The following is a 57,671-nucleotide window of genomic DNA, read 5'->3' on the forward strand; positions in this document are numbered from 1 at the left end:
ACGCCTAAGATACTTAGATACCTTCTAGGGAAAATCGGTAGTCGCCAAACTTTTTTAGTGTAATTTTTTTGTAATGTTTTTATTGGTTAGCAACTTAAAAATAAAATCTACAGTTTTAGATAACAGTGTTGTAATTTAATGGTATATTAATAGTATAATTAAAAAAGGAATATTAATATTTAATTTTTTTATCAAATTATTAATTTCTCAAATTAATAAAAAATCACATCTTTTATTTTCTATCAATTATTTTTTCAAATTTTTATTTTTAGTATATTTTTTAATTTCGAGTATTTTTTTCTTTTTTTTATTATTTTTCTCTTTATTTTAAGTGTTGTTTTTGGTATACTTAGAGTATAGGTAAAATATAATCTTATTTAAAGGTGGGTTTATGGAAGAAAATTTGAAAGAGGAAAGCAAGAAAGAAGAAAATAAAAAAATCGATATAGGTATTATGACTGTATTTAAAATAATGAAAAATATAAAAAAACTTTATTTTAAAGCTCAAAGTTTAAGTAACTCTCAAATGGATTGGAATTATATGGGAAGTGGAACCGTAACTATGACGTTAGATTATAATAAGCTATATTTTTTGGATGAAATATTGCTGGATAATAATACAAGATATATTGATAAAAAAATGTGGTATTTTCATGACTCTCATATTGAATTTTACCATTTCAGAAATGAAAAATATGAGAAAATTTTTGAATTCAGTGTAAAAAATAATAAGTTTATATTAAAAGAAAAATACGAATGCCAACCTGATGTTTATTACGGTGCTTTAAGTATTCTTGAAGACAAGATATTTTTTACGATGAACATCAGAGGGATGAGAAAAGATGAATTGTTGGAGTATATATACTTACCTGATGAATTTTAATAAAAAATCTGAAGTAAAAAGAAATAGATTTATTAAAATAAGAAAGAATAAAAAAGAAGCTGAGAAGGTTTATAAATATCATAATTTGTAATATTTAAATTTAACAAAAGACAAAATACATAAATGATCAAAACAAAAAAGAATTATAAACAAATGTGATAGAAAATGAATTTGCTAAATAAGAGAAGAATATAGAAGATTTATAAATATTACGATTTGGAACATCTGAATTTAATAAAAGATAAATACATAAATGGTTAAAATAAGAATAGAACTACAATAAAATAGTAGAAAATATATATACTAAAATAAGAAGAAAACATAAGAATTTATAAATATCGCAATTTAAAATATCTAAATTTATCAAAAAATAAGACATATAAATGATTAAAAAAATAGGACTAATAAGAGAATATTGAAAATAAATTACAAAGGAATATTTATGGAGGGAAATAAGACGGATAAGAACAAGTTTATTTTACTTGATAGAGATGGTGTAATCAATGTTGAAAAATCTTATTTGTACAAAATAGAAGATTTTGAATATGAAAAAGGAGTAGTAAGTTCTTTAAAAAAATTATCTAAAATGGGGTATAAATTTGCTATTATTACAAATCAGGCAGGGATAGCTAAAGGATATTATTCTGAAGATGATTTTTTAAAATTGGAAAAATATGTCGAAAACGATTTGTATAAAAACGGTATAAAGATAGAAAAGACATATTTTTGTCCTCATCATCCTGAAGGGACAGGAAAGTATGCAGTCAGATGTGAATGTAGAAAACCCGGAATAGAAAATTTTTTGAGAGCTGTTCGGGAATTTAATATTGATACAAAAAACTCCTATATGCTGGGTGATAGGATAACGGACTTGATACCTGCTGAAAAATTAGGAATAAAAACTGTTCTTGTAAGAACAGGATATGGAAGAGAAAACGAGAGAGAATTGGAAAAATTTGGACTGAAGTCTATAGTTGTAGACAATATTTCCGAATTTGCAGATTATATTGAAAATTGTGTTGAAAAATCTTCTGTCAAGTGATATAATTTTATAATCTGACTATAAGTAAAAGTGGAGATAACCTGATGACTAAAAATGAAGTGTTTTGCAGCATTTTAGGCAGCAAAAATATAGATAATGGTTTTATAAATATAAATAAGGTTTCAATGAATTCAAAAGAAATTCAGGAAAATGACTTATTTGTAGCAATAAGGGGAGGAAATAACTATATTAATGAAGCATTGGAAAAAGGAGCATATGCAGTTTATGACGATATTAATGCAAAAATAGATGAGAGGTATACGGATAGAGCTTTTTATGTAAATGACAGTGTTTTATTTTTACAGGAATTTGCCAAAAAATGGCGAGAAGCATTAGATATAAAAGTGATAGGAATTACAGGGAGTAACGGCAAGACTACGGTAAAAGATATAACGTATCAGCTGCTTTCTGCAAAATATAAAGGAAAAAAGACAGAAGGGAACTATAATAATCATATAGGACTACCCTTCACTTTGTTACGTCTTGAAAAAGATGACGAATTTATAATTTTGGAAATGGGAATGAGCGGATTTGGAGAAATAGACCTCTTAGGAAAAATTTCCAATCCTGATATCAGCATAATTACAAATATAGGAGAATCACATTTAGAATTTTTGCACACGAAGAAAAACGTTTTTAAGGCAAAAACGGAGATAGTACCTTATACAAAAGAAGTCTTGATTATAAATGGAGACGATGATTATCTAAAAGATATAGAAAATAACAGGCTGAAAATAGTAAAAGTTCTAAAAGAGAGTGAAAGAAAATTTGGAGGAAATGACGACAAGACTGAAAAGGACAGTGAAGATAAACAGTATCAACAAGAAAATAAAAACTCTTATTTCTATTATGGAGATGTAAAATTTGATGAGAAAGGAACACATTTCTCTCTGAAATACAATGAAAAAGAAAATTTTGAAAATATGTTCAAAAATATGAATAATATAAATAGTATGGATAAAAATAATATAGCTACAGACAACACAGATACGGATAATATAAGCAATATAAATAATATTAATGGAAATAATAAAAATAATACAAATATAAATATAGATAATATGAATAAAAACACAAATGAAAACGGCGAAATAGAAAGAAATTTTAATACAAATCTTTTAGGAGAACATAATATATTAAATCTGACAATGGGGATTGCCGTGGCAAAACAATTTGACATAGATGATAAAACCATTGAAGAAACTGTAAAAAACATAAATCTTACAAATATGAGATTTCAGATAATTGAAAAGGAAAATACAGTTTATATAAATGATGCTTATAATGCAAGTCCTGCTTCGATGAGAAAATCATTGGAGACATTTTCAAAAATTTATAATGACAGGCTAAAAATAGTTGTTCTGGGGGATATGCTGGAATTAGGAGAAAAAGAGCTTGAGCTTCATTCGGAGCTTTCGGAGACAATAGAACAATGTAAACTTGATAAAATTTATTTGTTTGGTGAAAGAATGAAAAGCCTTTATAGCAAATTAAAGGGAAATTTTGAAAAAGAAAATGAAAAAGGAAATAAGAAAGAAAATTTTGAGAAAAAAGAAGTTTTTCATTTTTCAGATAAAAACCTTATAAAAGAAGAGCTGAAAAAAGTAACTGATAAAAAAGCTGTATTAATTAAAGGCTCCAGAGGAATGAAACTGGAAGAAATAATTGATTAAACTGAAAAGGAGTAACTCATGTTATACTTATTACAATATTTATTTATAGAAAACTGGGGAGTTTTAAGGATATTTAAGTCAATAACGATAAGGGCATCCATAGCTTTCGGAATAGCATTTTTATTTATGCTGGTATTCGGAAAACCTTTTATTGCATGGCTGAAAAAGAAAAAATATGGAGATACTGCAAGGGAAGACGGTCCTCAAACTCATCAGACAAAATCGGGAACGCCTACAATGGGAGGCTTGCTTATAATTGGAGCCATATTGTTTGCTACATTGATTTCGGGAAATTTTATGAATAAATTTGTAATATTTTTATTTGTAATAACAATATTATTCACAAGTATAGGATTTTATGATGATTATCTGAAATTAACGAGGCATAAAAGCGGTCTTTCGGGAAAGAAAAAAATATTGGGACAGCTAATAATAACAGGATTGACTTTCGGATTTATCTATAAATACGGAATATTGAATAAAACTCTGGACTATTCAATAATAAATCCGTTAATAAAAAATTCTTATGTATATATAGGTCCCGGGCTTTTCTTTGTATTTATGATGTTTGTAATTATAGGGTCATCAAATGCGGTAAATCTGACCGACGGACTTGACGGACTTGTGAGCGGTCCTATAATTATAGTGAGTGTTACATTGCTTATAATCACTTATCTGACAGGCCATTATGAGTACGCGAAATATTTGAACTTATATCATATAAGAGATGCTGCCGAAATTACAGTATATCTCGCAGCGGTTGTTGGAGCATTGATAGGATTTTTATGGTTCAACTTTTATCCCGCTCAAGTATTTATGGGAGATACAGGTTCTCTAACTTTGGGAGGAATACTGGGAATAATAGTTATATTCCTGAAACAGGAGTTATTGCTTCCTATTGCGGGACTTATATTTATTTTGGAAGCATTGTCGGTAATGATACAAGTTTGGCATTTCAAGACGTTCAAGAAAAGAGTATTTAAAATGGCACCTATTCATCATCATTTTGAAATGCTGGGTATCCCTGAAACAAAAGTTACAATAAGATTTTGGATAGTAACAATGATAATGTGTCTGATTACATTTATAATGCTAAAATTGAGATAAATAAAAACACTTAATTATAGTATTCAAAATTATATAATATTTATGATTTATGGATTTTTAACATTATAAGAAAACGTCATAAGGAACAGATTACAGTATATTCAGGCAAATAATAATTTTATGAATAATAATTCTGAAAATTTAGAATGATTTGAAAAGAGGAAAGGCAAATGAAAAAAGCTTTGGTATTCGGAGCAGGGCTGAGCGGACTTGGAGCAAAAGAATTACTTGAAAAGAACAATTATAAAGTATATTTAATTGATGATAAAGTAGGAATACCTTCATTTAAAGGAATAGAAATTTTGAATAGAGAAGAAATAGAATTTATAGTAAAAAGCCCCGGAATTTCATGGAAAGCCGAATTATTGAAAGTGGCACTGGAAAAAAAAGTTAAAATAATTTCTGAAATTGATCTGGCTTATAAATATATGGATAAAAATATAAAAGTAATATCCTTTACAGGGACAAATGGGAAAACAACTACATGTACAAAGACTTATGAGCTTTTGAAATATGCCGGATATAACGTAAGGCTCGCAGGAAATGCCGGATATTCTTTCGCAAAAATTGTAGCCGATGAAGAGCCTTTAAATTACATAGTTCTGGAGCTGAGCAGCTATCAGTTGGAAAATGAACCGCAAATACATTCGCATATTGCAGGAATAATAAATCTGACACCTGACCATTTGTCAAGATACAACTCCGTGGAAGATTACTATATTACAAAATTTAATATTTTTTCCAAGCAGACAGAAAGTGATTTTGCATTAATAAATTTAGATGATGAAAATTTTGAAAAATTATGTAATGATAAAAATTTGGATAAAAAAATAAAAGCTCAAAAAATATATTTAAGCAAAGAAAGAAAAGGAAATATATTCGTTGAGGACGGCAATATATATATTATGAAAAATTTTAATGACAGAGCGGAAGACTGTAAAGATACAGATATTTCTGAAAATAGTCAGGCAGAACAGTTTATAGCCGTAAGACATTTGTCATTGAAAGGACAGCATAATCTTGAAAATATGCTGTTTTTAATAGGAACTGCCAGAATACTTGGTATACCTGATGATAAGACAAAAGAATTTTTAAAGACTACAAAAGCATTGGAACATAGAATAGAAGATTTTTTTGTAAAAGGAAATACTACATTTATAAATGACTCCAAAGGCACGAATGTGGAATCTACGTTAAAAGCGATAGACTCTTTTGATAATTCCATAATATTGATTTGCGGAGGAGATGACAAAAAAATTTGTAATGATGAATTAGTAAAAAAAATAAAAGAAAAAGTCAGCTTTGTTTATCTGATAGGGGATAATGCACCTTTACTTATAAAAGATATGGAAAAAGCAGGATATAAAAATTACCGTAATCTTGAGACTTTGGAAAATATATTGAATTATTTTAAGGAAGATATGGACTTTTCTGAAAATCAGACGATTTTATTTTCTCCCGCGACGTCGAGTTTCTGTCAATTCAAAAATTTTGAACATAGGGGAGAAGTATTTAAAGAACTGACAAAAAAAATTCTGGGATAATCCTGAGGGAAAATGGGAAAATATACGGAAAAGACCATATAAATTTAGGAAATTATATATTCGGGAGAGAAAAAATTGAAAAACAGAAAAATTTTAGGAACAACTCTCATAATAATAATGCTTATATTAATGGGACTCAGTATTGCGATGATAGCAAGCGTGAGTTTTCCGAGAGGTTTGAAAGAGTATAACAATCATTATTATTTTTTGATAAGACAGATAATATGGCTTGTAGCAGGAAGTATTCTTTTTATTTTTACGGCGAATTTTGAATATACAAAATATAAAAGAATAAGAAAATTATTATATCTTATAGGGTTCTTAATGCTACTTGCAGTTCTGGGGATAGGAAAAAATGTCAACGGTGCGACAAGATGGATAGCTATAGGACAGTTCAGTATACAGCCTTCGGAGTTCGCAAAGTTAATTTTAATACTGCATTTGGCAGGTTTGATAGATTTGCAGAAAAGAAAAAGAGAAAATAAACTCAAAATGCTGTTTTCCATTTTGGCAGCAACAATGACATATTCTGTACTTATAATTATGGAAAAAGCATTCAGTAGTACAGCTCAAATAACGCTTATAGGGTTGACAATGATGTTTATTTCAGGTGTGAAAATGAGCGAGTTTTTAGTAACGTTATTGGGATTAGGTGTCTTGGGATTTGGTGCGATAACAGCGATGCCGTACAGGCTCAAAAGACTGCTGGGACATTTAAAAAATAGTGATGAAGTTTATCAGCTACGGCAGTCGTTAATAGCCATAGGAAGTGGCAAACTTATAGGGAAATTTTATGGAAACGGATTTCAGAAATATTTTTATCTGCCTGAAATACATACTGACTATGTATTTTCGGGATATGCCGAAGAAATGGGGTTTGTCGGTTCGATAATACTGATACTGCTTTATATGGTTCTGCTGGGAGTGATACTTATAACAATAGTAAAAATAAAGGATATGTATGCAAAATATATCCTTATAGGTATTCTTTCAATGTTTTCGCTCCAAATAATAGGAAATCTGGCAGTTGTAATGGGACTGGTACCGTCTACGGGTATTCCATTACCTATATTAAGCTATGGAGGAAGTACAACGATAGTAACAATGGCGGCTTTGGGGATAGTATATAATATTATAAGGGCTTTTTACAGACAGGAACTGGAAGCCGAAAGAGATTAAAAAACTATGTGGAAAAGACTGATGTTACTGCCATATAAAAAATGCCTTATCGGCTAAAAAGAAAAAGAAACGGAGAAATTTACTATGAAAAAAGTAATACTCACAACAGGAGGAACGGGGGGACACATATATCCCGCCTTGTCCATTGCAAAAAAAATGAGAGAACAGAATATTGAAACTCTGTTTATAGGTACTAAACATAGAATGGAGAAAGAGCTTGTACCTAAAGAAGGATTTAGATTTGAAGGTCTTGATGTTATCCCTCTTAAATCGGTAAAGGGAATAATAAAAGCTGTTTCTGCGACGTTCAAAGCTGTACAGATATTAAAAAAGGAAAAACCTGATCAGATTATAGCCTTCGGGAATTATATAACGATACCGGTACTTGTTGCTTCCAAACTACTGGGAATACCTTATTATCTACAGGAGCAAAACTGTACAATGGGGCTTGCCAATAAATATTTCTATAAGGGTGCCAAAAAGATATTCCTTGCGTTTGAAAACACACTGGACAGTATACCCGACAAATATAAGAAAAAATTTATCGTTACGGGAAATCCTTTGAGAGAAGAATTTTACAATAAAAATAAAAATGAAGAAAGAAAGAAACTGGATATTGATAAAGATAAAAAAGCTATATTAATAATGGGTGGAAGTCTCGGAGCCAAAAATATAAATGAGGCAATTTTGAAAACATGGAAAGAAATAATTAAAGATAAGAATTTAAAATTATTTTGGGCAACGGGAAAAGAAAATTATGAAGAAGCCGTGTTTAGAATGAAAGATTATGGAAATGCGGTTATAATGCCTTATTTTGAAAATGCTGCCGACTATATGGCAGCGGCAGACCTTGTAATATGTCGTGCGGGAGCGTCCACAATATCCGAGCTGATACAACTGGAAAAGCCGTCAGTCCTAATTCCTTATGATTTCGTAGGTCAAAAGGAAAATGCCGATGTTCTGGAATATGTAAACGGTGCAAAAACTTTTTCCAATGAAGAAGCCGAAAAAGGTATAAAAGAAGCTCTTGTACTTGTAAAACATGATGAAATGCTTAATTTTATGAAAAGTAATATAAAAAAACTGAAAAAAGAAAATGCTGCAAATTTGATAATAGAAACGATGAAAATAGACAATTATTCAAAATAAATGGAGGGAAAATAATGTTATCGGATATTAGGAACGTTTATTTCAGTGGAATAAACGGTATCGGTATGAGCGGACTTGCTAAAATACTTGTAAAGGAAGGATATAATGTGGCAGGTTCTGACCTTGAAAGAAAAAATATAACTCAGGAAATGGAAGATATGGGTATCAAAATATATATAGGTCAGACTGAAGAAAATGTAAAAGATAAAGGAATAGATTTATTCGTTTACTCAACTGCAATAAGAGAGACAAATCCTGAATATATGTACATAGTGAAAAACGGGATAAAAAAGATAAAAAGGGGACAGCTTCTGGCTCAACTCATGAACAGATTTGAAGGCATAGCCATTGCAGGAACTCACGGGAAAACAACAACAAGTTCGATGATGAGCGTCGCTTTTCTTGAAAAAGACCCTACAATAGTAGTAGGAGGGATAATCCCTGAAATACAGAGTAACAGTAAGATAGGAAATTCGGAATATTTTATAGCCGAAGCTGATGAAAGTGATAACTCCTTTCTGTATATAAAACCTAAATACTCTGTTGTAACAAATATGGAACCTGATCATCTTGAACATCATGGAACATATGAAAACATAAAAAAATCTTTTGAAAAATTTATTGACAGTACAGAAAAACTGGCAATTTTGTGTAAAGATTGTGAAGATATGTCTACATTGAACCTGCATAATAAAAATATTATATGGTACAGTGTAAAAAGGGAAGATGTCCATATTTTTGCAACTAACATTACTGTAAAGAATGGGTGTACACATTATGAAGTCATAAAAAACGGTAAAAATCTTGGAGAATTTACATTATGCATACCGGGAGAACATAATGTTGCAAACTCCCTGCCCGTAATATATCTGGCTGATGAATTGGGCTGCAATATTGAAACTGTGAAGGAAAGACTTGCCAAGTTTAAGGGAGCGAATAGAAGATATCAGGTAATATATGACAAAGATTTGAGAATAATAGACGACTATGCTCATCATCCTACAGAAATAAAAGTAACTATAGAAGCTGCCAAAGCTAATGAAAAGGGAGATGTAACCGTGATTTTCCAGCCTCATAGATACAGCAGGACAAAATTTTTCTTTGATGATTTTATAAAATCTCTCAAAAAAGCCGATGAGCTGATTTTAATGCCTATATATTCCGCAGGAGAGGACAATACTTACGGAGTATCTTCGGAAGAACTGGCTGAAAAAATAGGAAATGGTGTAAAAGTGTACACGGAAGAAGAAATTCAGGATTTAGTGAAAAGTCATGAAAATAGCAATAGAAGTTATGTATTTATGGGTGCAGGGAGTGTATCAAAACTTGCACACCAGATAAAAAGTACATTGAAATAATATGTCTGAAATATATTTTGAAAAATATTTATGGAAAGTTTATGGAAAATGGATCGGGAAAAATAACAGATTGAAAATTAAAAAATATATAGGAAATTTGGGAGAACGGATATATGAAAATATATGAAGATATGGAAATGAAAGAATATTCCCATATGAAAATAGGCGGAATTGCAAAAGAACTGATTTTTGTGGAAGATAAGAAAGAACTGAAAGATATCATTGCTACAAGGGATAAAATATTTCTTCTGGGAAACGGTACAAATACTCTGATTAGCGACGGAAAATTGGACATCAGCTTTGTTTCTCTGAAAAATTTTAAAAATATAGAAATTGTGGAAAGACATGGAGATTATGATTTAGTCAGAGCAGAAGCGGGACTTGATTTTGATGAGCTTATAGAATTTATGGAAAAAAATGATTATACAGGACTGGAAAATATAGCAGGTGTTCCCGGCTCGGTAGGCGGACTTGTAAATATGAACGGAGGTGCTTACGGAACAGAGATTTTTGACTGTATAGAAGAAGTGGAAGTCTGTAAGAATGACGGAGAAATAAAAAGCCTGAAAAAATCGGAGCTGGATTTCAAATACAGAAATACGGAAATAAAAAAGAATAAATGGATTGTAGTTTCCGTATTATTTAAATTTGAAAAAGGATTTGACAGGGAATGTGTTATTGACAAGAGAACCCAGAGAAAAAATAAACATCCGTTGGAATACCCGAATTTAGGAAGTACATTTAAAAATCCTGAAGGAACTTTTGCCGCACAGCTTATATCCGATGCAGGATTGAAAGAATATAGAGTAGGGAATGCAATGGTTTCAAGTAAACATCCAAATTTCATAATTAATTTAGGAAACGCAAAATTTGATGATGTCATTTCCATAATTGAGCATGTAAAAAAAGTTATCTACGAAAAATTTAACACTAAGTTGGAAACAGAAATAATAATACTTAAAACAGATTAAGAAATAAAAGTTATTTACAAAAGTCTTTAAAAATAGCAAATAAAACTATTTTTTGATTTTTTAGAAAATATAATATAAAATTTAATAATTGAATATTATTAAAAAAGAGTGTATAATATATAACAAAATTCGGAGTGGAAAATGCAAAAATTTATAAGAACTGTATTTGTTCTGATGTTATTGTCAGGTCTGATTTACTTCGGTAAACAGTTTATAGAAACGGATTATTTTAAAATTAATGAAATAACAGTTCAGGGAAAAAACAATCTTTTAAAAGACGATATTATAAACAAAATAGAAAACTTAAAAGGTCAGAATATTGTATATATAAATACCGGGAAAATCGAAGATTTGCTGTCAAAAGACGCAAGAGTGGAAAAAGTCGTAATAAGAAAAGTTTATCCGAGCAGACTGATTGTGGAACTGGAAGAAAGGGTACCTTTTGTTTATGTGAAAAAGGGAAATGATATATTTCTTGCAGATAAAGACTTAAATCTGTTCGGGCATATTTCGGAAATGGAGTCAAAAAATATTCCTGTAGTGATATATACTGACGATGAATCATTAAAAGATATAAAAATTATTCTGTCTAAAATAAAAAATAAAGATTTATATGATATGATATCAGAAATAAGAAAAAGCGGCAAATCATATAAACTTATACTTAAAAATAGAATAGAAATTATAACGGACACTTTTGTAAGCTCGGAAAAATATGACAGCAGATATAAATTATACGAAGAAATAAAAAATGAAAATGAAACGAAAAACCATATAGATATAAGATATAAAGATGTTTACAGATATTAAATTTAAGATGTTAATGTAAAATAATTCAGGAGGATAACATGGGAGAAAGTTCAAACAATATAGCAAAACTGAAAGTTGTAGGAGTAGGTGGTGCAGGAGGGAATGCGATAAACGACATGATAGAAAGCAACATAACAGATGTAGAGTTTATTGCAGTAAATACTGATGCACAGGATTTAGCAAGATCATTAACGGAAACAAGAGTTCTCTTGGGAAAAGGTCTTGGAGCGGGAGCTGACCCTGAAAAGGCGAGAATAGCGGCAAAAGAATCTGAAGAAAAAATCAGGGATATGCTGGAAGATACCGATATGCTGTTTATAACTGCGGGAATGGGCGGTGGAACAGGTACCGGAGCTTCTCCTATTGTTGCAGAAATTGCCAAAAGTATGGGCATTTTGACAGTTGCTGTAGTAACAAAGCCTTTTGAATTTGAAGGGCCTTTAAAAAAGAAAAATGCTGAACTGGGGATAGAAAATTTAAAACAGAATGTAGACACATTAATAGCGATACCTAACGAAAAATTATTTGAACTGCCGAATGTGAGTATAACCCTGATGACAGCGTTTAAGGAAGCAAACAGCGTGTTAAGAGTGGGGATAAAAGGTATATCCGACCTTATTACAAAACAGGGATATGTAAACCTTGATTTTGCTGATGTAAAAACTACAATGAGCAACTCGGGAATTGCCATGCTCGGGTTCGGAGAAGCGAGTGGAGACGGAAAAGCTAAGACTGCGACTGAACAGGCATTAAACAGTCCATTACTTGAAAATTCGATAGAAGGTGCAAGAAAAGTACTTTTGAATATAACTGCGGGAGGAGATATAGGACTTCATGAAATAAGGGAAGTTTCTGAAACAGTTTCTCATAAAACAGGGAATGCAGGAGCCAGCCTTATATGGGGAGTTATTATTGATCCTGAACTTGAAGGGACAATTAGAGTATCGATAATTGCTACGGATTTTCAGGATAGATATAATAAATCCCTCGAAGGAACCGTGTTTGGAGGAATAGAAAATTTTGAAAACGACCCTGAAAAGGCTGACGGAGAAGACGGAAAACTTCTGAAAAGCGACTCTGAAAATCATCCTACTCAGTTTGTAGTGCCGTCATTTTTCTCAAAAGATGAATAAATGACTTGATTTTATGTTATTTTTTTGATAAAATAAATAGACCTGCTCTATTTTAAAAAATAGGGCTAAAAAGCCGAAGGAAAGGAGAAGAATAAATGAAAAATTACGAAATTATGTTTATACTTTCTACACAGTTAAGCGATGATGAAAAAAAAGCCGGTGTAACACTGGTTGAAGAAACATTGACTAAAGCCGGAGCTGTAGAATTAAAAACAGAAATCTGGGGAGACAGAAAACTTGCATATCCTATCAAGAAAAAAGAAAACGGATATTATGTTCTGACATTGTTCCAGATTGACGGAACAAGATTACCTGAAGTAGAAGCAAAATTAAACATCAGTGAATCAATATTGAAATATATGATAGTTAAAAATGACTAATCAAAATAACTAATTCATAATTTTAAAAACAGACGGGGGTTATAAAAATTTAATTTTATAATAAATTAAAAAATCGAGGGGGAAAAATATGAACCATATAACATTAATCGGAAGATTAACAAAAGACCCTGAATTGAAATATTCTCAATCAGGAAAAGCTTTCTGTAGATTCTCACTTGCTGTAGCAAAAGAATTTAACAGAAATGAAACGGATTTTTTTGACTGTGTTGCATGGAACAAGGCAGCTGAAATAATAGCCGAATACCTGAGAAAAGGTAAAAGAGCAGCAATACAGGGCAGACTGGAAACAGGAAGCTACGAAAAAGACGGAAAAAATATAAAAACGTATAGCATTGTAGTAGATAAGTTTGAATTTTTAGACCCTGCAGGAGGACAGGGACAACAGTCAGCGTCCTACTCTCAAAATCAGGTGTCTCAAAATAATGAGCCGTTTGCTGATAATGACAATGAAGAAATAATGGATGACGATGATTTTCCATTTTAGGAAAAATTAGGAGGTGAATATAGTATATGAAACCGGCTACTGAATTTAAAAGAAGAAAAAGAAGACCAAAAGTAAAATTTAAAGTAGAAGATATAAACTATAAAAATGTGGATTTATTAAAAAACTTTATGAATGATAAAGGAAAAATCTCTCCTGCAAGAGTTACAGGATTAGAGGCTAAAATCCAAAGAAAAATAGCAAAAGCTATTAAAAGATCAAGACAGATAGCTTTAATGCCTTATACAAGAATAGAAAAATAACCTGATAAAGAGGATTTCTTTAATATAAATCCTCTTTTTTTAATTATTTATAGATAATTTCTAAGTTAAATATCAGTAAAAATAATTTTTATTTTCCAAATTTTATAGTATAATTAATAATATAAAAAATGTTCTGAAACGAGGGGTAAAAATGATAAATAAAAAAAATTGGATAATAATACTTTTATTGACTTTACTTTTTATTTCGTGTCAAAATAAGAAAAAACTGGAAGAGGAAAAAAAGAGAAAAGACCATGAAAAGACGGTTCAATCAAAGATTTTTACTGATAAACCGGTAGAAAGGGTAATCGAAGAATTTGAAAATAATTCCCGAGAAAATAAAATCAGTATAAAAAAATTTGAGAAACTTACATTTGAAAATAAAAATTATTATCATTCCCAAATAAATATAAAGAAAAATTCTGCCTACACTGTAAATTATGACGGGATAGAAGTTACAAGTCTTATAGTAAAAGTAGGTACGGTAACGGGAACCGACTTGGGAACGATAGAGGACCTTGTTGCCAATCTTATAGAAGTTTCCGATGAAAATATAAATGATGAGGAAGCAAGAAAATTGTACGCAGAAGTGCTTGCGGGAATGAAAGAGGGAGCTTTGTCCAACGAAATGACTTATAAGAATGGTATAAAGTATGGGATAACTATAGATAAAAATACGGGAGAAATTATATTTATCGCCCAGCAGATATAAATATTTATAGCGGAAAAAACGTTTTTAGGTTATAATACTTAAAACAAAATATCAAGGAGGAAATCAAATTATGAATTTAGAAGGAATAATAGGGCTTTTAGGAAGTCAGAATTTGGAAAAATTGACTTCACAAATAGGAGGAACAGAAGGACAAGTGAAAAATGGACTGGAAGCTGCACTACCTGCAATGCTTGCCGCTCTGAATAAAAACACGGGGACTGAAAAAGGGGCAGAAGCATTGAATAATGCACTGGAAAAACATGACGGGTCAATACTGAATAATCTTTCAGGATATTTGAGCAATCCTGACTTAAAAGACGGAACAGGGATATTAAATCATCTGTTCGGAAATCAAACAACAAATGTTGCCAATGCGATATCGCAGTCAAGCGGACTGGATACAAACGGAAGTATGAAAATGTTGCAAATGCTTGCACCTATTGTCTTAGGAGCATTGGGACAGCAAAAAAAGGAAAACAATCTCGATGCGGGAGGACTTAATGCACTGACATCAATGCTGTCAGGAACATTAGGAGGAAATGAAAAAGCATCCGGAATAATGGGACTGGTTACAAATATGCTGGATGCAAATAAAGACGGAAATGTAGTGGACGACATAATGGGAATGGTAGGAAATTTTTTTGGAGGGAAGAAATAATATAATTAAAAAATGAGACTGTCTTAAAATAGAGAAATTTATGATAAAAAATAGTATTTATGAATTATTCAATAATTTTACTTATTTGAAAATTAATAATACTATTTTTCTTTTCTTGCGTTTACTTTAATTTTCTTATTTTTAAGGTAATCTCATTTTTTATTATTTAGATAATCAAATAGAAGTAAAATGAAATTAAAAATTGAAAAACTATATAAAAATATTATATAATAACTTTGCAAAGATAAAAACACAATGTATTTTATAATACAGTTCCGGTTGGTAGTCCGGACACAGTTAAAACTGTAAGTAACCTTCCTCCTTAGGTCGTCCGTTCTTTGCTTATCAAATTTTAAGGAGGAGCTGTTGCTATGAGCAAAATATCAGGAAAACTTACTATATTTTTTGAAAATCCTTTTTGGGTAGGTATATTTGAAAAAGTGATAGATAAAAGACTGACTGTCTGTAAAATTGTTTTTGGTTCTGAGCCGAAAGATTATGAGATTTATGATTTTGTTTTAAAGGAATATGACAATTTAAAATTTAGTGAGACTGTTCGGATCAAACAGAAGAAAAAGTCAGAAAATCCTAAAAGACTTCAAAGAGAAATACGCAGAAGTCTTAAAAACAGAGGAATAAGTACAAAATCTCAGGAGATATTAAAGTCGGAACATGAAAAAAATAAAATTGAAAGGAAAAAGAACAATAAAAAGCAGAAAGAAATAGAAGAAAAGCATAAGTTTCAGATAAAACAGCATAAGAAAAGAGAAAAATATAAAGGAAGATAAATAAAGAAAGGATAGTGCAATGGACAGACAGAAAAGCAAACAGACTGATAAAAATGCAAAATTCAGGCTTATGACAGCAATGTTTATATTCGGAACGATAGGGATTTTTGTAAGGAATATTCCGTTACCGTCAAGTGTTATCGCACTTGCGAGAGGTGTGATAGGGACATTGTTTCTAATAATTTTTACAAAAATAAGAAAGATAAAAATTTCGTATACGGAGATAAAGAATAATCTATCAATACTGTGCTTGTCAGGAATGTTGATCGGAATACACTGGATTTTTCTGTTTGAAGCGTACCGTAATACAACTGTTGCCGTTGCAACATTATGCTATTATTTGGCACCGGTTTTTGTAATAATCGCCTCTCCTTTTGTGCTGAAAGAAAAACTGACTTTTAAACAGATTGTATGTATAGGTGTTGCCCTTATTGGAATGATTTTTGTATCGGGAATATTTGAAAAAGGGGGAACGGAAAATCTACAGCTGAAAGGAATATTTTTTGGAATAGGGGCAGCGATAATTTATGCTGTTGTCATTATGCTGAATAAACATCTGAAAAAGATTTCCTCTTACACAATGACGATTATGCAGCTCGGAATTGCAGCGGCAGTTCTTGCACCTTATACTTTACTGACACAGAATACGGCCAGTCTGACTTTTAATTTTACAACGTTGATATTATTGGGAATTATAGGAATTATAAATACAGGAATAACTTATACTCTATATTTTTCAGCAATACAGGAATTAAAAGCTCATACAATAGCTATTTTCAGCTATATAGATCCTATTGTTGCCATTTTGCTGTCAACTTTGATTTTAAGAGAAAAACCCGATGTATTTACAGTTATTGGAGGAATAATGATTTTAGGTTCAACTCTGATAAGTGAACTGTCATCGTAAAAATAAACGACAAATTTATAACATAAAGAGAAAGAATAAAAAGAGAAAAAAATAAAATATATAGATATATTCTAAAGGAGAAATATCAATTTCAATAGAAAAATATAGGAGAAAAAATGAGTTTAGTGCAGTTTAACAAAGTATATAAGCAATTTGCAGGGGATTTTATATTAAAGGACATAAATTTTTCGATAGAAGAAAAGGATAAAATAGGGTTAGTCGGACTCAACGGTGTAGGAAAATCCACAATTATAAGAATGCTGTTAGGAGAGGAAAGAGTAGACGGAGCGGATAATAATCCCAATGAAGTTGGAGAAATAATCAAAAGTCCGTTAGTAAAAGTAGGATATTTGTCCCAAAATCACAAATTTTCAGATGAAAAAAATACCATATACGAAGAAATGATGTCGGTATTTTCCGAGGAAAGGGAAATATGGAGTAAACTTCAGAAAGTAAATATGCTATTAGGAACGGCGGAGGGAGAAGAACTGAAAAGCCTTATAAATCAGTCGGCAGAGCTGTCATCCCTTTATGAAGCAAAAAACGGTTATGAAATAGAATATAAAATAAAGCAGATACTTACGGGACTTGAGCTGACAGATGAATATCACAATCTTTATTTGAAAGATTTAAGCGGAGGAGAGAGGACAAGGGCATCATTGGCAAAATTGCTGTTAATAGAACCTGATTTACTTATCCTCGATGAGCCTACAAATCACTTGGATTTAGTGTCTATCGAATGGCTGGAAGATTATTTGAAAAGATACAATAAGACATTTCTGCTTGTTTCCCATGACAGGATATTCCTTGACAATGTCTGCAACAGGATATATGAGATAGAAAATAAGAAACTGTATAAATATGACGGAAATTTTTCTTCATTTATACTGCAAAAAGAAATGATTTTGAAAGGGGAAATAAAAAGATACGAAAAAGAGCAGGAAAAAATCAGGAAAATGGAAGAATATATTGAAAGGTTCCGTGCGGGAATAAAGGCAAGGCAGGCAAAAGGGCGTCAGAAAATACTGGACAGAATAGAAAGAACAGATGACCCTGTTTTCAATCCGCAGAGAATGAAGCTGAAATTTGAAACGGACGGAATAAGCGGAGATAATGTGCTGAAAGTAAAAAATATAGAAAAATCTTTTGGAAATAAAAAAGTTCTCAATAATATCAGTTTTAATTTATACAAAGGAGAAAGAGTAGGAATAATAGGAAAAAACGGTATCGGGAAATCCACTTTACTAAAAATAATAGTTGATAAACTAAAAAAAGATAGCGGAGAAGTGGACTTTGGTTCACGGGTAAAAATGGGATATTATGATCAAGATCATCAGGATTTGACTGATGAGAATACCATATTGCAGGAAATAAATGTTTCGCTCAATCTGACGGAAGAATATTTGAGAACTCTTGCGGGAGGATTTTTGTTTTCAGGAGATGATGTGCTGAAAAAAGTTAAAAAGCTGAGCGGAGGAGAAAAAGTAAGAGTTTCGTTTTTAAAACTTTATATGAAAAGGGCAAATTTTCTTATCCTTGATGAGCCGACAAATCATCTGGATATTTATTCCATAGAGGTGCTTGAAGACGCTCTGGAAAATTTTGACGGTACAATGCTTGTAGTTTCCCATAACAGACATTTTTTAGATAGTATATGTAATACGATATATTACCTTGATGAGAACGGACTTACAAAATTTAAAGGAAATTATGAAGATTATAAGGAGAGTCTAAAGAATATGAAGTCTTCCTCTCAAACTGCTGAAGAACTGGAAATAAAGGAAGAGCGTAAATTATCCTATCAGGAGCAGAAAGAACTTAATAAAAAAATTACTAAACTGAAAAGGGATATAGTAAGACTTGAAAATGAAATGGAAAAAATCACGCTCAAAAGGGAGGAGTTGAACAGAGAATACGAAATCGCAGGAAAGCAGAATGACGTCGGGAAATTAATGGAAATACAGGAACATCTGGATAAAATTGAGCTAGAAGAAATGGAAAAAATGGAAGAATGGGACAAAAAATCGGAGGAACTGAAAAATTATGGAGAATAATCAGGTAGAAAAACAAACTGAAAAAATTAGAAACTAATTTGAATTATGGTAGTAAGTATGATATGATACACTATTATAATAAAAAATAAATATAAATTTTAGAGAGGTGTTTAAAATGAAAAAAAGAAATTTGCTAAAAATGATGATTTTAGGAGCGGCTTTGGGAATGTCAGTCATTTCAAACGGTGCAGCTAAGAAAGGAAATCAGGACTGCTATATTCCCAAGGGAGAATTGACTTGTGCTACAGATTTGACAACTGAAGAGGGAATAAAAAAAGCTATAGCAACAGGAATACAAAAAAAACAACTTTATAAAGCTGCCGAGGAATATTTTAAGAAAGGGCGTTTTGGTAACAAATACGTAGGATTTATAGCTCTTCCAAAAGGGGACTGGCAATTGTTTAACGACCCTGACACTACTCTTACGGCTTTCCAGATTTCGAGAAATATGACTGATATTTTTACATTGGATGCATTGACAATAAGAGATAAGAAAGGAAGTTCGGATCAGAAAATAGCCGAACAGGTCATCGACGGATTGTATGAGGGCTACCTGAATGCAGGAAATCCCAAATCAAATTTAGTCAGAAAAAGTGTAAATGTAAATGGTTATAAGGGAGAACAGCTGACAGTCAAAAATCTTTCGGGCATATCATTAGTAACAAATGTAGTCGTTCTTGGAAATAAAATATATTTTGTTTCTGCTGAAGGGAAACCTGAAAATATAAAAGAAATGACAAATTGGATAATGAAATCATGGAACCCTGAGAGATAGTGAATAATTCAATAATAAATAAAATAAATAATTTATAAATATATTTGTATGTTATATATATATTTACGTGTATTTTGCCATAAAAAATTGTTTTATTAGAATATATCTATTATAAAATTTGATATATATTTTTCATTATAATGGGTTATTTTATCAGAGTAAGTTTATTATAAAATTCTTACTTTAATTTCTGATTTCGATAATATATATTATATATTATTAAATATAAAATTTATATAAAAAATATAGCAGTTTTTTTTGGAAAAAACTATTAAGCCCTTGACACAAGGGCTTAAATATTATACAATAGTCAAGTTATAACTCATAAACTAAATGCTGAAAAAGATATGTATTAAAGATACATATCTTTTAGAGTGAATTTAGAGTAAATCGTTATATCTGAATATAGATATACATTATGTCTGATAAAGAGACATAGATTGAAGAAATGAGCTTTTTAAAAGTTTTAGTTTATAAAAATAACACAGAAAAATATATAGAAGAATGTTGGAAGGAGGAAACATGCCTACTATTAATCAATTAGTAAGATTTGGTAGAAGCACATCTGAGAAAAAGAAAAAATCACCTGCATTAAAAGGAAACCCTCAAAAAAGAGGTGTGTGTGTCAGAGTATATACGACTACACCTAAAAAACCTAACTCAGCGTTAAGAAAAGTAGCAAGGGTTAAATTAGTAAACGGGATTGAAGTTACAGCTTATATTCCGGGAATTGGGCATAACTTGCAGGAACACAGTATCGTCCTTATAAGAGGAGGAAGAACAAAAGACTTGCCGGGGGTAAGATATAAAATAATCAGAGGTGCGTTGGATACTGCCGGAGTTGTAAACAGAAAACAAGGTAGATCAAGATACGGAACTAAGAAACCTGCAGCAGGAAGTTCAAACTAAAATTTTTAAAAAGTGAGGAGGACAAATAGTGTCAAGAAGAAGAAGAGCGGAAAAAAGAGACGTTTTACCTGATTCTCAATATAATGATAAAGTAGTAACTAAATTTATAAACGGACTAATGAAAGACGGAAAAAAATCATTAGCTGAAAAAATATTTTATACAGCATTAAAAGAAATAACTGAAGAAACTCAAGAAGAAGGAATTGAAATCTTCAGAAGAGCAATGGAAAATGTAAGACCTCAACTGGAAGTAAGATCAAGAAGAATCGGAGGGGCAACTTATCAGGTTCCGGTTGAAGTAAGAAAAGAAAGACAGCAGGCTTTAGCTATAAGATGGATAGTTAAATATACAAGAGAAAGAAAAGAATACGGAATGGTAAACAAACTGAAAAAAGAACTGATTGCGGCTGCAAACAATGAAGGCGGATCGGTTAAGAAAAAAGACGATACATATAAAATGGCGGAAGCTAACAGAGCGTTTGCGCATTACAAATGGTAATAAAAACTTATTTATCGAGAAAGTAAATCTGTTTTTAAATAATTTAAAATTGTTTTTATTTGTAAAAATGTCGTCATATTAATGAATTGATAAGGAGGAAATAACGGAATGGCAAGAAAAGTTGCTTTGAAAGATACCAGAAACATCGGTATCATGGCACATATAGACGCCGGAAAAACAACTACGACTGAAAGAATATTGTTTTATACAGGAGTAAACCATAAAATCGGAGAAGTTCACGAAGGAGCTGCTACGATGGATTATATGGAACAGGAGCAGGAAAGAGGAATTACAATCACATCTGCGGCAACAACTGCATTTTGGAACGGAAATAGAATAAATATTTTAGATACACCCGGGCACGTGGACTTTACAGTAGAAGTTGAAAGATCATTGAGAGTACTGGACGGAGCGATTGCGGTATTCTCGGCGGTTGACGGAGTTCAGCCTCAATCTGAAACTGTATGGAGACAGGCTGATAAATATAACGTACCGAGAATGGCGTTTTTAAATAAAATGGACAGAGTTGGAGCCGACTTTAATATGTGTGTCAGCGATATTAAAGAAAAATTAGGAGGAAACGGTGTACCTATCCAACTTCCTATAGGAGCAGAAGACGCTTTTGAAGGTGTTATAGATTTGATAACTATGAAAGAATATCTGTTCAAAGATGAAACAATGGGAGCGGATTACGATGTTGCAGATGTGAGGGCTGAATTGCTGGAAGAAGCTCAAGCTGCAAGAGAGCATATGCTGGAATCGGTAGTTGAAACTGATGACGCGTTAATGGAAAAATATTTCGGAGGAGAAGAAATTTCCGATGAAGAAATAAGAAAAGCTATCAGAACTGCTACAATAGGCGGAATAATAGTTCCTGTGCTGTGCGGAACGGCATTTAAAAACAAAGGGATACAGCCATTACTTGACGCAGTAGTGTTCTACATGCCTTCACCTGTGGATATAGGAGCTGTAAAAGGAGTGGATCCTAAAACTGAAGAGCCTATGGAAAGACAACCTTCTGATGAAGAACCTTTCTCGGCACTTGCATTTAAAATATTGACAGACCCGTTTGTAGGAAGACTTTCATTCTTTAGAGTTTATTCGGGAGTATTAAATAAAGGTTCTTATGTACTGAACTCTACAAAAGGTAAAAAAGAAAGAATGGGAAGATTGCTGCAAATGCACGCTAATAAAAGGGAAGAGCTTGATATAGTTTATTCGGGAGATATTGCGGCAGCAGTAGGATTGAAAGAAACTACTACAGGAGATACACTTTGTGATGAAAATAAACCTATCATACTTGAAAAAATGGAATTCCCTGATACAGTTATACAAATAGCTGTTGAGCCTAAAACAAAAGCCGATCAGGAAAAAATGGGTACAGCTCTTGCAAAACTGGCTGAAGAGGATCCTACATTCAAAGTTACTTCAAATCAGGAAACAGGACAAACTTTGATTTCGGGAATGGGAGAACTTCACCTTGAAATCATCGTGGACAGAATGAAAAGAGAGTTTAAAGTTGAAGCTAACGTAGGTAAACCGCAAGTTGCATATAGAGAAACAATTACAGGAAATTCCGATGTTGAAGAAAAATATGCAAAACAGTCAGGTGGTAGAGGACAATACGGACACGTTAAAATCAAAGTTGAAGCAAATCCTGATAAAGGCTATGAATTTATAAACCAAATTACAGGAGGGGCAATTCCGAGAGAATACATACCTGCTGTAGATAAAGGGATTCAGGAAGCGTTGGAAGCCGGAGTTGTTGCAGGATACCCTGTGCAGGATGTAAAAGTAACATTGTACGACGGTACTTACCATGAAGTCGATTCATCGGAAATGGCATTTAAAATAGCAGGGTCAATGGCTATCAAAAAAGCCATGAGAGCTGCAAATCCTGTATTGTTAGAGCCTATATTTAAAGTAGAAGTTACAACACCTGAAGAATATATGGGAGACGTTATCGGAGATTTGAACTCAAGAAGAGGTCAGGTTTCAGGGATGACTGACAGAAACAATGCAAAAATAATCAACGCTCAAGTACCTTTAGCACAAATGTTCGGTTATGCAACTGATTTGAGATCCAAAACTCAAGGAAGAGCGTCTTATTCAATGGAATTTGAAAAATATGTACAGGTTCCTAATAATATAGCTCAACAAGTTATAGCTGAAAGACAAGGTAAATAGCAAAAATTAAATAACAAAAATGAGTTAAAAACAAACTGATTTAAGATAATCGGCTAAAATTAACTCAAAATGATTTAAATGATTTAAAAGTATATAATCATTAAGTAAACTATGATTTGAATATAAAAAATAAAAAAACGGAGGAAAGAGATAATGGCAAAAGCTAAATTTGAGAGAAGTAAACCACACGTAAACATTGGAACGATAGGACACGTAGACCACGGTAAGACAACATTGACAGCAGCTATATCTAAAGTATTATCAGACAAAGGATTGGCTGAAAAAGTAGATTTTGAAAACATCGACCAGGCACCTGAAGAAAGAGAAAGAGGAATTACAATCAACACTGCACACATTGAGTATCAGACAGACAAAAGACACTATGCACACGTTGACTGTCCAGGCCATGCCGACTATGTAAAAAATATGATTACAGGGGCAGCACAAATGGACGGAGCTATACTTGTAGTATCAGCAGCTGACGGGCCTATGCCGCAAACAAGAGAACACATCCTTCTTGCAAGACAGGTTGGAGTTCCTTACATAGTAGTATTCCTGAACAAAGTTGATATGGTAGATGACGAAGAATTATTGGAACTGGTAGAAATGGAAGTAAGAGAATTACTTACAGAATACTCATTCCCAGGAGACGAAATACCTATAATAAAAGGTTCAGCATTAGGAGCATTGAACGGAGAAGGACAATGGGAAGATAAAATAATGGAACTTATGGAAGCGGTAGACAGCTACATACCAACACCTGAAAGACCGATTGACCAAGCATTCCTTATGCCTATAGAAGATGTATTCACAATAACAGGAAGAGGAACAGTAGTAACAGGAAGAGTAGAAAGAGGAGTAGTAAACGTAGGAGAAGAAGTAGAGATAGTTGGAATCAAGCCTACAGCAAAAACGACAGTAACAGGAGTAGAGATGTTCAGAAAATTACTGGATTCAGGACAGGCAGGAGATAACATAGGAGCATTGTTAAGAGGAACAAAGAAAGAAGAAGTGGAAAGAGGACAAGTATTGGCGAAACCGGGTTCAGTAAGTCCACATACATCATTCAAATCGGAAGTATATGTACTTACGAAAGATGAAGGAGGAAGACACACACCATTCTTTACAGGATACAAGCCTCAGTTCTATTTCAGAACGACAGATATTACAGGGGAAGTAAACTTACCGGAGGGAGTAGAAATGGTAATGCCGGGAGATAACATAGAGATGTCGGTAGAACTGATACACCCGATAGCAATGGAAGAAGGATTAAGATTTGCGATAAGAGAAGGTGGAAGAACGGTAGCTTCAGGAGTTGTTGCGACTATCGTTAAATAATAAGTCAGAATAATTAGGAGGAAGAACTTTGGATAAATTAAGAATATATCTTCAATCTTACGATCATAAATTATTAGACCAATCTGCAAAAAAAATAGCTGAAGTAGTAAAGAAAAACGGTTCGGAATTGGCCGGACCTCTTCCTTTACCTACTAAAACTAAAAAATATACAGTTTTGAGATCGGTTCACGTAAATAAAGATTCGAGAGAACAGTTTGAAATGAGAATACACAGAAGATTTGTTGAGATTAAAAATTCAAGTCAACAAATAATAGCTGCATTAAGCTCATTGAACCTGCCGTCAGGCGTAGGAATAGAAATTAAGCAATTATAAGCTTAGTACAAGTTAGTATAATTTTATTAAATTATATTAACCAATATATTAAGGAGGCTAAAAATGATATTAGGAAAAAAAATCGGAATGACACAGATTTTTGAAGATGAAAAATTGATACCTGTTACAGTTATTGAAGCAGGACCAAATTTCATAGTTCAAAAAAAATCCGAGGAAAAAGACGGATACAATGCTATAACATTGGCATATGATGATAAAAAAGAAAAAAATACAATAAAACCTGAAATGGGAATATTTAAAAAAGCGGGAATTACTCCTAAAAAATTCCTGAAAGAATTCAAAGTTACTGAACTGGAATCTTATGAATTAGGTCAGGAATTTAAAGTAGATGTATTAGAAGGAATCGAATTTGTTGATATAGTAGGAACTTCAAAAGGTAAAGGAACTGCGGGAGTTATGAAAAGACATAATTTCGGTGGAAACAGAGCGTCTCACGGGGTTTCAAGAAACCACAGACTTGGAGGATCAAATGCCGGAGGAGCTGCATCAAACAGTAATGTTCCTAAAGGTAAAAAAATGGCAGGAAGACTTGGAAATGAACAGGTAACTGTACAAAATCTTAAAGTAGTTAAATTTGACGCTGAAAACAACCTGTTATTAGTAAAAGGTGCCGTTCCCGGTCCTAAAAACGGATATCTTGTTATCAAAAAATCGGTTAAGAAATACTAATAGAGGAAAAGAGAGGAGGATAAAATGCCAGTTTTAAATACATATAAATTAGACGGTTCAAAAGCAGGAACTGTCGAAGTAAAAGATGAAATATTCGGAATTGAGCCGAATAAAACAGTTATGCACGAAGTTTTAGTTGCAGAATTGGCAGGAGCAAGGGAAGGAAATGCTTCTACAAAAACAAGAGCTGAAGTGAGAGGTGGAGGAAGAAAACCTTTCAGACAAAAAGGAACAGGTAGAGCAAGACAAGGTTCTACAAGAGCTCCTCATATGGTAGGCGGTGGAGTTGTTCACGGTCCTAAACCAAGAGATTATACTAAAAAAGTAAATAAAAAAGTTAGAAAATTAGCTTTAAAATCAGCATTAGCTGTAAAAATAAATAACGGAGATTTAATCGTGTTGGATGACTTCACATTAGATGTACCTAAAACAAAAACTTTTGTTAATTTCGCAAAAGTATTAAATTTCGCAGGAGAAAAGCAATTATTTATTGCTGATTATAACGAAGATACATTTAACAGAGACGTAAATCTGGATTATTCAGTAAGAAATATAGAAAGAGTTATGTCGCTGGATTCAAGAAATCTAAGTATTTTCTGGTTAATTAAACAGGACAAAATAGTTGTTACTAAAGAAGCTCTTGCAACTATTGAGGAGGTGCTGGCATAATGCATATCACTGATATAATTAAAAAACCGGTTGTAAATACTGAAAAAGCAAGAATTCTTATGGAAAATAATGAATATGTTTTCATAGTGGATAAAAGAGCAAATAAATTACAGATAAGAGAAGCTGTAGAAAAATTATTCAATGTAAAAGTTGAAAGTGTGAACACATTGAACATCAAACCTAAAATGGAAAGATTTAGAATGTCAATGTATAAAACACCTGCTATAAAAAAAGCTGTCGTTAAATTGAAAGACGGAGAAAAAATAGCAGCTTACGAAGAAAATATATAGATTTTATATAGGAATTATATAAGAAAAATGATATAATATAAAAATGTTGTGAATTAATAATATTACAAAATACAAATATTGTGAAATATGAAAATGAAGTGGAGGTAAAAAAGTTATGCCAATTAAGAAATTAAAACCGATAACTAGTGGGACAAGGCATATGTCGATATTAGTTAATAAAGAATTAGATAAAGTAAGACCTGAAAAATCTTTGACAGAACCTCTTAACTCGTCTTACGGAATTGATAACTACGGACATAGAACAGGTAGAAACAGACATAAAGGACACAAAAGATTATATAGAATAATCGATTGGAAAAGAAACAAAATAGGAGTTCCTGCAAAAGTCGCTACTATCGAATATGATCCGAACAGAACGGCTAATATCGCATTATTACATTATGTTGATGGAGAAAAGAGATATATCCTTGCACCTAACGGACTGAAAAAAGGAGATATGATTTTAGCAGGGGAAACAGCTGAAATCAAACCTGGAAATGCACTAAAACTGAAAGATCTGCCTATAGGTACAGTTATACACAACGTGGAACTTATGCCCGGAAAAGGCGGACAGCTCGCAAGGTCAGCAGGAACGTCTGCAAGACTTGTAGCTAAAGAAGGAACATATTGCCACGTGGAACTGCCTTCAGGAGAACTAAGACTTATACATAAAGAATGTATGGCTACAATAGGAGCTGTAGGAAATTCCGAACACTCCCTTGTATCATTAGGAAAAGCCGGAAGAAACAGACATTTAGGTAGAAAACCTCATGTAAGAGGGTCAGTAATGAACCCTGTAGATCACCCACACGGAGGAGGAGAAGGAAGATCTCCAATAGGAAGAAAATCACCAGTTACTCCTTGGGGTAAACCTACTCTCGGTAAGAAAACAAGAGGTAAAAAACTTAGTGATAAATTCATTGTCAGAGGAAGAAAAAAATAGTCTGAAAATAGACAATAAATCCGAAAATATACATATAAATTATATTTTAGATATAAAAATACGTATAATACATATAAAATATAAAGGAATGTATAGAAAGACATATGAATTGCATAAATGTATAAATGTTGCTTGACACATCTTTAATAGAAATATTAAACGATGTGTACTGCAAACATAATTCAGTTAAAAGACATATTGATATAATGACAGAAAATAATGAAATAAGGAGGAAAGAATGGCTCGTTCATTAAAAAAAGGACCTTTTGTTGATGCATATTTATTAGAAAAAATAGAAGCATTAGGAGGTAAAAAACAAGTTATTAAAACATGGTCTAGAAGATCAACTATATTCCCTCAATTTATTGGACATACTTTTGCAGTATATAACGGGAAAAAACACATCCCTGTATATGTTACTGAAGAAATGGTAGGACATAAACTGGGAGAATTTGCACCTACAAGAACTTTCTATGGTCATGGAAAAGATGCTAAAAAAGATGCAAAAAGAAAATAATAAGACCGGATTAAATATACTATTTGAGATAAGAGTCGTGGAAACGGCATGAAAGCAAATGAAAGGAGGCCTTTAAATGGCAGTAGTAGCTAAATTGCGTTATCAAAGATTAAGCCCTCAAAAAGCGAGACTTGTGGCTGATATAGTTAGAGGAAAAAACGCTTTGCAGGCATTGAACGTATTGAGATTTACAAACAAAAAAGCGGCAAAATATATAGAAAAAACATTAAAATCAGCGATTGCAAATGCTGAGCATAATAATAACATGGACCCTGATAAATTATTCATATCAAAAATATTGATAGATAAAGGGCCGGTATTAAAAAGAATTAACCCGAGAGCAATGGGAAGAGCAGATGTTATAAGAAAGCCGACTGCACACATTACTGTGGAAGTTGACGAAAGAAGCGAATAAATATAAGGAGGTAAGTCTGTGGGACAAAAGGTAGACCCAAGAGGGATGAGAATCGGAATTATAAAAACATGGAATTCCAGATGGTTCGCCGAAGGGAAAGATTACTTAAATAATTTTCATGAAGATCTTAAAATAAAAAAATATATTAAGAAAAATTACTATCATGCTGGAATTTCTTCTATTCAAATAGAAAGAACATCACCGACTGATATTACAATCATAATAGAAACAGGTAAAGCAGGAATACTGATAGGTAGAAAAGGACAGGAAATAGAAGCTCTGAAAGTAAATATAGAAAAACTTACAGGAAAAAAAGTACAGGTAAAAGTACAGGAAATCAAAAATCCTAATAAAGATGCCCAATTAATTGCTGAAAGTATCGCAACAGCTATTGAAAAAAGGGTTGCTTACAAAAGAGCAGTTCAACAGGCTATTCAAAGAGCTGAAAAATCAGGAGTAAAAGGGATTAAAGTAATGGTATCGGGAAGATTGAACGGTGCCGAAATTGCGAGAAGTGAATGGACACTTTCAGGAAGAGTACCATTACATACTTTGAGAGCGGATGTTGACTATGCAACTGCGACTGCATTTACTACATACGGCGCATTAGGACTAAAAGTATGGGTATTTAATGGTGAGGTGCTTCCAAGTAAAAAGGAAGGAGGAAATAATTAATGTTAATACCTAAAAGAACAAAATATAGAAAACAGTTCAGAGGAAAAATAGGCGGAACTGCTAACAAAGGAAATAAAGTTGATTTTGGAGAATTCGGACTTGCAGCTAAAGAATTCGGATGGATAACATCAAGACAAATTGAAGCGTGCAGGGTAACAATAAACAGAACATTCAAAAGGGAAGGAAAAATCTGGATTAGAATATTCCCTGATAAACCTTATACAAAAAGACCTGAAGGAACAAGAATGGGTAAAGGTAAAGGTAATACTGAAGGTTGGGTAGCTGTAGTGAAAAAAGGAAAAATAATGTTTGAAGTTGGCGGAGTATCCGAAGAGAAAGCTAAAGAAGCATTAAGAAAAGCCGGACATAAACTACCTATAAAAGTTAAGTTCGTAAGAAAAGAAGAAGCGGGTGGTGATAAGTAATGACAGCAAATGAAATAAGAGAATTATCATTGGATGAATTGGATACACAAGTGAAAGAACTGAAGCAGGAATTATTTAATTTAAAATTTCAGAAAACTCTTGGACAATTACACAACACTACTAAGATAAAACAGGTTAAGAGAGACATTGCGAGAATGAAAACAATAATAACTGAGAAAAAGACTGTGAAATAGGAGGGTTCGTCAGTGGAAAATAAAAGAAACGAAAGAAAAGTAAGAGAAGGAATAGTTGTTTCCGATAAAATGGATAAAACTGTAGTTGTCCTTGAAGAAACAATGAAACTGCATAAACTTTATAAAAAAAGAGTAAAAACTTCCAAAAAATATAAAGCACACGATGAAAACAACGAATGCGGTATCGGCGATAAAGTTCAGATTATGGAAACAAGACCGCTAAGTAAAGATAAAAGATGGAGAGTCGTTACTATTTTAGAAAAAGCGAAATAGTATAGTAAATTTGAGAGGAGGAAATTTTAAATGGTTCAACAGCAAACTATGCTTAACGTTGCTGATAATACCGGAGCAAAGAAAATAATGGTAATCAGAGTGTTGGGCGGTTCAAGAAGAAGATTTGGAAAAATCGGAGACATCGTTGTAGCAACTGTAAAAGAAGCTATACCTAATGGGAACGTTAAAAAAGGTGATGTAATAAAAGCCGTAATAGTAAGAACAAGAAAAGAATTGAAAAGACCGGACGGCTCATATATAAAATTTGATGATAATGCAGCAGTTATAATAAACTCAAACTTGGAAATAAGAGGTACCAGAATTTTTGGACCTGTAGCGAGAGAATTAAGAGCGAAAAACTTTATGAAAATAGTATCTCTTGCACCGGAAGTATTATAGGAAGGAGGGTTTGCGAAAAATGGCTAAACCAAGAATAAAATCAATACCTAATAAATTGCATGTCAGAACCGGAGATACGGTTGTAGTGATAAGTGGAAGATCAAAAGATTTGCCGAGAAATGACAAAGCAGGTCAGGGACAGACAGGGGATAAAGGAAAAGTCGGAAAAGTCTTAAAAGTATTCCCAAGAACAGGTAAAATCATTGTAGAAGGTGTAAATATCCAAAAAAGACATATTAAACCTAATGCACAGAACCCACAAGGCGAAGTTGTAGAAAAAGAAATGCCGATTTTTTCATCAAAAGTTATGCTTTGGGATGAAAAAGCAAAAAGAGGTACAAGAGTGAGATATGAAATAAAAGATAATAAAAAAGTAAGAATATCGGTAGTTTCCGGTAATGAAATATAGGATTAGAGAGGAGGAGACCTTAATTGGCTGAAAAATATATTCCAAGATTACAAAAAGGATATAAAGAAGAAATGATACCCGCACTTATGAAAGAATTGGACATAAAAAACGTAATGCAGGTACCTAAAATTGAAAAAATAATAGTAAATATGGGAGTTGGAGAAGCTACAAGCAATCCTAAATTAATAGAAACTGCATTGAAAGAACTGGCACAGATAACAGGACAACAGCCTGTTCCAAGAGCTGCGAGAAAATCTGAAGCGGGATTTAAATTAAGAGAAGGACAAAAAATCGGAGTAAAAGTTACTTTAAGAAAAGAAAAAATGTATGAATTCCTTGACAGACTGATAAGCATTACATTACCAAGGGTAAGAGACTTTGAAGGAGTATCTCCTAAAGGGTTTGACGGTAGAGGTAACTACACATTAGGAATTAAGGAACAGATTGTCTTCCCTGAAATCGAAATCGATAAAGTCGATAAAGTATTAGGAATGGGAGTTACAATAGTGACAACTGCAAAAAATGACGAAGAGGGAAGAGCATTATTGAGAGCATTCGGAATGCCGTTTGCAAAATAGTTTTATTCTGAAGGAGGTGTAACTTAATAAATGGCTAAGAGAGCAATGGTTGAAAGAAATTTAAAAAGAGAAAAAATAGTTGATAAATATGCAGCAAAAAGAGCTGAACTGAAAATAAGAGCTAAAAAAGGTGATAGGGAAGCTATAGCTGAACTGGCAGCATTACCAAGAAATGCGTCGCCTACGAGATTGAGAAACAGATGTCAGATAAATGGAAGACCGAGAGGATATATGAGAGAATTCGGTATTTCAAGAGTAATGTTCAGACAGTTGGCGGGAGAAGGAGCTATCCCGGGAGTAAAAAAATCAAGCTGGTAATTTTGAGAGGAGGACAAATAAATGCATTTAACAGATCCTATTGCTGATATGCTTACGAGAATAAGAAACGGAAATATCGCAAAACATTCAGAAGTGAAAATACCGTTTTCAAAAATAAAAGAAAGCATGGCAAGCATACTAAAAAATGAAGGATATATAGCTAATTACGAGATAAAAGAAGAAGGAACTAAAAAAGATATAGCAGTAACTTTAAAATATATGGATGGAGAAACTGTAATCAAAGGTTTGAAAAGAATATCCAAACCCGGAAGAAGAGTATACACATCTGTTGAAAATTTGCCTAAAGTTTTGGGTGGATTGGGAATTGCCATTGTCTCAACACCTAAAGGTGTTATTACGGACAAGGAATGCAGAAAGCATAATGTAGGTGGAGAAGTTCTCTGCTACGTGTGGTAATTTACGCATTTTATAATATAGGAGGATAGTCATGTCGAGAATAGGTAGAAAACCTATAACTATACCGGCAGGTGTAGAAATAAAACAAAATGGGAACAAATACACTGTAAAAGGTCCTAAAGGGCAGCTTGAGAGAGAGCTTAGCAGTGAAATAAAAGTAAATATAAAAGACGGAGAAATAACATTTGAAAGACCTAATGACTTACCGCATATAAGAGCTTTGCACGGAACAACAAGAGCAAATCTGAATAATATGGTAACGGGAGTCAGCGAAGGATTTGCAATCAGACTGGAACTGGTCGGAGTAGGATACAGAGTACAGGCTAACGGTAAAGGGCTTACTTTAGCATTGGGATATTCTCATCCTGTTGAAATTGAAGCAGTTGATGGAATAACTTTCAAAGTCGAAGGAAATACAAAAATAACTGTTGAAGGAATTGACAAACAATTAGTTGGACAGATTGCTGCAAATATCAGAGCAAAAAGACCTCCTGAACCTTACAAAGGAAAAGGAGTTAAATATGCCGATGAAGTAATCAGAAGAAAAGAAGGTAAGAAAGGATAGGAGGTAGATTTTAGTGATTAAAAAACTTGATAGAAATAAATTAAGACAGAAAAAACATAAAAGTATTAGAAGTAAAATCGTTGGAACTGCTGAAAGACCTAGACTTTCTGTGTATAGAAGCTTGAAAAATATATTTGTTCAGATAATTGATGATAATGCAGGAAAAACATTGGTTTCAGCATCAACTATTGAAAAAGGTTCTAAAACAGAAAACGGTTCAAATATTGAAGCAGCTAAAAAAGTCGGCGAAGCAATAGCAAAAAAAGCATTGGATAAAGGTATAGATACTGTAGTATTCGACAGAAGCGGATATGTTTACACAGGAAGAGTAAAAGCACTTGCAGATGCTGCAAGAGAAGCAGGATTAAAATTCTAAGGATAAGGAGGATTTATTTTGGCCAGAGATAATAGAGATAGAGAAGCAAAAGCAAACGAATATAAAGAAAGTCTTTTAAGAATAAGCAGAGTTTCCAAAACTGTTAAAGGAGGAAGAAGAATATCTTTCTCAGTATTGGCAGCAGTAGGAGATGAAAAAGGTAAAGTCGGGATAGGATTGGGAAAAGCTAACGGTGTACCTGACGCAATAAAAAAAGCCATAGCTAATGCTAAGAAAAATATGATAACAGTATCTTTGAAAGGTGGGACACTGCCTCATGAACAGCTGGGTAAATACAATGCGACTAGCGTATTGCTGAAACCCGCTTCAAAAGGTACGGGAGTTATCGCCGGTTCTGCAACAAGGGAACTTCTGGAATTAGCAGGAGTTACTGATGTGCTTACAAAAATAAGAGGCTCAAAAAATAAAGATAACGTTGCAAGAGCAACTTTGGACGGATTAAGACAATTAAGATCGGTTGAACAAGTGGCAAGACTTAGAGGAAAATCGGTTGAAGAAATTTTAGGATAATAGGTTAGGAGGTAAAATTAATGTCTAAAGTAAAAGTAACACTTATTAAAGGAATTAATGGAAGAAAGCCTAATCATATTGATACTGTTAAATCACTTGGATTGAGAAAGATAAGCCAAAGTGTTGTTCATAATAAAACAGCAGATATAGAAGGAAAAATAAAATTAGTTTCTTATTTACTTAAAGTAGAGGAGGTTTAGAATAGATGAATCTTAATGAATTAAGACCTGCCGAAGGCTCCAAAAGAGCGAGAAGAAGAGTAGGAAGAGGTCATGGAACCGGTTGGGGAAAAACAGCGGGAAAAGGACATAACGGGCAGAAACAGAGATCCGGTACTTATGTATCACCTGTATTTGAAGGTGGACAAATGCCTATTATCAGAAGAATTCCTAAAAGAGGATTCTCAAATTCGGCATTCAAAAAAGATACAATAGTGATATCATTATCAGATATTGCTGAAAAATTTGATAATGGAGATGTAGTAAGTCTAGAAACATTAGTAGAAAACGGAATAATCAAAAATTCGGCTTTCATTACTAAATATTCTGATGCTGCATTGAGAGCATTAAAAGGAAAAAAAGCTGTAAAAGAATACTTGAATGAAAATGTGGAATCTTATGTAAAAGAAAAAGATTTTACAAGTCTTTTAAAAATAATAGGAAATGCTGAAGTTAATAAAAAATTGACTGTAAAAGCACATAAAATTTCTACTGCGGCAAAAGAATCTATAGAAAAAGCCGGTGGAAGTGTAGAAATACTGGAAGTAAAATCATATTCTGCAAAAGCCGGAAATAACAAAAAAGAAGATGAGAATAAGTAAGATTTGTATCTTGCTTTTTCTTCATATATGAGGAGTGGTAGAATTGACTTTAACTGAAGCAATAGTAAATAGAATACAGTCTATCTTTAAGATACCTGAATTAAAGAAAAGAGTAGCTTTTACTTTAGTAATGTTTGCGGTGGCAAGAATAGGTATTCATATTGCTGTTCCCGGACTTAATATGGCATTGTTTAAAAATTTTCAAAATAATGCCATTGCAGGATTTTTAAATCTGTTTTCAGGAGGAGCAGTCCAGAGAGCCTCTATCTTTTCTTTAGGGATTATTCCCTACATTAATGCGTCAATCGTATTTCAGCTGCTGGGAGTTATATTCCCGAAAATAGATGAAATGCAAAAAGAGGGCGGAAAAGAAAGAGACAGAATTACCCAGTGGACGAGATACGTAACAATAGTTCTTGCACTGATACAGTCATTTGGAATTACTATAACACTTATGAACCAGCAAGGACTTGTTCTTGAGCCCGGGCCAAAGTTTATAATAAGTACAGTAGTCCTGATGACAGGCGGGACTGCATTTCTGATGTGGATTTCGGAAAGAATTTCCATAAGAGGAATTGGAAACGGCTCTTCAATGCTGATATTCCTTGGGATAGTCGCAAACCTGCCTCAGGTTATCCAGCAAATGGTGGAAAGCCTGAAAGGAGGAATAGGATATATACTTATCGGATTATCTGTGTTACTCTTTGTGGTGATTATCGCTTTCATGGTAATTGTACAGCTTGCTGAAAGAAGAATTCCTATCCAGTATGCAGGAAAAGGAAGTTTAGGTTTCGGAGGAGGACAAAGTGCTGTCGGAAGAAGAACTTATTTACCTCTGAAAATAAACACTGCGGGAGTTATGCCTATAATCTTTGCATCAGTATTGATGGCCGCACCGCCGTTTATAGTGCAGCTGCTCAAAGCTAATGCATGGTGGCAAAACCAGTTTTCACAAACAGGAGTTTTATACTTACTTTTATTTGCATTTTTAATTATAGTATTTTCATTCTTTTATACATTGACAATAGCTTTTGACCCTGATAAAGTAGCAGAAGATTTGAAACAGAGCGGTGGGACTATACCTACAGTAAGGGCAGGAAAAGAGACTGCTGAATATCTGGAAAGAGTTGCTACAAGAGTAACTTTTGGAAGTGCGATATTCCTTGCATTATTGGGGATATTTCCTAATATATGGTTCGGATATGTACTGCACATACCGGTATTACTCGGAGGAACAAGTTTACTGATCTTGGTCGGAGTGGCAGTTGAACTGATACAGCAGATTGACTCATACTTAGCTGTCAAAAAGATGAAAGGATTTATAAGTACGAGCAAAAAAACTAACAGATAAATAGGGAAAAATAGAACAGCTTTGTGTATTGAAAAATTATTTAAGTTGTGATATAATAAATGTAAGATATATTTTGCAATGATTAGGTATAGATATGTCATAAAAAAAAGCAAAGGGAGAATTAATCTCCCTTTTATTTTTCATTAAAAAATGCTATAATTATAATGCTTTTTTTATTATCTCCGAAAGGAGGTGAAATAATGACATATAATATAGCAAAGATATTAGTATATTTTTGCTTATATCTAATCATTGCGAAAAATCTTTTTTAGATTTTTTAGGACTGTTTCGGCAGTCCTTTTTATATTTGATTTATATGTAAAAATTAAAATAAAAATCCGAAAAAATTTTTTTTGAAATAATAAGATCAAACATTTGATTTTACTGATTTTAAAGCGTTTTTAGCTAAATTTGTTTTGAAAAAAAATAAATGTTATAATAAAATAAAAATAACTTAATCAAAATATATTGGAGTATATAATGAATATTTTTAAAATATTAAAAAAAGAAGCGAAACCTTTCTTTCATAAATTAAAAAAAAATAATTTTATAACTAAACTCATAATAATGTTTTTCATTTTTTTCGTAATAACATTCTGTTTGGGCAGAATAACCTATAACGTAACTGACAGCCTGACAAAAGGTCTGTATCTGAAAAAAATTTTTCCTGACTATAGAAAAGGACATTTAGTACTTTTTATAATGGATAAAAAATATTCAAAATATATAGAAGATTTTCCAAATAAAGATAAGATGAAAAATATATATCTTATGAAAAGAATTGTCGGAGTTGAGGGAGATATTATTGAAACAAAAAAAGACGGTACGTTATTTATAAACGGAGAAAAAAAAGGGAAAATATTTAAAATAAAGGGAATTACTGAAAATATCGAAGATACAAAATACATACTTAAAAAAGATGAATATTATCTAATGGGAGATACCGAAACATCTTTTGATTCACGTTATTTAGGAATTTTGAGGAAAGAGGATTTTAAATATGAAATGAAACTTTTAATAAAAGAAGAAACTATTGAAAAAATTCTGAATAAGATAAATTTTGGAAAGAAAAGGATGAAAAATGAAAGAATATGATAAACTTTTTAGTAACAGAGTTTTCACTAATGATGAGATAAAAAAATTACAGGAAGAAAAAACTGAAAGCGGGAATAGTAAACAGTATTCTGCAAGTAAGGGGATTTACAACATTGAAAAGGAAAGAGAAAATATAAAGATAAAAGAAAATGATTACGAGAATATAAAAGAAAAACTCAACGACATATTTAAAAAATATTATGAAAGACTTGCAAAAATGAAAATTTCCACTCTTGAGGAATTTTACGATATGATTATGGTATCATTTGTCTTTTATGAGCAATTTGAAAGAATAAGTTTGAGTAAGAATGACGGAGTAAATAGTAAACTTGGCGAGTTTAAAAACAGTATCAGGGAATACAACAGGCTGAAAGCCGAAAGGAGCAAATACAGCAGATATAATAAAAAATATATCACGGACGAAGAGATAAAGCGGAACAGGCTGGAAATAAAAAGGATAGACATTCGAATAGATGAAGCAAAAAAAGAAATAACAAAGTTTACAAACCTGTTCTTAAGCGAGCTTGGAAAGGATTATGAAAATTTCAGAAACTTTATAGAAAGTGGAGAAAATATAAGAACTCTCGCACAGCTCACTACACTGAATAAATCATTTGAAGAATTGGAAGAAATAAATATATTTGAAAATTATACAGAAATACGGAATAAACTTGAAAATTATATCGAAGATATGAAAGATATGGGTTTTGTAATAGATGAAAAAGACAGTGCGGGGAAAAACATTGAAAATATTATAAGCACTCTGGACAAGGAAAACGACATAATAAATGTACTTATACACTTTCCGTATGCAAATATTCTTATGAGAAATAATATTATGAAATTTCCTCTCATTTCGGAAGAATATAAGGAAAATTCGAGTATAATCGAAGAAATGAAAGCCTTGAAACTGGATGTTCTGAATTATTACAGAGACAGTCTGACTTACCGTAACAATATAAAAATTGATGATGAAATAATCGAAAGCCACAGTGATACGTTGTTTTACGACCTTCTGTATTTACAATATAACAGGGGAAGTCTTTCAGAAGAAAATACTGACAGAAAAAATTATAAGACATTTGATAATCTTGACAGCTCTAAAGGGAATTATGAAATAAATTCGGGAAATAAAATAGATTTTAAAGATGAGAATGATTACGGGAAAGAAACGGAGATGAAAAAAGAAGAAGATTTGAAAGATAGCAGCATATCAGAAAAATCCGAACATTTCATACAGCGAAAAATCGGAAAATCAAAAATCCGAATTGATAAGGATAATATAACGATAAACTGTAATCTTGATGACTTTATTCAGATTTCAAATGCCCTTGAAATGATAGAAAAACTCAAAGGGGAGGACGTACAAAAAAATATTCTGGCATTTCTTGATAAAGATGATAAATATTATGAAAATAAGAAATTTAGACCGAAAAGTAAATTTATGTCAGAAAGAGTGAATATATTAAAAAGAATAGAAACAGTAACAGAAATCGAGGAAAGACTTATGAAAAAGGGTATGAAGCTGATTTCATCGGAAAGACGACTTATTTTCAGTTTGCTGGAAAAAACTGAAAAAGAGTCGAAAACATTTAAATCAGCTATGCTGAAAATGTTTGAAAATCCTCTATTTACTGCAAAAATAATAAAAGCTGAAAATACAACGGAAAATCAGGGATACAAAGAGCTTTGCTGGGAAATGTCGTATATCGAAAAAATGAATTATGATATAAGAAAATTCCGTATAAACGGACTTTCGGATAAAAAAGGCAGCTTGAGACAGCTGGATAATCTGTATAATTTTGACTTTGAAACTCTCGAAACGGGAAAAATAAATCCCGAAATAATAGAAAAACTCAAAGAATATCAGGAAAATTACAGAAAAATAGTCGGCGGTGAAGATTATGAAACCTTATAAACTAAGTTTCAAAAATATAAAGGAGCTTAATAATATAAGTCTGCATTTCAGTAATGTCAAAAACATACTTAATAGCGAAATCGAAACTGATGTAGCAGGGAGAACGGTTATAAATTCTCATCCCGATTTGACTTATGAAATAAATGATATGGACAGACAGAATGAAATAAACAATTTTCTTTCAAAACAGATAGTAAAAATTCAGAAAAGAAAAAAAGCGATCTTTGAAACTTTTATAAAAGATAAGGACAGTCTCCTTGAAAACAGAAATGATAATAAGGAAGCCGATTATCTGATAAGTGTACTGGATTTTTGCAATTTTTTCGGAAAAGAAAATATTGTAATCGAAACAAATGACAGAAATTATGAAGATTATTACAGTAAAATTTCGGAAGAAATAGCCGATAAACTGCATACAATTTATGAAAAAAGACTAAGAGAATATGAACTGAAAAAATATGAAAATGTAGATGATATTACCGGCAGTGATATGGATAATGACCCGGATGATGATACAGACAACAATAAGAATAGTAACATAGAAAATGAAAATAATAATGACAGCAATGAGAATATGGATAATGAAGATAATGAATATAATAAAAATTATGGTAATGAGAGTAAATATAACAATAACGACGATAAAAAGAAGAATAAAGGACAACATGGAATTTTATCAAGAATAGAAAATCAGAAAAGGGAAATCAATCAGTCGTATATTTATATGAAAATCTTTAATTTTATCAAAAATAATTTTGAATATTCGGAACCATATGTTGACGGATATGGAAAAAATGAAATAAAGTATAAAAAAGAAAAATTTCTCGCCGAAATACCTGTAATAGAAAGTCTAAATCTGGATTTTTCGGAAAATACCGACGATTTTGATGATAGTAGACAGCTTACATTAATTGCAAAAAATGTAGCAAAAGCAAGGCTTATATTCGACAGGGAAAAGAAAAAAATATTAATCCCGAAAACATTTTTGGAAAATCAGGAGATAGTCTATAAAGTAACGGGAAATATGGCTAAATCTGAAATGTCGGATTTAAAAACCTCGGAAAGAGAAAATTCGACGGAAAAGTTTGTAATAAATGAACTTTCCAAAAAAGAAATGCTGAAAAGACTGGCATTTGAAAAATTTGAAGAAATAATGAAAAAAAATATGGTCAGAATAAAATCGGAAGAACTGTTTTCAGGAAAACAATTTTCAGAAAATCAGTCTTTAAAAGAGAAATTTTCGGGAAAAAATCAGGAAAAACAGACAATAGAAAAACAGTCTGATGAATATTATGAAACAGATATCAGGCTGTATAATATCAATACAGCTAAAATAAGTCTTTGGAATGTAGTAAAAAGCGTTGTATTCAAAGAGCTGATAGATGAACTTAGACCGTATATTGTCGGAATTCGGGATGAGAAAGGAGAGATAAAGAAAGAGAGCATAAAGCTGAATGATATGAAAAAAATCTCTGAAATAGCGGATTATAAGAAAGAGCAAATTGAACTTTTATTTAAAAATAAAGAAAAAAGTATTTTTAGAGAAATAGAGAAAAAATATTCAAAACTCGAAAGGCAGTACACAGAACAAACTGAAAATGAGGAAATAAGGCAGAAAATAAGAGACGATATAAAGTCGGATATGGAAAAGGAAAAAAGAAACTATCTGGAGTTTATGAAAAAAGCTAAAGACGGAATGGACAGTAACCTCGCTGAATTTAAAAGGAAAAATAAGGATTTTTCTTTTAATTTCAAAGTAAAAAATATAAGAAAAAAGAAAGAAAAAAACTTTGAAAAAAGAGAGAAAATTATTGCAATATTCCTTGAAGATGTATATAATATCTTAAACAGATATAAGAAAACTTATATAAAAAACGAGGAAATAAATAACGGACGGACTGCTGATAACCGGTCGGAGAAAGCTGAAAAAAAGCAGGATTTAATGACTATAGACACCGATTTTCTGTTTATAAAAGTATTTACGAAACTTTCGCAAAAATTTACTTTCATAATCCCTTTTCTTAGAAAATATGGAGATAAAATAAGTGATAAATCTGTTACAATGGCTTTTTTCAACGATATAAGCAATGTGAATGTTTTTCTGGAAAATATCGTCTATAATGCGACCGATATACACATTATAAAGGATAAATACAAAATTTTCAGAAAAAGCGATGTAAAAAAAGAGATGATATTTCTGAACAGCAGCGGAAAAGCTGCAAAAATGAAAGTAACATATTCGGAATATCTTGACTATAAATACAGTAAAAAATACAGACTGAATAAGAAAAATCCTTTTGAAATAAATCGGAAAAATGCTTCCGATTATGGAAATATGCTTCCAAATGCGTATAAATATCACAGGATACTGGGAGAAAATATAAAATATTTATTTATTAATATAAATTCTGAGAAAGAGTTGAAAATAAGCAGTAAGTTGTTTGAGAACTATACAGAATTTATAAATACTATGATCATACTAGACGGAGTGATAAACTCGGGAAATAAAATACTGCACGAGGAACACGGGGAAAAAGATAAGGAAATAATACTTAAAAACTTTATGCCTGACGACAGTATCTTTGATATTTACGTAAATGATGACTATATCGGAACAACTCATTATAACATTGATATAAATAGTGAAACTCTCAGAAACGAAACAATCGAACAGAGATTGAGAAAAATGCTTTCGGGAATGTAGGGGAAAATTGAAGAAATTAAAGGAAAAGAAAGGAAAGAATAATGGTAGATGATTTAATACAAATCTTAATTTTGCTTGGAATTATTATTTTTGTTAAAAAATTTGGTTTTACGGTCATTGGATTAAGAAAACTTATAAAAGGTTATATAGATGTAACTGAAAATCCTAATAGAAAAATTGTGCTTACAGTAAAAAGAAAAATTTTTGGAATATTTGACAAAAATAAGACTTATGAGTTAAAATATATAAAAGTGAAAAATAATATTAAAGAAGTGAAAGAATATTTTGATATTGTTCTGAAAGATAAGGAATATATTTTAAGAGAAGTAGAATCGAATAAATTTTTTGATTTTAAAAAAAAGGCAGTGATTTATTTGAGAGATACGCTTCCTGTATTTGATAGGCTATCTACCAGATTTCTCCCTGAAACAGAACTAAAAAGTATAATAAGAGAAATGGTGGAGCTGAATATTGTAGAAATTGAAAAAGAAGATTTTAAAACACTTACTGAAAAAATGTCTTATGCTAATCTCATTAGAAAATTGAATAAATCAAAGGAGAAAAAATGAAAAGAAATAAATTTATAGATTTTATAATATCTATGGAAGAAGAAGATGTGCCTTTAGGTAAATATTATGTAAAGAAAAAATTTGTATTAATTGGGGTATTAGCAATAATAGTGTATCTTTCAATTACATTATATAATGCAAATTCTCCTAAAATTATGGATATGGGAGGAGGAAAAAATACAGGACAGCAGAATGATTTATCTGATGAAACAAGTAAACGAATTGAAAAAGAAATGGAACCTTTTACTGAAGAAAATGAAGAAATCAAGACTTATGAACAGAATATGAATGAGATACTTTCAATGTCTGATGATGAAATAAGAGAATTATTGAGAAGTCAAAATATGTATCTTTCAGATGAAGATATAGCAAAATTTAGAGAAGATGTAAGAAAAAATATGCCGAAAACACAGGAAGAAGCAATGAAGAATGCAGAAGAATTTAAAAATTTTGAAGAAACGACAATGAAACAGGTATATGAAGAAGCAAAGAAAATGGCAGAGGAAGAAACTAAAAAGAAAGGGGAGTGATAGTTTTGAAAAAGATTTTAGCTGTTCTGATTTTTGCTATAGGCATAATCGTTTTTGGTGAGTGTGAAGATGATCTGGATTCAGCAAGGGTACAACTTTTGACGAGACTGAATTACGGAGTACGTAGCGGGAATGAAACAATGTCGGCATATAACAATATGGTAAATAATTTCAATCTTGCAAGATATAAAACTAAAAGTCCGGGCTGTATATTTAACTATATTAGTCATAAAATGCTGATAAATAAAATAGATGACATGCAGAAAACGTTGGAAAATCAGATAAACAACAACTTTAACGGAACAAGGCAGATACCGTATAATCAGAATGCACCATATAACGGATATGATGTGGATTATGAAGTAAAACATCCAAATACGGAGGACTCTACAGGAAATACATATACTACAGAAAAAAGAAATACGAATACTGCATTTAACGGTACTGACCACGCGGGACTTGTAAAATATATGTACGGTATTGCAGGTATGAATACATCGGCATTTAATCAGCTGGAACTGGAAGACTTTGCAGGAATGACCAAATACCAGCTCAGACCCGGCGTACCACTCAGACCCGGAGATGTAATCGTTATGAACTATAATAATGATGAAACTATAGACACAATGGGATTAGTCTATAAAGATAGAAATGGTCAACTAAAAATGCTGGAAATGGGCGGAAATATGAATCAAGCCGGTTCAAGTGTGAAATCATCCATACCTATGACCGACGCAAAGAATACTGCGTATGTAGTGCCGTTTGAAACTATTATGAGTAAGGCGTATTCTGTAGATGATGAAACAGATATAGGGGAACTGTATGACATAAGAGATAATGTATACAGCAGAGGAAAAGTTTTAAGTCTTCCTGCGAGCAATCCAAATATTACTACTTACAGCAAACCGAGAAATCAGACGTATCTTGCGAATAACGGGTTTACAGCTGCAACAACTACAACAGAAGCTATAAAAAACGTTAACCCTAAAGCGGTACTTGACCAAGTATCAGGAGTAACAAAAGACTTTTCAGCTTCAGCAAACAAAGCATATACGGGTATATCAAGACTGCTTTTGTCCATTATGGTGTTTCTGATGATAATACATATATTATGGAAAATGCTGAAAGGTGGACTGCATGGTTCGGCAGAAGAGATAATAAAAATGATTTTAGCTGAAATTGTTATAAAATCACCATATTTTATTTTTGTAGCAATGTATCCTATATTAATGAAAAATGTGGTAATGCCATTATTCCTGTATAAACTGCCGACAACATTTTTTGGAGACTTTATAAAGGTAAGCAATATTTCTATGGAAAACGGTAAATACGTAACATATTCGGATTTGATAATGTACATTATGAAAAAAGGTGTACCGTTAATCATGGGAACATATGGAGCGGGAATAATAAAACAGAAAGACGCTATCGGAGGTCTTTGGGGATTTTTCAAGACAGTATGGAAAGTGATACAAGGGTGGATAGATAATCCTACTGAAGTTGCAGCCAATGCAATGCAGACATTGGGACTGCTTTTCACAATTTCAAGAGTAGTAACCCAGACAGTATTTTACAGACCGCTTACGGCAAGTACGGGACTACTGACTATAATAACTCTACTGAATGTGGCACTGAATATATTTATGAGTGCAATAACATTTATGATTTCAACATCTGTCGGACTTTTTTATATGATGTTCGGAATAAATGATATAGGAAAATCGAAAGCACTCAATACATTAATGATAATAGTTTCAGGATTTATACAGTATCTCATAAACTTCTGTGTAATAGTAGTTTTAGGAATGGTAATAGAACTGATAGGAAAAGCTTCTTTGGGAGTAATAATAACACCGTTCAATATTATAAATACCATAAAAGTATTTGTGTGTATAGGTATAATATATGAGATAACAAAACAGATAGGAGTCAAAATAGCAGGTAACTTATAATATAAATATTAAAATAGGAGGAAAGAATGAAAATAAAGGTTTTACAGAAAATAAACAGTAAAATAATTATGCTGTTTATAATATTTAGTACAATTTCTTTGTCAGACGCGAACTCTGACGCCTTTGCACAAGTGTTTAGGGAAGCGTCAAAACAGAGTGATAGTAAAAAGATAATAGAAAGGGTAGTAAACTCCTTGTATTATGGGCTTTTAACAATATATAGAGGAATATCACTTAAAATAAGTCAGATATGTGGATTTATCCTGATAGCATTTATGATAATCAGTATACTGAAGATAATATTGCAAAATATAGACAAAGTAGATGTATATACAATAATGAAAATGATACTGCCTACATTTGTAAAAAATATAGTAATAGCATTTATACTGGTAACACCGACAACATATAATTCGACATCAGGATTGACAGGTGGAGGAATGGTAACAGGAACACTACTGACAAGAATGGTAGAAGCAGTATTTACGATGTTCTACAGACTGGGACTGATATTTTTCAATGACCCTAAGTTTAATAATGCAACACCGGGGCAAATAGCGGATGTATTTTTCACAAGACCATTAAGATTATTGGAGAAAGCACTTGGATTTATGTCATTTTTTTCAATATTTATAAACATAGGGAAAATAATATTGATAATAGTATGTTTATGGATATGCGGGAAAATAATATCGATATACATATCGAATATATTTATGGCACTTATGTTGGTAACATTTTCAATATTCTTCCTAATATTTTTAACAATGGAAGGAACAGCAGAAATTGGACAGAAAGGGATAAGAATAATAGTAATACAGTCAGTAACAATGTTTATGACAGTAGCAATGATGGGAATATCATATCAGGTAATAAAGCTGATAGAAGTAGGAGACAGTATAACAGGAATAGCGTCGTTAGCAGTAATATTATTAATGTTACAACAGGTAATGGAAGGAATAAGCACAATGGCGATAGCGATAACATCAGGGGGGACACTTGGACAAAGTAAAGGAGACGCATTTATGGGGTTAGGTTCAGCATTTGGAATGGTAGCAGGAGGACTTGCAATGATGGGCGGAGCAAAACTAGATGAACTGAAAGAGGGAAATACAAAAGAAACAGGAAGTGAACTTTTCGGTAAAGAAAGTAATGAAAAAGAAGATAATAATAGCAGTAAATACAGTGATAGGGAGTTAAGAGACAGGGCAAATAAGAATGTAGAGTATGGAACGAGCGGAAGATACAGCGGAAACAGCAGTAATACATCAGATAATGGATTAGGAGTAAGATATAATAAAGGAAGAGGAGTACCGAAGAACTTCAAAAAGGCAGAAGACAGTTTTAGAGATTACAAAGATATGAAAAAGAAAAGTGGCTTAGGAATAAATTCGAAGATAGGGATAGGAGCAGCAATATTTTTCCAAGCAGCGACATCGGATTTGAGTAATTTAAAAAGTTATACGGATTTAATAAATGGAATAAAGGATGCTACAGGAAGCAATAAGACAAATAGTGATTATCCTTATAATGTGATGAGAGCTGAACAAATTGGGAAATTAGGGGGAGATTTATTTAAATCAGGACTTAAAAATATATTTAATGAGTTAACAACAGCACCTATTTTAAATGCAGAAACGGGTTCAATGAATGAAGCAACAAAAGGAAACGCTTATTATGGAGACGGAACTAATAAAAATAAAAATGATTACTATTCTGACATGCCAGCGAATGGAGGAAATAGTTATATAAATAATACTTCATTATTAGGAGCGAATGATATAGTAAATACATACATGAATAACCTCGAAAATCTTAACAGAAACAATCCTAATAGAATTGCAGAGCAACATAACAGTTTTGAAGACATAGGTAATGTAATCAAAGAATTTCGTAAAAAAACTCAATAATCTTTCAACTAAGAGAATTAATTGAGTTCAAAAAATTATAATAATGGAGATGATATTATATGAAAAGAATAGTAATGTTAGTTATATTAATGATGACAATTGTAGGTTGCTCTTATCTTGATGGAAGTGAAGCTGCAAGAAGAGGATGGAGATGTAGATATAACTATAAAGGAGAAGTACAACATTGTGGTTATATAAACTAATAGAAAAGTAATTCAACATTACAAAATATACAGAAAACATAATTATGAATTATTTAAAAATTTTCAATTTAAAACAGGAAGAGAACTTAGAAAAAGTCATCTATTTGAGCCGTAGGCGAGTTTTTGACTTTTTCTTAGTGAACGAGTGTTTTAAATCAGTAAATTTTTTCAAATGAATAATATGTTTTTTGTATATTTTGCTAAAAATTTTAAGAAATTATTTTGTATTAAAAGCTAATAGATTGATTTTAAATGATAAAAACTAAGAAAAGGTTTGTAAAAATAATAAGATATTAAAATTATCAATATTAGCTATTACGAATTATATTCATTTGTTGAGTTTAACGATATAGAAAAACGAGAAAAAACAAGAGAATATGTGTATAGATATAGTTATAGAGAAGAAATATAAGATTATAATTATATATGAAACAGCCGAAATAATAGAAAAATGCAAATTTGTTATTATATAAGTAAAAGCAATTTAGCATTTAAAATATACAGAAAATATATTTGTAGTTCTCCCCCATAACAAATATGATTTTTTGTATATTTTTACTAAAAATATTAAGTGATTGATTTATATTAAAATTAATTTAAGTGATAAAATAACAAAAAACAAAAGAAGTGAAAATGTAATGGTGGAAGCGATATTTACGATGTTTTATAGATTAGGACTGATATTCTTCAATGACCCTAAGTTTAATAATGCAACGCCGGGACAAATAGCGGATGTATTTTTCACAAGACCATTAAGATTATTGGAGAAAGCACTTGGATTTATGTCATTTTTTTCAATATTTATAAACATAGGGAAAATAATATTGATAATAGTATGTTTATGGATATGCGGGAAAATAATATCGATATACATATCGAATATATTTATGGCACTTATGTTGGTAACATTTTCAATATTCTTCCTAATATTTTTAACAATGGAAGGAACAGCAGAAATTGGACAGAAAGGGATAAGAATAATAGTAATACAGTCAGTAACAATGTTTATGACAGTAGCAATGATGGGAATATCATATCAGGTAATAAAGCTGATAGAAGTAGGAGACAGTATAACAGGAATAGCGTCGTTAGCAGTAATATTATTAATGTTACAACAGGTAATGGAAGGAATAAGCACAATGGCGATAGCGATAACATCAGGGGGGACACTTGGACAAAGTAAAGGAGACGCATTTATGGGGTTAGGTTCAGCATTTGGAATGGTAGCAGGAGGACTTGCAATGATGGGCGGAGCAAAACTAGATGAACTGAAAGAGGGAAATACAAAAGAAACAGGAAGTGAACTTTTCGGTAAAGAAAGTAATGAAAAAGAAGATAATAATAGCAGTAAATACAGTGATAGGGAGTTAAGAGACAGGGCAAATAAGAATGTAGAGTATGGAACGAGCGGAAGATACAGCGGAAACAGCAGTAATACATCAGATAATGGATTAGGAGTAAGATATAATAAAGGAAGAGGAGTACCGAAGAACTTCAAAAAGGCAGAAGACAGTTTTAGAGATTACAAAGATATGAAAAAGAAAAGTGGCTTAGGAATAAATTCGAAGATAGGGATAGGAGCAGCAATATTTTTCCAAGCAGCAACAATGGATTTGAGTAATTTAAAAAATATCATAGAATTAGCAGATAAAACTAAAAGTTCACTGGAAAGTAATAATCAGAATAATTATCCTTATAATGTAATGAGAGCTGAACAAATTGGGAAAGCAGGAGGAGATTTATTTAAGGACGGATTAAAAAGTTTAGTAAGTCAGTTAACAGCAGCCCCTATTTTAAATGCAGAGACAGGTTCAATGAATGAAGCAACAAAAGGAAATGCCTATTATGGAGATGGAAGTGCAGTTGATAAAAGTAGAAATAACTACAGAAAGCCTTTGTATAATCTAGAAGTAGGAAAAATACAAGGAAATAATTATATAAATAATACATCATTATTAGGAACAAATAATATGATAGAAACATATATAAATAATCTTGAAAATCTGAATAGAAATAACCCTAATAAGATTTTATCGCAACAATATAACAGACCAGAAGATATTAGTAATATAATCAAGAATTTTCATAAGAAAACTCAATAGTTTTCTAACTAAAGGGATTAATTGAGTGAAAAAATTATGATAATGGAGATGATGTGTATGAAAAAAATAATAATGTCAGTTGTATTGGTAGCAACGATTGTGAGTTGCTCTTATTTTGAGGGAGCTGAAAGATCAATGAGAGAAAGAGGATATGAATGTACTTATAATTCTAAAGGAGAAGTACAGGTTTGTGGTTATATAAACTAAAAAAAGATAATTATATAAAAAGTTTAATATCATAAAATATACAGAAAACATAATTATGAATTATTTAAAAATTTTCAATTTAAAACAGGAAGAGAACTTAGAAAAAGTCATCTGTTTGAGCCGTAGGCGAGTTTTTGACTTTTTCTTAGTGAACGAGCGTTTTAAATCAGTAAATTTTTTCAATGAATAATATGTTTTCGTATATTTTACTAAAAATATTAAATGATTGATTTATATTAAAGTTAATTTGAGTGATAAAATAATAAAAAGCAAAAGAAGTGAAATGTAATGGTGGAAGCAATATTTACAATATTTTACAGATTAAAAAAAGTATATATTTTCACCAAAGATTTTAGATAATGAAATAGTAAATGGAAGGAAATAGTTATATAAATAATATTCCATTATTAGGAGCAAATGATATAGTAAATACGTATATGAATAATCTTGAAAATCTGAACAGAAACAATCCTAATAGAATTGCAGAGCAACATAACAGTTTTGAAGACATAGGTAATGTAATTAAAGATTTTCGTAAAAAAATTCAATAATCTTTAAAATGAGGGATTAATTGAGTAAAAAATGATGATAATGGAGATGATATTATATGAAAAAAATAATTATGTTAATTATGTTAGTATTTACAATTTTAAGTTGTTCTTATCTTGATGGAAGTGAAGCTAAAAGAAGAGGAAGGGAATGTATGTATAATAGTAGAGGAGAAGTACAGGTTTGTGGTTATATAAATTAATAGAAAAATAATTCAACATTCCAAAATATATAGAAAACATAATTATGAATTATTTAAAAATTTTCAATTTAAAACAGGAAGAGAACTTAGAAAAAGTCATCTATTTGAGCCGTAGGCGAGTTTTTGACTTTTTCTTAGTGAACGAGTGTTTTAAATCAGTAAATTTTTTCAAATGAATAATATGTTTTTCCTATATTTTTATTAAAAATATTAAGTGATTGACAAAAATATTTTTATTTTGTATAATAAACTGAAAAATAAACTTATTGTTTAAATAGAATAAGATAAAAAGACTGGAAATTTCTAGTCTTTTTATAGTTTTTTGTTTTATAGAAAGGAAAATATAAAAATGGAGAAAAAAGAAGAAATGAATATTTCTGTTGAAGAGATACAAAATTTAAATAAAGAAACAAGGGCAAAAGTTCTTGAAAAGCATCCTGATGATATAGAATTAAACGAACTGAGCTATATTACTCCTTATGATGCAATTTTTTCAAAATTGCCATATAGATATAAACAAATAATAAAATTAAGAGATGACAGTGAGGTAATTTTTTCTCAGTTGGGAAAAGATATATTGGCACTTCTTGAGGATAAAAATGTCAATGAAATAAACCTTAATCAGGACGGATACATAAGAATTGATATGTTTGGAAAAGGAAAATTTAAGACAGATATATTTATGGAAGCAGACCGTGCTGAAAATATGATAAAACTGATTGCGGATTATAACCACGACAGCATTTCCAAAGAAAATCCCATAATTTCGACAAATCTTCCTACAGGAGAAAGAATAGAATGCCTTTTGGGCAACGTCGTAAAAGGATCACCGGTTTTTTCTTTGCGTAAAAGACCGTCCAAAATATTTCCACTCACTGAATACGTTGAATTAGGGAGATTAAAAGAGGAATATAGAAAAGCCCTTGTCGAGGAGATACATAAAGGAGCCAATATACTCATAGGCGGAGGGGTAGGAACGGGTAAGACTACTCTTGCCAATGCCTGTATAAATGAACTGAAAGGAACCCGTAAAAGAATTATTATTATAGAAGATACGCCTGAAATTATATGTGATTGTGATGATAAAGTCGAACTTACTACAACTAAATACGTAAAACTTGCGGACCTTTTAAAAACAGCAATGAGACTTAATGGGGATACGGTAATAGTAGGAGAGTCCCGTACAGGAGAGGAAGTCGATATTCTCCTTAAAATATGGAACTCAGGTTCGAAAGGCGGATTTAATACAATTCATGCTGATGATGCCCAGTCTGCGTTGAAAAAAATGGAACAGTATATGATGACGGTAACTTCTGTTCCACAGATTGAAGAGATTATACAGGCTGTGGACATAGTCGTTTCTGTAAAAAAAGATATGAACAGCAGTATTTATGTAAGTGAAATTGCAAAACTTAAAGGCTATGATTATGAAAATAGAAGATACATTCTCGAAGATTTAGTTACTAAAGAAAAATATGAAAGAAAAGGGAGCTAAAATAGGGAAAAAATAGGAAATTAGAGTATTGTATTAAAAAAAATTTTTTATTTTTTCGTATATATTTTTTAAAAATTACGCTATATTCTGTTTTAAAATAAAAAAATTTTAAATTTTTCAAAAAAAATAATTGCATAAATAAGCCCTCAAACTTAATAAAATCAATGGTTTGAAGGCCATTTTTCTGGATTTTTCAAAATTTGAAAAAATTTTCTATATGTTTTATAATAATCATAATGAACAATTAAAAGGAAAGGAGAAAAAAGTTTGTGGATATAAAAGAAATTAAGAAAATAAGAGAAAAATATGAATTTGGAAATCTGAATAATTCTAAAGGAATGGAAACATCGGTAGAAATGATGTATCACGTAACTGTAAAAATACAAAATCTGCTAAAAACATTATATACGATTATTCTATGTTTAGTAATAACTAACGTATTTACTTTAGTAGGGTTGGTTTACAGAAGCGTAAAAAATCCTTATGTGCCTTATGTTTTAAGAATTGATAAAGACAGTTCCGTAAATGGGCAAGTACTTACAGGTCAGCAGAAACTAAATATAAATGAAGATATAATCAAATATTTTTTAATTGATTTTATTAAGAAAATAAGAACGGTGTATAAAGACAGGGCTTATTATCAGGCTCAGACAAAAGAAAAAATGTCTTTTGTAAATAATACTACAAAGTCAAAAATTGAAGATTTTATAAACAATAAGACTAACACGGAAGAAGTTTTGAAAAATCAAAAATCAATTTCAGTAGATATTGAAAGTTGTGTAAAAATAGATACAAATAAATTTCAGATTAATTTTACTGAAAAAACTTCTTCTTCAAGCGGAATACCTGAAAGTGTGGCAAGATATACTGCAGTTGTATTTTTGGATTTTGTTCCCGTTACGTCGGAAGCTATGGTAAGAATGAATCCTTTAGGAATAATAATAAAAGACATAGAATTCAGTATTGTAAGTCCAACACAGACAATACCTCAGCAAGTACAGCCACAGGACAATCAGACAGAAACGGCTCCTCCGGTTAATCAGTAGGAGAAATTCATGAAAAGAGACATTAAAAGTGAACTGTTAGATTTGATTAACAGTGCAGGAGTCAGAAAAATGGATAAATATTCTTTCGGACTTCTATATAAGTTGAGTATTGAAAATGATCTCAACACTTTACTTATAGGTGTAAGACAGGAGACGGAAAGTATCAGAAAATCAGGCTTCATAAATAATGAAAAATTTAAGAAAGATGCTCCCGTTTACAAAATCCATTTTAATACAGATTATGAGCTTATAAAGTATCTTTTATGGACAATACACGGAATACAGCTTTCTGATATTTTCAGTGTTAACGATATAGAAAGTATTAATATTGATTTTTATGAAAATAAAGACATTAATAATGCTTTCATAGAAATTATTAAAGCAATTAGGAATGACAGTGAAATAGAAAAAGACATGGCTCTGTTTTCAAAGGAAAAAATAGAGGAAGCCGACGAGATAGAAACTGTTCTTGACGGGTGTGGTACTGACGAAGTAAGAGATATAATTATTGACAAAGCTCTTTATTCGGACGAGATATATGCCAATAATTGCGGATATGTTTGGGATAATATAACCGCTTTCAAAATCCTTGATTTTAAAATAGACCATATGGAAGAAAGGGAAAAGTCGGCATATTCATTAAATGTCAAATTCCAGATAGAGAGTCATCTCGAAGATGTGGGAAGGGCTAACTACTATGATGTAGAAATTCCAAGGTTCTTGATTTTTCCTTCAGTGATTGATGATGACAATGACAGGCAGATACTTGAAAATAACCTGTTATTGGTTTACAATATGACCGAAGATATTATATATAGTATGATTTTAAGGGAATTTCCCAATTTTAATGAGTACCCTGTTACGATTTCCAAAACATCTCCGGTTATGAATATCGAAGATTTCAAGGAAGAAGTTCTTTCGAAACTTGCAGAAAATCTTGCGGGACTGTTTTATACGGGAAGCAGAAATATTTATATGAAAGACGATGTGATGAAGCTTTGTAATGAATTTATGAAACGGAGTTTCTTTGATTTCAGTAAGCAACTTTTTTCGGAATTTGTACTTAGTACTACGGGAATAAGGATAAATGACCTGAATACTGTTAATTCCTTTTATGTAATGATAGAAAAAATAGCTTCAGAATTTGAAAAGGAGAAAGATGATGAAAGAGTTTAAAATTAACGGAAAAACAATTATACTTTCCGTAGCATATTTAATTATAAATTTTATTCTTTATATTTATTTATTTAATATGTCGTTTCTTAGAAAATATCCTGCCATTTATGAAGCTCTTAAAAGAAATACATCCATAAGTCTGCTTGGGAATTTTGCCCTTGCAGGGAAACAGATGAATTACAAAGGTCAGATTATCAATATTTTGGACAGTACCTATGTAAAACAGGCAAAAGCATCAGCCATTATTTTCCTTTTAATTATAAATCTGATTATTTTCGTTTTATATATTTTTTTAAAAAACAAAAAGAAAATAAATAATTCCCACGGTTCTGCCAAATGGGGAGGAATAGAGGAAATAGATTTTAAAGCCGGAAAAGATAAATATTTCGGAGTGAGTCTGAAATCGGATAAAGGAGTTGTTCTTGGAAGATTTAAAGGGATAACGCTCCGTGATAACAATAATACACATATATGTGTTACAGCTCCGACAAGAACAGGAAAAGGGGTATCTATCATAATACCTACACTTATAGATTCGTGGAATGAAAGTACGGTAGTTCTGGATATAAAAGGTGAAAATTACCAGTTGACATCGGGAGCGAGAAAAGAAAAATTTGATAACTTAATATTGAGATTTGCACCGAAATCAAAAAACTCATGCGGATACAATCCCCTTGCGGAAGTAAGGTTTCTGACGGAACATGAAATGCCTGATGTAAGACTTATAGTGGACATTATTATGCAGGATGACGCTCCGGGCGGAAGTAAGGACCCGTACTGGAATAATTCGGCTGCCGACCTCCTTATAGGTATAATCTTTTATGTAATGTATAAAAAATTTCTTATGGAACCTAAGTTTGTCGTTGAAAACGGAGTGGAAAAACCTGTATCGACAGCAAGTATGGCTGATGTGGTCGATTTTATAACAGACCCTACATATGATGTTCCTATTAAAGAAATCCTGCTGAAAAAAGCTCAGGAAGAAAATATGATAGAGGAATTTGGGAAAAACGAGAAAATAAAAAGATATGTTTCAGAAAAACTGATGAAACTGTATCCTACCGATGCGGAAATAGTAGATGCAGGAAGACATCCTAAAGCAGCGAGATACCTCGTAGAAAAAGGAAATCTCCCTGAACAGACTTTAGGGTCTATAATAGGGTCTGCAAAAGTTAAACTGTCAATATTTGAGATACCTGTAGTTAAAAATAATACAGACCACAGTGATTTCAGGATATTTGACCTTATGAACTATAAAACACCGGTTTCCCTTTATCTGGTAGTACCTCCGGCAGATATTACGTCATTATCGCCACTTATTAAGATATTGCTGTTACAAATGGTAAACATTCTTACACCTGAAATCGACTACATTAATAAAAAAGGACATAAATGGAAAATGCTTATGCTCCTTGACGAGTTTCCTGCCATAGGAAAACTTGAGGTGCTTGAAAAAGGTATAGGTTATGTAGCGGGTTATGGAATGAAGATGATGTTGATACTCCAGTCCTTGGATCAGTTATTCAAAATTTACGGAAAAGAAAACGGATTTTTATCAAACTGTCAGGCACAGGTGTTTTATACATCAAATGATGAGACAACGGCAAATTATGTCAGCAAACTGCTCGGAAAAGAGACGATTGAACAGTTTACCCAGTCAAATAAAACAGTAGGAACAATAATAAAATCTGAAAGTCAGCAGTTTTTGGGAAAAGATTTGCTTTCCCCTGACGAAGTGGGAAGATTTCCGAGCGATAAAATTATAATTAAACTATCCGGAAGAAATCCTATAAAAAGTGATAAAATCGTTTATTTCCTTGAAAAAGAATATGCTGATTTGACAAAAATTCCTTATATTTATACAGAAAGCTGTTATGATACAAGTAAACAGTATATAAAACTTACAAAAGAACAAAAAATGAAAAATAGGGATTATCCGTATAATTATCTTCCATATGGAGCGGCTCTTAAAAATATGAAGACGGACCTCAAAGCAGCATATAACTCAATAAAAGCAGTAACGCCCGAAATGTTAAAAGAACTTGATGAAAAAGAACGTGAAGCATATAAAAGAAACAAGGAAAATTATATAAAAAACAGTAAAGGGATAAAAAAATATTTTGAACTGTATGACAAACTTCAAAGAGAGGATCCGAGATTTAGAAAAGCTAAATCTGAAAACAAAGTAAGAAGATCAATAATAAAAGAAACTTCTGACAGTAAAAATATTATAAGATTGAATAATGAAGAAAGTTATAACGGAACGGAAAATCTTATATTTAAAAATACGGAAAATAATTCTGATGTTGTAAGTAATATAAATTTTGGAATAAACAGTGAAAATAAAGCTCAGGAAATAAAATCTGACACACCCCTGTCAGGATTGTCGTCGGAAGAAGTAAAAAGGGAAGAAATGGCAGAAGAAATTACAGGTGATTTTGTTCAGCCTGATGAATTCAGTCAGGAAGAAGATGAAGTGTAAAAAGGAGGAAAGATTATGAAATTTAAAAGACTCGGAATAGTCATAACTATGGGGTTAATGGCAGCAGGATTAGGATACGGAAATGACAGAGGAGCTCCCGTTGTCGAAGTAATCCAGCCTGAAAGGATAAAAACACAGCCTTATGAAGAAGATGATTTTTTAAGGATAAGAAGGGAAAGATATTCCAATGGAAACGGTCCGAATGTAAGGGAGTTTCTGTATTTCTCCCGTTGGCATGAATATCTTGATGAACTGGCGGAAGAAAAACTTCGTGAAAAAGAATATGAAGAATCGTTACGTCAATATGAAAAAGAAAAAGAAAAAGTAGACAGAAAAAATAGTAAAATAAGACAGCAGAACCAGTCTTCAGGAGGGACTAACGTTCCTCAGGGAAATTCGGTAGATATAAGTAAAATACAGAATACGGAAGAATCAACAACAAAAGGTAATTAGACTAACGGTTTTATAAAAGTTGATTTTTGAAAGGAAAGAAGTGAAGATGAAGAAAGAAAAAAAAGGAAATGAAACAGCTTCCGGAAAATTCGTAAAAAGTATGGTCGATAAATTCCGTATTACAACTACGAATGACAGCGTAAACTTTTATATCCCTTATAGAAGAATGATTGATAAAAATACGCTTCTCCTTAAAAATGGGGGATTTGCAAGGATTTTTGAAATTGTAAATCAGGATTTGGATTATGCTGATGATATAGATAAAATTCTTGAATATTTAAATGATACTTTAAAAGAAGTGGGAAGCGGAGTAGTCCTTCATTATGAGACACAGAAAGTCCCTATTACAAGAGAAGAAGAAAAAATAGGTGAATTTTCCCCTATTCCGACAGTTATAGGACATAAAATGCGTAGCAGTCTGTTTACTAAAAGGCGTTTTTATGAAATTCGTCATTACTTGACAATTTCTTATTTATATGACTATAATAAAGAGAAGAGTCTTGATGAAGCTTTGTTTAATGACGGAACCCTTGGAAAACAGGATTATATGAAACAATTCAATGATTTGATAAAGGAATTTAACAGAAAAGTTGAAGACATTTTATTTAGACTTGACTATGCTGTACTTAGAATACAGATTCTTGAAAATGGAGAACTTCTAAATTTTTTGTACAGAACAATAAATCCCCTTACTTCAAGAGTAAATTTGAGAGTACCGCCTTTGGGATTTTCCATTGACGAATGGCTAAGCTGTTCACAAATGGAAATAAAAAACGGAATGCTCAAAGTAGGAGATTATTATACAAAAGTTGTAAGTATAAAGCTGTTTCCTGATGCTGTCGTACCGCAAATATTTTCTGAGTTGGAAAAACTGAAATTTCCATTTAGAAGTGTAACTAGACTGATAGGTCTTTCAAAAGAAGAAGCTGTTACTTCGATAAAAAATATTGAAAAATATCAGTTCGGTAAAAGATATAATATGGTACAGATTATTTTGAATGCTTTTAATGCCGCAAGAAGTAATAATCCTGATTCGGGAAATGTAAACAGAATAAGAAAATCCTATGA

Annotated in this window: 64 protein-coding genes (1 of these 64 running past the window's edge); all 64 read left to right on the forward strand. The window is 31.7% G+C overall.

Translation table 11 applies throughout. The features are described 5' to 3' along the window. Positions 1-391 precede the first annotated feature (391 nt). Positions 392-883: a hypothetical protein gene (locus ACO5J6_RS05010; protein WP_485642473.1), complete on the forward strand. Its 492-nt coding sequence runs from the start codon at positions 392-394 to the stop codon at positions 881-883. 442 nt (positions 884-1,325) lie between these two features. Next, the gene (locus ACO5J6_RS05015; protein ID WP_485642474.1) at positions 1,326-1,925 is read left to right on the forward strand and encodes a D-glycero-alpha-D-manno-heptose-1,7-bisphosphate 7-phosphatase; all 600 of its coding nucleotides are present in this window, start codon (positions 1,326-1,328) and stop codon (positions 1,923-1,925) included. A 44-nt stretch (positions 1,926-1,969) separates the two neighbouring features. Then, positions 1,970-3,598, forward strand: a complete 1,629-nt coding sequence (locus tag ACO5J6_RS05020) for a UDP-N-acetylmuramoyl-tripeptide--D-alanyl-D-alanine ligase (protein WP_485642475.1) — start codon at positions 1,970-1,972, stop codon at positions 3,596-3,598. Between the two features lie 18 nt (positions 3,599-3,616). Then, complete coding sequence (gene mraY, locus ACO5J6_RS05025; RefSeq protein ID WP_485642476.1) at positions 3,617-4,705, forward strand: phospho-N-acetylmuramoyl-pentapeptide-transferase; 1,089 nt, start codon at positions 3,617-3,619, stop codon at positions 4,703-4,705. 170 nt (positions 4,706-4,875) lie between these two features. Beyond that, entirely contained in the window at positions 4,876-6,249 is a 1,374-nt protein-coding gene (gene murD, locus ACO5J6_RS05030; RefSeq protein ID WP_485642477.1) for a UDP-N-acetylmuramoyl-L-alanine--D-glutamate ligase, read from the forward strand. 75 nt (positions 6,250-6,324) lie between these two features. Then, positions 6,325-7,428, forward strand: a complete 1,104-nt coding sequence (locus tag ACO5J6_RS05035) for an FtsW/RodA/SpoVE family cell cycle protein (RefSeq protein ID WP_485642478.1) — start codon at positions 6,325-6,327, stop codon at positions 7,426-7,428. An 84-nt stretch (positions 7,429-7,512) separates the two neighbouring features. After that, complete coding sequence (gene murG / locus ACO5J6_RS05040; RefSeq protein ID WP_485642479.1) at positions 7,513-8,577, forward strand: undecaprenyldiphospho-muramoylpentapeptide beta-N-acetylglucosaminyltransferase; 1,065 nt, start codon at positions 7,513-7,515, stop codon at positions 8,575-8,577. 14 nt (positions 8,578-8,591) lie between these two features. Continuing rightward, on the forward strand, positions 8,592-9,935 hold the full coding sequence (gene murC, locus ACO5J6_RS05045) for a UDP-N-acetylmuramate--L-alanine ligase (RefSeq protein ID WP_485642480.1): 1,344 nt from the start codon (positions 8,592-8,594) through the stop codon (positions 9,933-9,935). 113 nt (positions 9,936-10,048) lie between these two features. Further along, positions 10,049-10,906: a UDP-N-acetylmuramate dehydrogenase gene (gene murB / locus ACO5J6_RS05050; protein WP_485642482.1), complete on the forward strand. Its 858-nt coding sequence runs from the start codon at positions 10,049-10,051 to the stop codon at positions 10,904-10,906. Between the two features lie 141 nt (positions 10,907-11,047). After that, entirely contained in the window at positions 11,048-11,716 is a 669-nt protein-coding gene (locus tag ACO5J6_RS05055; protein ID WP_485642483.1) for a cell division protein FtsQ/DivIB, read from the forward strand. A gap of 38 nt (positions 11,717-11,754) precedes the next feature. Next, positions 11,755-12,849, forward strand: coding sequence for a cell division protein FtsZ (gene ftsZ / locus ACO5J6_RS05060; RefSeq protein ID WP_485642485.1), 1,095 nt, complete (start codon positions 11,755-11,757; stop codon positions 12,847-12,849). A gap of 95 nt (positions 12,850-12,944) precedes the next feature. Continuing rightward, on the forward strand, positions 12,945-13,229 hold the full coding sequence (gene rpsF, locus ACO5J6_RS05065; protein ID WP_485642486.1) for a 30S ribosomal protein S6: 285 nt from the start codon (positions 12,945-12,947) through the stop codon (positions 13,227-13,229). A gap of 88 nt (positions 13,230-13,317) precedes the next feature. Beyond that, a complete protein-coding gene (locus ACO5J6_RS05070) occupies positions 13,318-13,734 on the forward strand; it encodes a single-stranded DNA-binding protein (RefSeq protein ID WP_485642488.1) in 417 nt (138 codons plus the stop codon). A gap of 26 nt (positions 13,735-13,760) precedes the next feature. Beyond that, the gene (gene rpsR / locus ACO5J6_RS05075; protein ID WP_006806301.1) at positions 13,761-13,994 is read left to right on the forward strand and encodes a 30S ribosomal protein S18; all 234 of its coding nucleotides are present in this window, start codon (positions 13,761-13,763) and stop codon (positions 13,992-13,994) included. A gap of 151 nt (positions 13,995-14,145) precedes the next feature. Continuing rightward, positions 14,146-14,706: a lipoprotein gene (locus ACO5J6_RS05080; protein ID WP_485642490.1), complete on the forward strand. Its 561-nt coding sequence runs from the start codon at positions 14,146-14,148 to the stop codon at positions 14,704-14,706. 70 nt (positions 14,707-14,776) lie between these two features. Further along, the gene (locus ACO5J6_RS05085; RefSeq protein WP_485642492.1) at positions 14,777-15,364 is read left to right on the forward strand and encodes a DUF937 domain-containing protein; all 588 of its coding nucleotides are present in this window, start codon (positions 14,777-14,779) and stop codon (positions 15,362-15,364) included. 371 nt (positions 15,365-15,735) lie between these two features. Continuing rightward, positions 15,736-16,152, forward strand: coding sequence for a YjdF family protein (locus tag ACO5J6_RS05090; RefSeq protein WP_485642493.1), 417 nt, complete (start codon positions 15,736-15,738; stop codon positions 16,150-16,152). Positions 16,153-16,171: 19 nt separating this feature from the next. Further along, positions 16,172-17,059, forward strand: a complete 888-nt coding sequence (locus ACO5J6_RS05095) for a DMT family transporter (RefSeq protein WP_485642495.1) — start codon at positions 16,172-16,174, stop codon at positions 17,057-17,059. Between the two features lie 116 nt (positions 17,060-17,175). Beyond that, positions 17,176-19,113, forward strand: coding sequence for an ABC-F family ATP-binding cassette domain-containing protein (locus tag ACO5J6_RS05100; protein ID WP_485642497.1), 1,938 nt, complete (start codon positions 17,176-17,178; stop codon positions 19,111-19,113). 115 nt (positions 19,114-19,228) lie between these two features. Then, positions 19,229-19,888: a hypothetical protein gene (locus tag ACO5J6_RS05105; protein WP_485642499.1), complete on the forward strand. Its 660-nt coding sequence runs from the start codon at positions 19,229-19,231 to the stop codon at positions 19,886-19,888. A 522-nt stretch (positions 19,889-20,410) separates the two neighbouring features. After that, positions 20,411-20,797, forward strand: a complete 387-nt coding sequence (gene rpsL / locus ACO5J6_RS05110; protein ID WP_485642501.1) for a 30S ribosomal protein S12 — start codon at positions 20,411-20,413, stop codon at positions 20,795-20,797. A gap of 28 nt (positions 20,798-20,825) precedes the next feature. Then, entirely contained in the window at positions 20,826-21,296 is a 471-nt protein-coding gene (gene rpsG, locus ACO5J6_RS05115) for a 30S ribosomal protein S7 (protein WP_485642503.1), read from the forward strand. A gap of 108 nt (positions 21,297-21,404) precedes the next feature. Further along, complete coding sequence (gene fusA, locus ACO5J6_RS05120; protein WP_485642504.1) at positions 21,405-23,483, forward strand: elongation factor G; 2,079 nt, start codon at positions 21,405-21,407, stop codon at positions 23,481-23,483. Between the two features lie 153 nt (positions 23,484-23,636). Continuing rightward, a complete protein-coding gene (gene tuf, locus ACO5J6_RS05125) occupies positions 23,637-24,821 on the forward strand; it encodes an elongation factor Tu (RefSeq protein ID WP_485642231.1) in 1,185 nt (394 codons plus the stop codon). A 28-nt stretch (positions 24,822-24,849) separates the two neighbouring features. After that, positions 24,850-25,155, forward strand: a complete 306-nt coding sequence (gene rpsJ / locus ACO5J6_RS05130; protein ID WP_026738301.1) for a 30S ribosomal protein S10 — start codon at positions 24,850-24,852, stop codon at positions 25,153-25,155. Between the two features lie 63 nt (positions 25,156-25,218). Beyond that, the gene (gene rplC, locus ACO5J6_RS05135; RefSeq protein WP_485642506.1) at positions 25,219-25,845 is read left to right on the forward strand and encodes a 50S ribosomal protein L3; all 627 of its coding nucleotides are present in this window, start codon (positions 25,219-25,221) and stop codon (positions 25,843-25,845) included. A gap of 24 nt (positions 25,846-25,869) precedes the next feature. After that, positions 25,870-26,514: a 50S ribosomal protein L4 gene (gene rplD / locus ACO5J6_RS05140; RefSeq protein ID WP_485642507.1), complete on the forward strand. Its 645-nt coding sequence runs from the start codon at positions 25,870-25,872 to the stop codon at positions 26,512-26,514. Further along, positions 26,514-26,804 (forward strand): 50S ribosomal protein L23, encoded by a 291-nt coding sequence (gene rplW, locus ACO5J6_RS05145; protein ID WP_485642509.1) that lies wholly within the window; start codon positions 26,514-26,516, stop codon positions 26,802-26,804. Before rplD ends, rplW begins: the two co-directional genes overlap by 1 nt. Before the next feature lie 115 nt (positions 26,805-26,919). Continuing rightward, positions 26,920-27,747 carry a 50S ribosomal protein L2 gene (rplB, locus tag ACO5J6_RS05150; RefSeq protein ID WP_485642510.1) on the forward strand — a complete coding sequence of 276 codons (828 nt, stop codon included), beginning with the start codon at positions 26,920-26,922 and terminating at the stop codon, positions 27,745-27,747. 238 nt (positions 27,748-27,985) lie between these two features. Then, positions 27,986-28,264: a 30S ribosomal protein S19 gene (rpsS, locus tag ACO5J6_RS05155; RefSeq protein ID WP_485642511.1), complete on the forward strand. Its 279-nt coding sequence runs from the start codon at positions 27,986-27,988 to the stop codon at positions 28,262-28,264. Positions 28,265-28,340: 76 nt separating this feature from the next. Then, entirely contained in the window at positions 28,341-28,679 is a 339-nt protein-coding gene (gene rplV, locus ACO5J6_RS05160; protein WP_485642512.1) for a 50S ribosomal protein L22, read from the forward strand. Positions 28,680-28,697: 18 nt separating this feature from the next. Continuing rightward, positions 28,698-29,354 (forward strand): 30S ribosomal protein S3, encoded by a 657-nt coding sequence (gene rpsC, locus ACO5J6_RS05165; RefSeq protein WP_485642513.1) that lies wholly within the window; start codon positions 28,698-28,700, stop codon positions 29,352-29,354. Next, positions 29,354-29,779, forward strand: a complete 426-nt coding sequence (gene rplP / locus ACO5J6_RS05170) for a 50S ribosomal protein L16 (protein WP_485642514.1) — start codon at positions 29,354-29,356, stop codon at positions 29,777-29,779. The genes rpsC and rplP overlap by 1 nt, the downstream gene beginning before the upstream one ends. Continuing rightward, the gene (gene rpmC, locus ACO5J6_RS05175; protein WP_006807220.1) at positions 29,779-29,973 is read left to right on the forward strand and encodes a 50S ribosomal protein L29; all 195 of its coding nucleotides are present in this window, start codon (positions 29,779-29,781) and stop codon (positions 29,971-29,973) included. Before rplP ends, rpmC begins: the two co-directional genes overlap by 1 nt. A gap of 12 nt (positions 29,974-29,985) precedes the next feature. Beyond that, positions 29,986-30,246: a 30S ribosomal protein S17 gene (gene rpsQ / locus ACO5J6_RS05180; RefSeq protein WP_026738298.1), complete on the forward strand. Its 261-nt coding sequence runs from the start codon at positions 29,986-29,988 to the stop codon at positions 30,244-30,246. Positions 30,247-30,276: 30 nt separating this feature from the next. Further along, a complete protein-coding gene (rplN, locus tag ACO5J6_RS05185; protein ID WP_485642516.1) occupies positions 30,277-30,645 on the forward strand; it encodes a 50S ribosomal protein L14 in 369 nt (122 codons plus the stop codon). 19 nt (positions 30,646-30,664) lie between these two features. Beyond that, positions 30,665-31,054, forward strand: a complete 390-nt coding sequence (gene rplX / locus ACO5J6_RS05190; protein ID WP_485642517.1) for a 50S ribosomal protein L24 — start codon at positions 30,665-30,667, stop codon at positions 31,052-31,054. A 23-nt stretch (positions 31,055-31,077) separates the two neighbouring features. Continuing rightward, complete coding sequence (rplE, locus tag ACO5J6_RS05195) at positions 31,078-31,632, forward strand: 50S ribosomal protein L5 (RefSeq protein ID WP_485642519.1); 555 nt, start codon at positions 31,078-31,080, stop codon at positions 31,630-31,632. A 30-nt stretch (positions 31,633-31,662) separates the two neighbouring features. Continuing rightward, a complete protein-coding gene (gene rpsN, locus ACO5J6_RS05200) occupies positions 31,663-31,950 on the forward strand; it encodes a 30S ribosomal protein S14 (RefSeq protein WP_485642520.1) in 288 nt (95 codons plus the stop codon). Positions 31,951-31,971: 21 nt separating this feature from the next. After that, positions 31,972-32,367: a 30S ribosomal protein S8 gene (rpsH, locus tag ACO5J6_RS05205; RefSeq protein WP_485642522.1), complete on the forward strand. Its 396-nt coding sequence runs from the start codon at positions 31,972-31,974 to the stop codon at positions 32,365-32,367. Positions 32,368-32,398: 31 nt separating this feature from the next. Beyond that, entirely contained in the window at positions 32,399-32,932 is a 534-nt protein-coding gene (rplF, locus tag ACO5J6_RS05210; protein WP_485642524.1) for a 50S ribosomal protein L6, read from the forward strand. A gap of 13 nt (positions 32,933-32,945) precedes the next feature. Then, positions 32,946-33,308, forward strand: a complete 363-nt coding sequence (gene rplR, locus ACO5J6_RS05215; protein WP_485642525.1) for a 50S ribosomal protein L18 — start codon at positions 32,946-32,948, stop codon at positions 33,306-33,308. An 18-nt stretch (positions 33,309-33,326) separates the two neighbouring features. Then, complete coding sequence (gene rpsE, locus ACO5J6_RS05220; protein ID WP_485642527.1) at positions 33,327-33,839, forward strand: 30S ribosomal protein S5; 513 nt, start codon at positions 33,327-33,329, stop codon at positions 33,837-33,839. A 20-nt stretch (positions 33,840-33,859) separates the two neighbouring features. Beyond that, on the forward strand, positions 33,860-34,039 hold the full coding sequence (gene rpmD / locus ACO5J6_RS05225; RefSeq protein ID WP_006807192.1) for a 50S ribosomal protein L30: 180 nt from the start codon (positions 33,860-33,862) through the stop codon (positions 34,037-34,039). Positions 34,040-34,044: 5 nt separating this feature from the next. Further along, on the forward strand, positions 34,045-34,659 hold the full coding sequence (gene rplO, locus ACO5J6_RS05230; protein ID WP_485642529.1) for a 50S ribosomal protein L15: 615 nt from the start codon (positions 34,045-34,047) through the stop codon (positions 34,657-34,659). A 43-nt stretch (positions 34,660-34,702) separates the two neighbouring features. Then, the gene (gene secY / locus ACO5J6_RS05235) at positions 34,703-36,010 is read left to right on the forward strand and encodes a preprotein translocase subunit SecY (protein WP_485642531.1); all 1,308 of its coding nucleotides are present in this window, start codon (positions 34,703-34,705) and stop codon (positions 36,008-36,010) included. Between the two features lie 480 nt (positions 36,011-36,490). Next, positions 36,491-37,105 (forward strand): S26 family signal peptidase, encoded by a 615-nt coding sequence (locus ACO5J6_RS05240; RefSeq protein WP_485642532.1) that lies wholly within the window; start codon positions 36,491-36,493, stop codon positions 37,103-37,105. Then, positions 37,092-39,023: a hypothetical protein gene (locus ACO5J6_RS05245; protein WP_485642533.1), complete on the forward strand. Its 1,932-nt coding sequence runs from the start codon at positions 37,092-37,094 to the stop codon at positions 39,021-39,023. Before ACO5J6_RS05240 ends, ACO5J6_RS05245 begins: the two co-directional genes overlap by 14 nt. Continuing rightward, the gene (locus ACO5J6_RS05250) at positions 39,010-41,727 is read left to right on the forward strand and encodes a hypothetical protein (protein ID WP_485642534.1); all 2,718 of its coding nucleotides are present in this window, start codon (positions 39,010-39,012) and stop codon (positions 41,725-41,727) included. Before ACO5J6_RS05245 ends, ACO5J6_RS05250 begins: the two co-directional genes overlap by 14 nt. Before the next feature lie 41 nt (positions 41,728-41,768). Beyond that, positions 41,769-42,296 (forward strand): hypothetical protein, encoded by a 528-nt coding sequence (locus ACO5J6_RS05255; RefSeq protein ID WP_485642535.1) that lies wholly within the window; start codon positions 41,769-41,771, stop codon positions 42,294-42,296. Further along, the gene (locus tag ACO5J6_RS05260) at positions 42,293-42,826 is read left to right on the forward strand and encodes a hypothetical protein (RefSeq protein ID WP_485642536.1); all 534 of its coding nucleotides are present in this window, start codon (positions 42,293-42,295) and stop codon (positions 42,824-42,826) included. The genes ACO5J6_RS05255 and ACO5J6_RS05260 overlap by 4 nt, the downstream gene beginning before the upstream one ends. 5 nt (positions 42,827-42,831) lie before the next feature. Continuing rightward, positions 42,832-44,778 carry a hypothetical protein gene (locus ACO5J6_RS05265; RefSeq protein WP_485642537.1) on the forward strand — a complete coding sequence of 649 codons (1,947 nt, stop codon included), beginning with the start codon at positions 42,832-42,834 and terminating at the stop codon, positions 44,776-44,778. A gap of 26 nt (positions 44,779-44,804) precedes the next feature. After that, on the forward strand, positions 44,805-46,688 hold the full coding sequence (locus tag ACO5J6_RS05270) for a TrbL/VirB6 family protein (RefSeq protein WP_485642538.1): 1,884 nt from the start codon (positions 44,805-44,807) through the stop codon (positions 46,686-46,688). A 59-nt stretch (positions 46,689-46,747) separates the two neighbouring features. Next, positions 46,748-46,891, forward strand: coding sequence for a hypothetical protein (locus ACO5J6_RS05275; RefSeq protein WP_485642539.1), 144 nt, complete (start codon positions 46,748-46,750; stop codon positions 46,889-46,891). A 638-nt stretch (positions 46,892-47,529) separates the two neighbouring features. Next, positions 47,530-48,993, forward strand: a complete 1,464-nt coding sequence (locus ACO5J6_RS05280) for a TrbL/VirB6 family protein (protein ID WP_485642540.1) — start codon at positions 47,530-47,532, stop codon at positions 48,991-48,993. A gap of 57 nt (positions 48,994-49,050) precedes the next feature. Continuing rightward, positions 49,051-49,200, forward strand: a complete 150-nt coding sequence (locus ACO5J6_RS05285; protein WP_485642541.1) for a hypothetical protein — start codon at positions 49,051-49,053, stop codon at positions 49,198-49,200. A gap of 371 nt (positions 49,201-49,571) precedes the next feature. Then, the gene (locus ACO5J6_RS05290; RefSeq protein WP_485642542.1) at positions 49,572-49,751 is read left to right on the forward strand and encodes a hypothetical protein; all 180 of its coding nucleotides are present in this window, start codon (positions 49,572-49,574) and stop codon (positions 49,749-49,751) included. Positions 49,752-49,807: 56 nt separating this feature from the next. Beyond that, on the forward strand, positions 49,808-49,951 hold the full coding sequence (locus ACO5J6_RS05295) for a hypothetical protein (RefSeq protein ID WP_485642543.1): 144 nt from the start codon (positions 49,808-49,810) through the stop codon (positions 49,949-49,951). Positions 49,952-50,300: 349 nt separating this feature from the next. After that, the gene (locus tag ACO5J6_RS05300; protein WP_485642544.1) at positions 50,301-51,446 is read left to right on the forward strand and encodes an ATPase, T2SS/T4P/T4SS family; all 1,146 of its coding nucleotides are present in this window, start codon (positions 50,301-50,303) and stop codon (positions 51,444-51,446) included. Positions 51,447-51,715: 269 nt separating this feature from the next. Beyond that, entirely contained in the window at positions 51,716-52,492 is a 777-nt protein-coding gene (locus ACO5J6_RS05305) for a VirB8/TrbF family protein (RefSeq protein ID WP_485642545.1), read from the forward strand. A 9-nt stretch (positions 52,493-52,501) separates the two neighbouring features. Then, positions 52,502-53,668: a hypothetical protein gene (locus ACO5J6_RS05310; RefSeq protein ID WP_485642546.1), complete on the forward strand. Its 1,167-nt coding sequence runs from the start codon at positions 52,502-52,504 to the stop codon at positions 53,666-53,668. Continuing rightward, complete coding sequence (locus ACO5J6_RS05315) at positions 53,655-56,150, forward strand: type IV secretory system conjugative DNA transfer family protein (protein WP_485642547.1); 2,496 nt, start codon at positions 53,655-53,657, stop codon at positions 56,148-56,150. Before ACO5J6_RS05310 ends, ACO5J6_RS05315 begins: the two co-directional genes overlap by 14 nt. 15 nt (positions 56,151-56,165) lie before the next feature. Beyond that, entirely contained in the window at positions 56,166-56,603 is a 438-nt protein-coding gene (locus tag ACO5J6_RS05320; protein WP_485642548.1) for a hypothetical protein, read from the forward strand. 46 nt (positions 56,604-56,649) lie between these two features. Further along, a protein-coding gene (locus ACO5J6_RS05325; RefSeq protein ID WP_485642549.1) for a VirB4 family type IV secretion/conjugal transfer ATPase crosses the window boundary here: on the forward strand, positions 56,650-57,671 show its 5' portion. 1,579 nt of this gene lie beyond the right edge of the window; 1,022 of the gene's 2,601 nt are visible here — the first part of the coding sequence; the start codon lies at positions 56,650-56,652; the stop codon falls past the right edge of the window.

This window comes from Pseudoleptotrichia sp., from assembly GCF_057270515.1.

Coding starts and splice junctions, on each gene's coding strand:
- rplV (WP_485642512.1), top strand. CDS start 28,341: ATGGCAGTAGTAGCTAAATTGCGTTATCAAAGATTAAGCCCTCAAAAA.
- ACO5J6_RS05090 (WP_485642493.1), top strand. CDS start 15,736: ATGAGCAAAATATCAGGAAAACTTACTATATTTTTTGAAAATCCTTTT.
- fusA (WP_485642504.1), top strand. CDS start 21,405: ATGGCAAGAAAAGTTGCTTTGAAAGATACCAGAAACATCGGTATCATG.
- murG (WP_485642479.1), top strand. CDS start 7,513: ATGAAAAAAGTAATACTCACAACAGGAGGAACGGGGGGACACATATAT.
- ACO5J6_RS05015 (WP_485642474.1), top strand. CDS start 1,326: ATGGAGGGAAATAAGACGGATAAGAACAAGTTTATTTTACTTGATAGA.
- ACO5J6_RS05010 (WP_485642473.1), top strand. CDS start 392: ATGGAAGAAAATTTGAAAGAGGAAAGCAAGAAAGAAGAAAATAAAAAA.
- ACO5J6_RS05240 (WP_485642532.1), top strand. CDS start 36,491: ATGAATATTTTTAAAATATTAAAAAAAGAAGCGAAACCTTTCTTTCAT.
- ACO5J6_RS05315 (WP_485642547.1), top strand. CDS start 53,655: ATGAAAGAGTTTAAAATTAACGGAAAAACAATTATACTTTCCGTAGCA.
- ACO5J6_RS05020 (WP_485642475.1), top strand. CDS start 1,970: ATGACTAAAAATGAAGTGTTTTGCAGCATTTTAGGCAGCAAAAATATA.
- ftsZ (WP_485642485.1), top strand. CDS start 11,755: ATGGGAGAAAGTTCAAACAATATAGCAAAACTGAAAGTTGTAGGAGTA.
- rpsR (WP_006806301.1), top strand. CDS start 13,761: ATGAAACCGGCTACTGAATTTAAAAGAAGAAAAAGAAGACCAAAAGTA.
- murC (WP_485642480.1), top strand. CDS start 8,592: ATGTTATCGGATATTAGGAACGTTTATTTCAGTGGAATAAACGGTATC.
- rplW (WP_485642509.1), top strand. CDS start 26,514: ATGCATATCACTGATATAATTAAAAAACCGGTTGTAAATACTGAAAAA.
- ACO5J6_RS05275 (WP_485642539.1), top strand. CDS start 46,748: ATGAAAAGAATAGTAATGTTAGTTATATTAATGATGACAATTGTAGGT.
- rpmC (WP_006807220.1), top strand. CDS start 29,779: ATGACAGCAAATGAAATAAGAGAATTATCATTGGATGAATTGGATACA.
- rplO (WP_485642529.1), top strand. CDS start 34,045: ATGAATCTTAATGAATTAAGACCTGCCGAAGGCTCCAAAAGAGCGAGA.
- ACO5J6_RS05100 (WP_485642497.1), top strand. CDS start 17,176: ATGAGTTTAGTGCAGTTTAACAAAGTATATAAGCAATTTGCAGGGGAT.
- rpsN (WP_485642520.1), top strand. CDS start 31,663: ATGGCTAAGAGAGCAATGGTTGAAAGAAATTTAAAAAGAGAAAAAATA.
- ACO5J6_RS05310 (WP_485642546.1), top strand. CDS start 52,502: ATGAAAAGAGACATTAAAAGTGAACTGTTAGATTTGATTAACAGTGCA.
- ACO5J6_RS05245 (WP_485642533.1), top strand. CDS start 37,092: ATGAAAGAATATGATAAACTTTTTAGTAACAGAGTTTTCACTAATGAT.
- rpsH (WP_485642522.1), top strand. CDS start 31,972: ATGCATTTAACAGATCCTATTGCTGATATGCTTACGAGAATAAGAAAC.
- rpsS (WP_485642511.1), top strand. CDS start 27,986: ATGGCTCGTTCATTAAAAAAAGGACCTTTTGTTGATGCATATTTATTA.
- rplX (WP_485642517.1), top strand. CDS start 30,665: ATGGCTAAACCAAGAATAAAATCAATACCTAATAAATTGCATGTCAGA.
- rplP (WP_485642514.1), top strand. CDS start 29,354: ATGTTAATACCTAAAAGAACAAAATATAGAAAACAGTTCAGAGGAAAA.
- murD (WP_485642477.1), top strand. CDS start 4,876: ATGAAAAAAGCTTTGGTATTCGGAGCAGGGCTGAGCGGACTTGGAGCA.
- ACO5J6_RS05070 (WP_485642488.1), top strand. CDS start 13,318: ATGAACCATATAACATTAATCGGAAGATTAACAAAAGACCCTGAATTG.
- rplC (WP_485642506.1), top strand. CDS start 25,219: ATGATATTAGGAAAAAAAATCGGAATGACACAGATTTTTGAAGATGAA.
- ACO5J6_RS05320 (WP_485642548.1), top strand. CDS start 56,166: ATGAAATTTAAAAGACTCGGAATAGTCATAACTATGGGGTTAATGGCA.
- ACO5J6_RS05055 (WP_485642483.1), top strand. CDS start 11,048: ATGCAAAAATTTATAAGAACTGTATTTGTTCTGATGTTATTGTCAGGT.
- ACO5J6_RS05300 (WP_485642544.1), top strand. CDS start 50,301: ATGGAGAAAAAAGAAGAAATGAATATTTCTGTTGAAGAGATACAAAAT.
- rpsF (WP_485642486.1), top strand. CDS start 12,945: ATGAAAAATTACGAAATTATGTTTATACTTTCTACACAGTTAAGCGAT.
- ACO5J6_RS05280 (WP_485642540.1), top strand. CDS start 47,530: ATGGTGGAAGCGATATTTACGATGTTTTATAGATTAGGACTGATATTC.
- ACO5J6_RS05295 (WP_485642543.1), top strand. CDS start 49,808: ATGAAAAAAATAATTATGTTAATTATGTTAGTATTTACAATTTTAAGT.
- ACO5J6_RS05270 (WP_485642538.1), top strand. CDS start 44,805: ATGAAAATAAAGGTTTTACAGAAAATAAACAGTAAAATAATTATGCTG.
- ACO5J6_RS05260 (WP_485642536.1), top strand. CDS start 42,293: ATGAAAAGAAATAAATTTATAGATTTTATAATATCTATGGAAGAAGAA.
- ACO5J6_RS05085 (WP_485642492.1), top strand. CDS start 14,777: ATGAATTTAGAAGGAATAATAGGGCTTTTAGGAAGTCAGAATTTGGAA.
- ACO5J6_RS05105 (WP_485642499.1), top strand. CDS start 19,229: ATGAAAAAAAGAAATTTGCTAAAAATGATGATTTTAGGAGCGGCTTTG.
- ACO5J6_RS05080 (WP_485642490.1), top strand. CDS start 14,146: ATGATAAATAAAAAAAATTGGATAATAATACTTTTATTGACTTTACTT.
- rpmD (WP_006807192.1), top strand. CDS start 33,860: ATGTCTAAAGTAAAAGTAACACTTATTAAAGGAATTAATGGAAGAAAG.
- rplB (WP_485642510.1), top strand. CDS start 26,920: ATGCCAATTAAGAAATTAAAACCGATAACTAGTGGGACAAGGCATATG.
- ACO5J6_RS05095 (WP_485642495.1), top strand. CDS start 16,172: ATGGACAGACAGAAAAGCAAACAGACTGATAAAAATGCAAAATTCAGG.
- tuf (WP_485642231.1), top strand. CDS start 23,637: ATGGCAAAAGCTAAATTTGAGAGAAGTAAACCACACGTAAACATTGGA.
- rplD (WP_485642507.1), top strand. CDS start 25,870: ATGCCAGTTTTAAATACATATAAATTAGACGGTTCAAAAGCAGGAACT.
- murB (WP_485642482.1), top strand. CDS start 10,049: ATGAAAATATATGAAGATATGGAAATGAAAGAATATTCCCATATGAAA.
- rplN (WP_485642516.1), top strand. CDS start 30,277: ATGGTTCAACAGCAAACTATGCTTAACGTTGCTGATAATACCGGAGCA.
- ACO5J6_RS05250 (WP_485642534.1), top strand. CDS start 39,010: ATGAAACCTTATAAACTAAGTTTCAAAAATATAAAGGAGCTTAATAAT.
- rpsL (WP_485642501.1), top strand. CDS start 20,411: ATGCCTACTATTAATCAATTAGTAAGATTTGGTAGAAGCACATCTGAG.
- mraY (WP_485642476.1), top strand. CDS start 3,617: ATGTTATACTTATTACAATATTTATTTATAGAAAACTGGGGAGTTTTA.
- ACO5J6_RS05255 (WP_485642535.1), top strand. CDS start 41,769: ATGGTAGATGATTTAATACAAATCTTAATTTTGCTTGGAATTATTATT.
- rplF (WP_485642524.1), top strand. CDS start 32,399: ATGTCGAGAATAGGTAGAAAACCTATAACTATACCGGCAGGTGTAGAA.
- ACO5J6_RS05290 (WP_485642542.1), top strand. CDS start 49,572: ATGGAAGGAAATAGTTATATAAATAATATTCCATTATTAGGAGCAAAT.
- ACO5J6_RS05285 (WP_485642541.1), top strand. CDS start 49,051: ATGAAAAAAATAATAATGTCAGTTGTATTGGTAGCAACGATTGTGAGT.